Annotated in this window: 46 protein-coding genes and 1 tRNA gene (1 of these 47 running past the window's edge); 28 read left to right on the forward strand and 19 right to left on the reverse strand. The window is 59.4% G+C overall.

The window, feature by feature from the left end; genetic code table 11:
- The first annotated feature begins 292 nt into the window (after positions 1-292).
- The 17 genes from leuC to GH659_RS07720 all read left to right on the forward strand — a co-directional run bounded on the left by leuC (position 293) and on the right by GH659_RS07720 (position 18,124).
- Positions 293-1,699 (forward strand): 3-isopropylmalate dehydratase large subunit, encoded by a 1,407-nt coding sequence (gene leuC / locus GH659_RS07640; protein WP_153110792.1) that lies wholly within the window; start codon positions 293-295, stop codon positions 1,697-1,699.
- Positions 1,700-1,710: 11 nt separating this feature from the next.
- Entirely contained in the window at positions 1,711-1,842 is a 132-nt protein-coding gene (locus GH659_RS07645; protein ID WP_153110794.1) for an entericidin A/B family lipoprotein, read from the forward strand.
- 21 nt (positions 1,843-1,863) lie between these two features.
- The gene (gene leuD, locus GH659_RS07650; RefSeq protein ID WP_153110797.1) at positions 1,864-2,502 is read left to right on the forward strand and encodes a 3-isopropylmalate dehydratase small subunit; all 639 of its coding nucleotides are present in this window, start codon (positions 1,864-1,866) and stop codon (positions 2,500-2,502) included.
- Positions 2,503-2,517: 15 nt separating this feature from the next.
- Entirely contained in the window at positions 2,518-3,582 is a 1,065-nt protein-coding gene (gene leuB / locus GH659_RS07655; protein ID WP_153110799.1) for a 3-isopropylmalate dehydrogenase, read from the forward strand.
- A 43-nt stretch (positions 3,583-3,625) separates the two neighbouring features.
- A complete protein-coding gene (gene asd / locus GH659_RS07660; protein WP_153110800.1) occupies positions 3,626-4,756 on the forward strand; it encodes an aspartate-semialdehyde dehydrogenase in 1,131 nt (376 codons plus the stop codon).
- A 140-nt stretch (positions 4,757-4,896) separates the two neighbouring features.
- Entirely contained in the window at positions 4,897-8,064 is a 3,168-nt protein-coding gene (locus tag GH659_RS07665) for a motility hub landmark protein FimV (RefSeq protein WP_153110802.1), read from the forward strand.
- A 135-nt stretch (positions 8,065-8,199) separates the two neighbouring features.
- On the forward strand, positions 8,200-8,802 hold the full coding sequence (locus GH659_RS07670; RefSeq protein WP_170285843.1) for an energy-coupling factor transporter transmembrane component T: 603 nt from the start codon (positions 8,200-8,202) through the stop codon (positions 8,800-8,802).
- A gap of 11 nt (positions 8,803-8,813) precedes the next feature.
- A complete protein-coding gene (gene truA, locus GH659_RS07675; RefSeq protein WP_153110806.1) occupies positions 8,814-9,605 on the forward strand; it encodes a tRNA pseudouridine(38-40) synthase TruA in 792 nt (263 codons plus the stop codon).
- 14 nt (positions 9,606-9,619) lie between these two features.
- Positions 9,620-10,249: a phosphoribosylanthranilate isomerase gene (locus GH659_RS07680; RefSeq protein ID WP_153110809.1), complete on the forward strand. Its 630-nt coding sequence runs from the start codon at positions 9,620-9,622 to the stop codon at positions 10,247-10,249.
- 156 nt (positions 10,250-10,405) lie between these two features.
- Positions 10,406-11,611, forward strand: a complete 1,206-nt coding sequence (gene trpB / locus GH659_RS07685; protein ID WP_153110810.1) for a tryptophan synthase subunit beta — start codon at positions 10,406-10,408, stop codon at positions 11,609-11,611.
- Positions 11,612-11,620: 9 nt separating this feature from the next.
- The gene (trpA, locus tag GH659_RS07690; RefSeq protein WP_153110812.1) at positions 11,621-12,430 is read left to right on the forward strand and encodes a tryptophan synthase subunit alpha; all 810 of its coding nucleotides are present in this window, start codon (positions 11,621-11,623) and stop codon (positions 12,428-12,430) included.
- A gap of 18 nt (positions 12,431-12,448) precedes the next feature.
- The gene (gene accD, locus GH659_RS07695) at positions 12,449-13,318 is read left to right on the forward strand and encodes an acetyl-CoA carboxylase, carboxyltransferase subunit beta (protein WP_153110814.1); all 870 of its coding nucleotides are present in this window, start codon (positions 12,449-12,451) and stop codon (positions 13,316-13,318) included.
- Between the two features lie 103 nt (positions 13,319-13,421).
- Positions 13,422-14,699 carry a bifunctional tetrahydrofolate synthase/dihydrofolate synthase gene (folC, locus tag GH659_RS07700; RefSeq protein ID WP_153110816.1) on the forward strand — a complete coding sequence of 426 codons (1,278 nt, stop codon included), beginning with the start codon at positions 13,422-13,424 and terminating at the stop codon, positions 14,697-14,699.
- A gap of 75 nt (positions 14,700-14,774) precedes the next feature.
- The gene (locus GH659_RS07705) at positions 14,775-15,524 is read left to right on the forward strand and encodes an SPOR domain-containing protein (protein WP_153110818.1); all 750 of its coding nucleotides are present in this window, start codon (positions 14,775-14,777) and stop codon (positions 15,522-15,524) included.
- Positions 15,521-16,012 carry a CvpA family protein gene (locus tag GH659_RS07710; RefSeq protein WP_153110819.1) on the forward strand — a complete coding sequence of 164 codons (492 nt, stop codon included), beginning with the start codon at positions 15,521-15,523 and terminating at the stop codon, positions 16,010-16,012. The genes GH659_RS07705 and GH659_RS07710 overlap by 4 nt, the downstream gene beginning before the upstream one ends.
- 8 nt (positions 16,013-16,020) lie before the next feature.
- Positions 16,021-17,535 (forward strand): amidophosphoribosyltransferase, encoded by a 1,515-nt coding sequence (gene purF / locus GH659_RS07715; RefSeq protein ID WP_153110821.1) that lies wholly within the window; start codon positions 16,021-16,023, stop codon positions 17,533-17,535.
- A gap of 61 nt (positions 17,536-17,596) precedes the next feature.
- Positions 17,597-18,124 (forward strand): NUDIX domain-containing protein, encoded by a 528-nt coding sequence (locus GH659_RS07720; protein ID WP_211364162.1) that lies wholly within the window; start codon positions 17,597-17,599, stop codon positions 18,122-18,124.
- Positions 18,125-18,240: 116 nt separating this feature from the next.
- Here the strand turns inward: GH659_RS07720 and purL are convergent, their stop codons facing one another.
- On the reverse strand, positions 18,241-22,167 hold the full coding sequence (purL, locus tag GH659_RS07725; protein ID WP_153110823.1) for a phosphoribosylformylglycinamidine synthase: 3,927 nt from the start codon (positions 22,165-22,167) through the stop codon (positions 18,241-18,243).
- Positions 22,168-22,316: 149 nt separating this feature from the next.
- A complete protein-coding gene (locus GH659_RS07730) occupies positions 22,317-23,285 on the reverse strand; it encodes a LysR family transcriptional regulator (protein ID WP_153110825.1) in 969 nt (322 codons plus the stop codon).
- Positions 23,286-23,605: 320 nt separating this feature from the next.
- On the opposite strand from GH659_RS07730, the gene GH659_RS07735 reads away from it, so the two are divergent.
- The 4 genes from GH659_RS07735 (at position 23,606) to GH659_RS07750 (ending at position 27,311) form a co-directional block, all read left to right on the forward strand.
- A complete protein-coding gene (locus GH659_RS07735) occupies positions 23,606-24,613 on the forward strand; it encodes a TRAP transporter substrate-binding protein (RefSeq protein WP_153110827.1) in 1,008 nt (335 codons plus the stop codon).
- A gap of 166 nt (positions 24,614-24,779) precedes the next feature.
- Positions 24,780-26,291: an NAD(P)H-hydrate dehydratase gene (locus GH659_RS07740; RefSeq protein WP_153110828.1), complete on the forward strand. Its 1,512-nt coding sequence runs from the start codon at positions 24,780-24,782 to the stop codon at positions 26,289-26,291.
- On the forward strand, positions 26,288-27,145 hold the full coding sequence (locus tag GH659_RS07745) for a DMT family transporter (RefSeq protein ID WP_153110829.1): 858 nt from the start codon (positions 26,288-26,290) through the stop codon (positions 27,143-27,145). Before GH659_RS07740 ends, GH659_RS07745 begins: the two co-directional genes overlap by 4 nt.
- Before the next feature lie 90 nt (positions 27,146-27,235).
- Positions 27,236-27,311 (forward strand) — tRNA-Ala (locus GH659_RS07750).
- 77 nt (positions 27,312-27,388) lie between these two features.
- On the opposite strand, the gene yccS is transcribed toward GH659_RS07750, so the two are convergent.
- Both yccS and nhaR read right to left on the reverse strand, forming a co-directional pair.
- Entirely contained in the window at positions 27,389-29,623 is a 2,235-nt protein-coding gene (gene yccS, locus GH659_RS07755) for a YccS family putative transporter (protein ID WP_170285844.1), read from the reverse strand.
- The gene (gene nhaR, locus GH659_RS07760) at positions 29,620-30,522 is read right to left on the reverse strand and encodes a transcriptional activator NhaR (protein WP_153110831.1); all 903 of its coding nucleotides are present in this window, start codon (positions 30,520-30,522) and stop codon (positions 29,620-29,622) included. Before nhaR ends, yccS begins: the two co-directional genes overlap by 4 nt.
- A gap of 280 nt (positions 30,523-30,802) precedes the next feature.
- On the opposite strand from nhaR, the gene GH659_RS07765 reads away from it, so the two are divergent.
- The 4 genes from GH659_RS07765 (at position 30,803) to nhaD (ending at position 35,605) form a co-directional block, all read left to right on the forward strand.
- Positions 30,803-31,348: a TRAP transporter small permease gene (locus GH659_RS07765; RefSeq protein ID WP_153110832.1), complete on the forward strand. Its 546-nt coding sequence runs from the start codon at positions 30,803-30,805 to the stop codon at positions 31,346-31,348.
- 18 nt (positions 31,349-31,366) lie between these two features.
- Positions 31,367-32,650: a TRAP transporter large permease subunit gene (locus GH659_RS07770; protein ID WP_153110833.1), complete on the forward strand. Its 1,284-nt coding sequence runs from the start codon at positions 31,367-31,369 to the stop codon at positions 32,648-32,650.
- An 83-nt stretch (positions 32,651-32,733) separates the two neighbouring features.
- Complete coding sequence (locus tag GH659_RS07775; RefSeq protein WP_153110834.1) at positions 32,734-33,894, forward strand: sodium ion-translocating decarboxylase subunit beta; 1,161 nt, start codon at positions 32,734-32,736, stop codon at positions 33,892-33,894.
- Positions 33,895-34,171: 277 nt separating this feature from the next.
- Positions 34,172-35,605, forward strand: a complete 1,434-nt coding sequence (nhaD, locus tag GH659_RS07780) for a sodium:proton antiporter NhaD (RefSeq protein WP_153110835.1) — start codon at positions 34,172-34,174, stop codon at positions 35,603-35,605.
- Between the two features lie 67 nt (positions 35,606-35,672).
- Here nhaD and GH659_RS07785 read toward each other — a convergent pair whose 3' ends face one another.
- On the reverse strand, positions 35,673-37,085 hold the full coding sequence (locus GH659_RS07785; protein ID WP_153110836.1) for an MBL fold metallo-hydrolase RNA specificity domain-containing protein: 1,413 nt from the start codon (positions 37,083-37,085) through the stop codon (positions 35,673-35,675).
- A gap of 199 nt (positions 37,086-37,284) precedes the next feature.
- A complete protein-coding gene (locus GH659_RS07790; RefSeq protein ID WP_153110837.1) occupies positions 37,285-38,205 on the reverse strand; it encodes a LysR substrate-binding domain-containing protein in 921 nt (306 codons plus the stop codon).
- Between the two features lie 112 nt (positions 38,206-38,317).
- Between GH659_RS07790 and GH659_RS07795 the strand changes: the two genes are divergently transcribed.
- The gene (locus GH659_RS07795) at positions 38,318-39,169 is read left to right on the forward strand and encodes an amidohydrolase family protein (protein WP_153110838.1); all 852 of its coding nucleotides are present in this window, start codon (positions 38,318-38,320) and stop codon (positions 39,167-39,169) included.
- Complete coding sequence (locus GH659_RS07800; protein WP_153110839.1) at positions 39,169-40,197, forward strand: Gfo/Idh/MocA family protein; 1,029 nt, start codon at positions 39,169-39,171, stop codon at positions 40,195-40,197. The genes GH659_RS07795 and GH659_RS07800 overlap by 1 nt, the downstream gene beginning before the upstream one ends.
- 85 nt (positions 40,198-40,282) lie before the next feature.
- On the opposite strand, the gene GH659_RS07805 is transcribed toward GH659_RS07800, so the two are convergent.
- From GH659_RS07805 to GH659_RS07850, 10 genes are all read right to left on the reverse strand, one after another.
- Positions 40,283-41,866, reverse strand: a complete 1,584-nt coding sequence (locus GH659_RS07805) for a diguanylate cyclase (RefSeq protein ID WP_153110840.1) — start codon at positions 41,864-41,866, stop codon at positions 40,283-40,285.
- Positions 41,867-41,916: 50 nt separating this feature from the next.
- Complete coding sequence (locus GH659_RS07810) at positions 41,917-43,026, reverse strand: ABC transporter permease (protein ID WP_153110841.1); 1,110 nt, start codon at positions 43,024-43,026, stop codon at positions 41,917-41,919.
- A 4-nt stretch (positions 43,027-43,030) separates the two neighbouring features.
- Positions 43,031-44,200 carry an ABC transporter permease gene (locus GH659_RS07815; protein WP_246167776.1) on the reverse strand — a complete coding sequence of 390 codons (1,170 nt, stop codon included), beginning with the start codon at positions 44,198-44,200 and terminating at the stop codon, positions 43,031-43,033.
- A complete protein-coding gene (locus GH659_RS07820; protein WP_246167777.1) occupies positions 44,197-45,945 on the reverse strand; it encodes an ATP-binding cassette domain-containing protein in 1,749 nt (582 codons plus the stop codon). The genes GH659_RS07815 and GH659_RS07820 overlap by 4 nt, the downstream gene beginning before the upstream one ends.
- Positions 45,946-45,951: 6 nt before the next feature.
- On the reverse strand, positions 45,952-46,989 hold the full coding sequence (locus GH659_RS07825; RefSeq protein WP_153110842.1) for an HlyD family secretion protein: 1,038 nt from the start codon (positions 46,987-46,989) through the stop codon (positions 45,952-45,954).
- A gap of 273 nt (positions 46,990-47,262) precedes the next feature.
- Entirely contained in the window at positions 47,263-48,330 is a 1,068-nt protein-coding gene (locus tag GH659_RS07830) for a type I restriction endonuclease subunit R, EcoR124 family (RefSeq protein ID WP_211364158.1), read from the reverse strand.
- Between the two features lie 313 nt (positions 48,331-48,643).
- Positions 48,644-49,936, reverse strand: a complete 1,293-nt coding sequence (locus GH659_RS07835) for an NAD(P)/FAD-dependent oxidoreductase (protein WP_153110843.1) — start codon at positions 49,934-49,936, stop codon at positions 48,644-48,646.
- Between the two features lie 170 nt (positions 49,937-50,106).
- Positions 50,107-51,651, reverse strand: coding sequence for a DHA2 family efflux MFS transporter permease subunit (locus GH659_RS07840; RefSeq protein WP_211364159.1), 1,545 nt, complete (start codon positions 51,649-51,651; stop codon positions 50,107-50,109).
- A gap of 15 nt (positions 51,652-51,666) precedes the next feature.
- Entirely contained in the window at positions 51,667-52,800 is a 1,134-nt protein-coding gene (locus GH659_RS07845) for an HlyD family secretion protein (RefSeq protein WP_153110844.1), read from the reverse strand.
- Between the two features lie 24 nt (positions 52,801-52,824).
- A complete protein-coding gene (locus GH659_RS07850; RefSeq protein WP_153110845.1) occupies positions 52,825-54,303 on the reverse strand; it encodes an efflux transporter outer membrane subunit in 1,479 nt (492 codons plus the stop codon).
- A 108-nt stretch (positions 54,304-54,411) separates the two neighbouring features.
- On the opposite strand from GH659_RS07850, the gene GH659_RS07855 reads away from it, so the two are divergent.
- Complete coding sequence (locus GH659_RS07855; RefSeq protein WP_153110846.1) at positions 54,412-55,017, forward strand: TetR/AcrR family transcriptional regulator; 606 nt, start codon at positions 54,412-54,414, stop codon at positions 55,015-55,017.
- A gap of 61 nt (positions 55,018-55,078) precedes the next feature.
- Here GH659_RS07855 and GH659_RS07860 read toward each other — a convergent pair whose 3' ends face one another.
- From GH659_RS07860 to GH659_RS07870, 3 genes are all read right to left on the reverse strand, one after another.
- Positions 55,079-56,179, reverse strand: coding sequence for an NADH:flavin oxidoreductase/NADH oxidase (locus tag GH659_RS07860; RefSeq protein WP_153110847.1), 1,101 nt, complete (start codon positions 56,177-56,179; stop codon positions 55,079-55,081).
- Between the two features lie 63 nt (positions 56,180-56,242).
- Positions 56,243-57,061 (reverse strand): type 1 glutamine amidotransferase domain-containing protein, encoded by an 819-nt coding sequence (locus tag GH659_RS07865; protein ID WP_211364160.1) that lies wholly within the window; start codon positions 57,059-57,061, stop codon positions 56,243-56,245.
- Positions 57,003-57,671 carry the 3' portion of a zinc-binding dehydrogenase gene (locus tag GH659_RS07870; protein WP_153110848.1) on the reverse strand. The gene runs 312 nt beyond the window's last position, so the window shows 669 of its 981 coding nt (coding positions 313-981); its start codon lies off the right edge, out of view — the gene reads right to left on this strand; the stop codon is at positions 57,003-57,005. Before GH659_RS07870 ends, GH659_RS07865 begins: the two co-directional genes overlap by 59 nt.

The following is a 57,671-nucleotide window of genomic DNA, read 5'->3' on the forward strand; positions in this document are numbered from 1 at the left end:
CGAAAAGACCTCCGTCAGCGAGACTCGTTGATTTGCCGTAGCCGCTTTCTCCGTCTCCATACGCCACCCAAAAAGACAGAAAACTACACAAATCAACGCCCTGTGAACAGCCCCTTTGTAACTGATTGATTGTGAACGGCTATTTTGGCATGTTCACGACGGTGGCATTTCGGGTTTGGTGCGATTGCCCTAGTCTACTCTACCGTTGGGCTGACAGGCGGGTTGGAGCGTGAGATAATTGGTAGTTACAAATTAACGACCTGTGGGGTCTTGTTTTCGGGATTGTTGACTTATGCCGCAAAACTTATATGAAAAGCTCTGGCAGAGCCATGTGGTGCACGAAGAAGCCGATGGCACCGCGCTGATTTATATTGATCGTCATCTGATTCATGAGGTCACCAGTCCGCAAGCGTTTGAAGGTCTGAAACTTTCTGGGCGGAAGCCGTGGCGAGTTTCGTCGATCGTTGCGACGGCAGACCACAATACGCCGACCAATAATTGGGACCGCGGAATCGAGGATCCCGTATCGCGCCTTCAGGTTGAAACGCTTGATGCCAATATCCGTGAAGTCGGATCGCTTGCCTATTTCCCGTTCAAGGATCCGCGCCAGGGAGTTGTGCATGTGGTCGGTCCTGAGCATGGAGCGACACTGCCCGGCATGACTGTCGTTTGCGGGGATTCGCATACGAGTACACATGGGGCGTTCGCCTGCCTTTCGCTGGGGATCGGTACCTCGGAAGTTGAGCATGTGCTAGCCACGCAGTGTCTCGTGCAGAAGAAATCCAAGACAATGCTGATTCGCGTCGAGGGCCGGTTGGGTAAGGGCGTAACGGCTAAGGATGTTGTGCTCGCCATTATTGGCCGGATCGGTACGGCGGGTGGCACGGGCTATGCGGTTGAATTCGGCGGAAGTGCGATTCGCAGTCTGTCGATGGAAGGCCGGATGACCGTTTGCAACATGGCGATCGAGGCCGGGGCTCGCATGGGGTTTGTGGCCGTCGACGATGTCACCATCGATTATCTGCAGGGGCGCGCCTTTTCGCCAAAAGCCGATTACTGGGACAAGGCGGTGGCCTATTGGCGCACGCTGCACAGTGACGAAGGGGCTCGGTTTGACCATGTGATTGAATTGCGTGCCGAAGATATTCGTCCCCAGGTTACCTGGGGGACGTCGCCCGAGATGGTCGTGTCCATTGACGATTTGGTTCCTGATCCTGCCAAACAGTCCGATCCTGTCAAGCGTGAAGGCATGGAACGGGCTCTGCAGTATATGGGACTCAATCCGAATACACCGATCAAAGGCGTCAAAGTGGACAAGGTGTTTATCGGCTCTTGCACCAACTCCCGGATCGAAGATCTCCGCGTCGCGGCGCACGTCGTCAAAGGGCGGCACATTGCGGCTAATGTCAAACAGGCGCTGGTTGTGCCGGGTTCTGGTTTGGTCAAGCGGCAAGCCGAGGCGGAGGGGCTTGACAAGATATTTCTTGCGGCCGGTTTTGAATGGCGTGAGCCCGGTTGTTCGATGTGTCTGGCGATGAACGCGGACAGGCTTGAGCCGGGTGAGCGTTGCGCATCGACATCCAACCGCAATTTCGAAGGCAGACAAGGCGCTGGTGGCCGTACTCATCTGGTCAGTCCGGCCATGGCGGCAGCGGCGGCGATCGCCGGACATTTCGCCGATGTTCGTGACTTGCTGTGAGGGGCTTTGCCATGAATAAGCTTGCGCTCGCTGTATTTTGTTCGGTTGTGGCAATTTTGCTGTCGGCCTGCAATACCATGCAAGGGATTGGCAGGGATATTGAGAAGGGCGGTCAGGCTATCGAAAGGGCCGCCAACAAGTAGGGCGGTTTAGCAAGGAAAGTTATGGATAAATTTGTATGCTTGGAAGGTTTGGTTGCGCCGCTTGATCGTGCCAACGTCGATACCGATGCAATCATTCCTAAGCAGTTCCTGAAGTCGATCAAGCGCTCGGGGTTCGGTCCGAATCTGTTCGATGAATGGCGTTATATGGATGTCGGACAGCCGGGGCAGGACTGTACGAATCGCCCGAGAAATCCGAATTTTGTTTTGAATCAGCCGCGCTATCAGGGCGCCCAGATTCTGCTGACGCGCAAGAATTTCGGTTGTGGCAGCTCGCGCGAGCACGCACCGTGGGCGCTGCTCGATTACGGATTCCGGGTGATTCTCGCCGAGAGCTTTGCTGACATCTTTTTCAACAACTGTTTCAAGAACGGTATTCTGCCGATCGTCTTGCCGGCCAACGAGATCGATGCTCTGTTTGCCGAAGTGCAGGCGTTGCCAGGCTACAGGCTGAAAGTAGATCTTTCCGCCCAGCAGGTCCTTACACCGTCGGGCAAGGCGCTGCCGTTCGAGGTCGATGCCTTCCGCAAGGAGTGTCTCTTGAACGGATGGGACGATATCGGCCTAACCCTGCGCCACGCAGATAAGATTCGCGCCTTTGAGGAAAAGCGCCGTGCCGAACAACCTTGGCTGTTTGCTTAATTAAGGAAGATATTCGTGAAGATTTGTGTATTGCCGGGCGATGGTATTGGCCCCGAAATTACGGCCGAAGCCGTGCGTGTGTTGAAGGCTCTGGGCCTGAATCTGGAAACTGAAGAAGCGTTGATCGGCGGCTGCGCCGTTGATGCGACCGGCAATCCCTATCCGGAAGCGACCCAGAAGCTGGCACTGGAAGCCGATGCCGTATTGCTCGGCGCTGTCGGCGGCCCGAAATGGGATACGCTGCCGCGCGAACAGCGGCCGGAGCGTGGCCTGCTCGGTATCCGCAAGCAGCTTGGCCTGTTCGCCAACTTGCGTCCGGCCATTCTCTACCCCGAGCTGGCCAACGCCTCGACGCTCAAGCCGGAGGTCGTAGCGGGTCTCGACATCCTGATCGTACGTGAACTGACCGGCGACATCTATTTCGGCCAGCCGCGTGGCATCGAAATGCGCGAAGTCGATGGATTGAAGCAGCGTTTTGGTTTCAACACCATGCATTACACCGAAAGCGAAATCCGGCGTATCGGCCGTGTAGCCTTCGAGGCGGCACGTAAGCGCAATAAGAAAGTGTGCTCGGTCGACAAGATGAATGTTCTTGAAACAACCCAGCTTTGGCGCGACGTGATGAACGAACTGGCGCCCGAGTATCCGGATGTTGAACTCACGCACATGCTGGTCGACAACGCCGCGATGCAGCTGGTCAAGGCGCCGAAACAGTTCGACGTGCTCGTGACCGGTAATATGTTTGGCGACATTCTGTCGGACGAAGCCTCGATGCTGACCGGCTCGATCGGCATGCTGCCCTCCGCATCGCTCGACGAAAAAGGTAAAGGCCTTTACGAGCCAAGTCACGGATCGGCGCCGGACATTGCCGGCCAGAATCTCGCCAATCCACTGGCCACGATCCTGTCCGCGGCGATGATGCTGCGCTACACGTTCTCGATGGAGGACGCGGCGCAACGCATCGAGAACGCCGTCAAGAAGGTATTGGCGCAAGGCTTCCGTACTGGTGACATCTACGAGCCGGGCACGGCGAAGGTTGGCACACGTGAGATGGGTGATGCTGTTCTGGCGGCGCTTTAATTCAGCGCCCAGAGGTAGTGGTTTTTTGAGAGGTGGTCTGTAAATGAAAAAGGTCGGTCTGGTAGGTTGGCGCGGCATGGTGGGCTCCGTGCTCATGCAACGCATGGTGGAAGAAGGCGATTTTGCCTACATCGAACCGGTGTATTTCTCGACGTCGTCGGTTGGCGGCAAGGCGCCGACACTCGGCGGCAAGGAGGGCGGCGTGCTGCTCGACGCCATGTCGATCGATGCGCTTAAACAGATGGATATCGTTATCACCTGCCAGGGTGGCGATTACACCAAGGAGATCTTCCCCAAACTGCGCGCCGCCGGCTGGGACGGCCACTGGATCGATGCGGCCTCGGCGCTGCGCATGGACAAGGATGCGGTGATCATCCTCGACCCGGTCAACCTCAATGTCATCCAGGATGCCTTGGCCAGGGGCGGTAAGAACTGGATTGGCGGCAACTGCACCGTTTCCCTGATGCTGATGGGCCTCGGCGGTCTGTTCAAGCACGATCTGGTCGAATGGGTGTCGGCAATGACCTATCAGGCGGCCTCGGGCGCCGGCGCGCAAAACATGCGCGAACTGCTCGAACAGATGGGCGCGCTCTACGGGGCGGTCAAGGAAGAACTGGCCGATCCGGCTTCGGCCATCCTTGAAGTCGACCGTAAGGTCGCCGAAACGATGCGGGCCGCCAGCTTCCCGACCAAGAATTTCCGCAATACGGCGCTTGCCGGCAGTCTGATCCCGTGGATCGACGTTCCGGTGGACGGTGGGCAATCCAAAGAGGAATGGAAGGGCGGTGCTGAATGTAACAAGATTCTAGGGCGTCCCGCTTTCCGATCGCCAGGCAGCATTCCGATCGATGGTTTGTGTGTGCGCATCGGTGCCATGCGTTGCCATTCGCAGGGGCTGACCATCAAGCTCAAAAAAGATGTACCGCTCGGCGAAATTTCCGACATCATTGCTTCGGGGAACCAGTGGGCGAAGGTCGTTCCGAACGAGCGCGAAATCAGCGAGCGCGAACTGACACCAGCGGCCGTGACTGGGACGCTGACCGTGCCGGTGGGCCGTCTTCACAAGCTGGCCATGGGGGCTGATTATCTTGGTGCGTTTACGGTAGGTGACCAGTTGCTCTGGGGAGCGGCGGAACCACTCCGGCGAATGCTCCGTATTCTTCTCGAAAATTAATTCAGTGCGTTGAAAATAAAAGGAAAAGGCCGGGTATGTCCCGGCCTTTTTTGTGAGAATTGGAGAGGGATGTTTAGCTTGCACCGGTAACATCCTGATGTTATTTTAATATTTCGATTTTCGACGCTTGGGGTCGCGCCGTGGTTAAAAAAATACATTCACAACAAAAAAGAAGGTCTTGCTTGCGTTCTTCTTTGCTTGGGCTCGCGTCGTTTGTCGCGCTTTCCGGAATATCTTGTGCTGCTGGAGCGGCCGGGCTCGGGAAAATTGTGGTCTATTCGGCGCTTGGACAACCGTTGCGTGCGGAAATCGTGGTGAGCGCCACGCGCGAGGAGTTCACGGATATGAAGGCCCAACTTGCGTCGCAGGAAGCCTTCAAACAGGCGGGGCTCGATTACGCGACGTCGCTTCTGAGTATCCGCTTTAATCTAGAGAAACGTCCCGATGGCCAAGCCATTATTAAGTTGAGTTCAGATCGGCCGATCAACGATCCATTTGTTGATATGCTTTTGGAATTGAACTGGGCTTCCGGGAGGCTGGTCCGTGAATATACATTTCTTCTAGATCCGCCCGAAGTCGCCGCTAAAGCGGGGACGGGTTCCGGTGCTGCTGGCACGAGGCCAGTGGCGAGAGTGTCTGAGGCAGGAAGCACCGGTGGTCAGTCAGGAAAATCATCGGATTTGCGCTCGAATGGTGGGGAGAAACCTTCTGGCAAACCGAAAGTCGATAGCGAAGCAACGGGCCAAGCGACAGAGCGAGAAGTCAGGCGCGGCGATACTTTGCATCGAATAGCCACGGAGACCCGGCACGCGGGGGTTTCGGTCGAGCAGATGTTGGTCGGGCTGTTCAAGGCAAACCAGGACGCGTTCGAGGGTGGGAATATGAACCGTCTGAGAACCGGAAAGATTCTTTCTGTTCCGCAGAAGTCTGAAATTGCGGCGATTCCACCCGACGATGCTCGTAAACTCGTTACGGCTCAGTCTTCAGACTGGAACGCTTACCGGAATCGCTTGGCCGGCCTGGTCGCCAAGAGTCCCGTTCGGGATGAGGCCGCGAAACAGGAAGTGGCCGGAAAAATTTCGGTGAAGGTTGAAGAGAAGGTGGCGCCGGCTGCAGATGTCAAAGATCAACTGAAAGTTTCCAAGACGGTAACGACGGAAGCGAAATCTTCGGGGGCCTCCGGGAAGTCCTCTGAAGAGGACTTGATTGCAAAAGAAAAAGCGCTCAAAGAGACTAATGAGCGCGTGGCCATGCTCGAGAAGAATTTGGTTGAGTTGCAAAAATTAATTGAGCTCAAGAACCAGAGTTTGGCCGAACTGCAAAAGCAGGCGGCTGGGCAACAAGCATCGCCGGCAAAAGGGAGTGGAGACGAGCCTCCGAAATCGGCTTCAACTTCCTCGGGCGCGATGTCGGACGCTGCCCCTATGGCGCCATCAACTACTGATTCGACGACTGGCCTTGCTGCGGAGGAAAAGGCAGGTGGGGGAACTACAGACCAGAGTGCACAAGCCCCCACGGTAGCCGAGCCAAAGTCCGTTGAGCCCCCTAAGGCGAAGCCTGCGGTGGCATCCCCTCCCTTGCCAGAGGGGCCAAGTTTTGCTGAGGAACTGCTGCAAAACCCTGTGACCCTGGCGGCTGGCGGCGGTATTTTGGCGCTTCTGGCGGCTTATTTCCTTGCTCGTCGTCGCCGGTTAAATAAACAACACGCGCCGGTGTCCGAATCAGATAGCAGTACGCTTTCTCCTGAGAGTTCGAGCCTGATCTCGAACTCGGTTTTTCGGAGCACAGGCGGACAAAGCGTTGATACTTCATCCCAGACTCCCGCGCAGACCGATTTCAGCCAAGCCGGCCCAGGCAGTATTGATACTGATGAGGTTGATCCCGTTGCTGAGGCGGATGTCTATATGGCGTACGGTCGAGATGTGCAAGCCGAAGAAATCTTGCTTGAAGCCAAGGTGAAAGATCCGAGACGTTATGCGATCCCTCTGAAGTTGCTTGAGATCTATTCAAATCGTAAGGATGTCAAAAAATTTGAAACGTTGGCTACGGAGCTCTACGGGGAAACGGGAGGAGTGGGGCCCGATTGGGCGAAAGCGGTGCTGCTCGGTGCGGCACTTGACCCGAGCAACCCGCTTTTCGGAGCCAAGACCGCATCGGATGTGAGCGAGGACATCATTCGGCCAGTGTTGCCCGTTGGTTTCGGATCCGAAGAGTCACCCGACAACGGCGAGCCTTCTCCTCGCGTTGGCTTGCTGGAAATCAGTGAAATGGTAGGGGCAGACGGGGCGGCTCCCGAAGCCGAATTGTCGGTAGAGAGCAATGACGGCGAGAGAGCGGCTTCGACGGATTTTGAGTTCGATCTTGAATTCGTCAGTGGCGCGGAGGAAAACAATCTATCCGGAGACGAAGGCATTCCCGTGGCTCCCCCTGCAGTTGCACCAGAGACTGCGACGCTTGAGGCTGGTGCGGCGTTGGACTTTGATTTGAGCTTTGACGCTGAGAGCGAATTACTCGCGAATCCGTCTGCGTCTAAGCAAAAAATCGAGGATGTGTCTTCGTTCAACTTCAGCATGCCGGAATTGGAAAGCGATGCATTGCCAGCGTCGCCTGTTGTTGAAGAGGTGCCAACCATTGAATTTGATCTTGGCGCAGTCCAAAGTGCCAGCGATTCATCGGATATGCATCCGGCGAATGCTGAGCCGGTTAACGAAGCTGATCTGGCGAATGAGCCGGGGCCGGAAGAAGTGGAGTTCGATGTCAACCTGAACGAGTCAGCGTTCCTTGCAAAGTCACCAGCGGAAACGCCAGCGTTCGACATGACGTCAATCGATCTTGATTTGTCTGTTCCGGAAAGCGGGTCTGAGATGGAGCACGAAAAACAAGTGCTCATTGACGAGAACCCGGGAATGCCTCTTGGTCGTACGGATGAGGAGTCAGACGAATGGCTTTCGCCCTCGTCCGCTCCGGAGGTGGCTGTTCCAGATCTGACATTTGACGATTTTCAGGTGTCGACTGCCGTAAATCCGGATTTTGAAATCGACGGGGAGGACGTTGGCGACGATCAAACGCTGATTTCCCAATCCGAAACCATCGTTAATCCAATGTTGCTTGAGACAGAGGATATGATGGCGCCGGATTTTGACATGCCGGTTAACGAAGAGGTGGCGACGAAGCTTGAGTTGGCGAATGCCTATGAGGAAATGGGTGACCTTGAAGGAGCGCGAGAACTGCTGCAGGAAGTGTTAAAGGAAGGTGACGCTCCGCAACGGGAAAAAGCGCAGGCCATTTTGTCGAGAATTGGAGAATAAGCTTCTCTTTACGTAGTATTGTCAGCGATGTCAGGCCGTAGCCCATACTGGCTGCGGCCTTTTCTTTTATAGATAGATGTTCATGCCTCCTTTGGTTGTTGGCGGAGGTACGTGCCAAAGATTCAAGGTTCCGTTGTGCCAATAAGTGACCTTCACCCCGCTACGCGGCTATTTGTATGGCTGATGTTGCTGCTCGCCATACAGGGGCTGGGGAATTTTGCGCTCGTGGGGTGCGCTCTCCTCGTGCCTCTGATGGGGGGGAGTGTCTTGCGAAGGGGGGGGCGGCTGATCTGGCGAACACGCTGGTTGATTGTCTCGTTGCTTGCCGTATTCGCGTGGGGGCGTGCTGGCGAGCACGTCTGGGTTGGGCCTTTGTCGCCGACGTATGAAGGGTTGTCGGAGGCGATTACGCATGGTGGGCGCCTTGTATTGTTGTTAATGGCGGTTGGTGCATTTCTCGAGACTACGCCGCTTCCCGTCTTGTTGTCAGGCGGTCGTGTATTGCTCGCCCCGTTTCGGCAACTGGGATGTGACCCGGATCGCAGCGTTGTACGCCTGATGTTGGTGTTGCGTTATGTCGAGGCTCTGCCTCGTCCGCGTGATTGGCGAAATTTGCTGGATGCGCCGCCGCCGACCGAATGCGACGTGCTGGAAGTTGATCATGAGTCGCTGCGGTTTACGGATCGACTCGTCATGGTGATGGCGGCAGCCATTGTCGTCTATTTTCTTTTTCGTTAGCCGTTATACAGATGAGAGTTGCACTTGGTGTCGAATATGATGGAAGCGACTTCAGCGGTTGGCAAAAGCAACCTGCAGGCGTGACAGTTCAGGACGCGTTGGAAGCAGCGCTGGAGAAGATTGCCGGCGTGCCGATCAACGTCGTTTGTGCTGGACGTACCGATGCCGGGGTGCACGCCACGGGGCAGGTGGTGCATTTCGATACAACGGCGAGTCGGCCGCTAACGGCGTGGGTGCGCGGTGTCAATACGTTTTTGCCGTCAGCGGTCGCTGTGCGCTGGGCGCAACCGGTAGACGAGGCGTTCCATGCGCGGTTTTCGGCTTTCGGGCGTTGCTACCGCTATCTGTTGATCAATCGGCCGCAGCGATCTGGCGTCTGGCATGGGCGCGCCGGCTGGTACCACCATCCGCTCGATGAAGCAGTTATGCAGCGAGCTGCCGACCGTTTGCTCGGAGAACATGATTTTTCGGCGTTTCGGGCCGCCGAATGCCAAGCCAAATCGCCGATCAAGACCCTTCGGCGTGCCGATGTGCGCCGCTTCGGTGATATGGTGGTCTTCGATTTCGAGGCCAGTGCCTTTCTCCATCACATGGTGCGCAACATGGTGGGCAGCCTGGTCTATGTCGGTCAGGGTAAGCACCAGGACGAGTGGATCTCGGAACTGTTGGCATCCGGTGACAGGCGGCAGGCAGCACCGACTTTTTCGGCGGCAGGTTTGTACCTCGCGGGGGTTCGATACGAAGCGCAATGGGGCTTGCCGGTCGCCGACAATCCTTTTTTGGCGGGCGGTGCCTGTTTTTGAGGAATGAGAAAAGAATGAAACCGCGCATCAAGATTTGTGGTCTGACGAGACCGGAAGATGTTCTGGCGGCCGTCGAGGCCGGCGCTGACGCGATCGGACTGGTGTTCTACAGGCCGAGTCCGCGCTTTGTCGATCTGGAGAAGGCGGCGGCTTTGGCGCGGCTCGTTCCTCCGTTCGTGACAATCGTCGGACTTTTCGTCAATGCCGAGACGGATTTCGTGAAGAGAACGCTCGCCGCCGTGCCGATTCATTTGCTGCAATTTCATGGTGACGAGGACGAAACGTACTGTCGGCAGTTTGCCCGTCCCTACGTCAAGGCAGCGCGCGTGAAGCCGGGAGTCGATTTGCTACAATACGCCGCTGATTTTCCGACGGCGCAGGCTATTTTGCTCGATGCCTTCGTCGAAGGCTATGGAGGTGGCGGCAATGTGTTCGATTGGACGCTGATACCGGCAGGCCTGGACAAGCCGTTGATTCTCTCCGGCGGACTGGATGTGGGCAACGTGGCCGAAGCCATTGCCCGTGTGCGGCCGGCCGCGGTCGATGTTTCCTCCGGCGTCGAGGTGAGCAAGGGAATCAAGGATGCGGAAAGGATTCGGGCTTTCGTTGCCGCCGTGCGTGCGGCAGCGGAGGCGGCCGATTGATTCAGAGTGTTTCGGGATGGGATAACTGAATGCGCAAGACTTCTGGTGGACGCACGCGGACCTGCTGGCGGCGTTTTCTGGCCGATCACACTTGAGGCGGCCGGTTGTTCCGATCGTCTGTTTGTTTTTTTCATCTTTCTGCCTCAAGGAAAATTCATGACCACTCAACCTTACAATTTGCCGGATGCGCGCGGGCATTTCGGGCCGTACGGCGGTATTTTCGTCGCCGAAACCCTGATTCCGGCGTTGGCCGAGCTCAAGGACGCGTATGCGGCCGCCCAGCGTGACCCGCAATTCGTTGCCGAATTCGAATACGAGCTCAAACACTACGTTGGCCGGCCCAGTCCGATCTACCACGCCAAACGACTGTCCGAGGAAGCCGGTGGCGCCCAGATCTATCTGAAGCGCGAGGATCTCAATCACACTGGCGCACACAAGGTTAACAACTGCATCGGCCAAGCCATCCTCGCCCGGCGCATGGGCAAGAAACGCGTGATTGCCGAAACCGGCGCCGGTCAGCACGGCGTCGCCACGGCCACCGTCGCCGCCCGCTACGGCATGGAGTGCGTCGTCTACATGGGGTCCGAGGACGTCCGCCGGCAGGCGGCCAACGTCTATCGCATGAAATTGCTCGGTGCGACCGTCGTGCCCGTTGAGAGCGGTTCGAAGACGTTGAAGGACGCGCTGAACGAGGCCATGCGTGACTGGGTGACGAACATCTCCAGCACGTTCTACATCATCGGCACGGTCGCCGGTCCGCACCCGTACCCGATGATGGTGCGCGATTTCCAGTCGGTGATCGGCAACGAGGCCATTCCACAAATGCAGGAGCTGTGTGGTCGTCAACCGGATGCGGTGATTGCCTGCGTCGGTGGCGGCTCGAACGCGATGGGTATTTTCTATCCCTATATTCCGCACGAGGATGTGCGCCTGATCGGCGTCGAGGCGGCCGGTGAGGGCATTGCCACCGGTCACCATGCCGCTTCGCTGACGGCTGGGCATCCGGGCGTGTTGCACGGTAACCGGACCTATCTGCTGCAGGACGAAAACGGTCAGATTATCGAGACGCACTCGATCTCGGCGGGGCTCGATTATCCGGGTGTCGGCCCCGAGCATGCCTGGCTGAAGGACTCCGGTCGTGCCGAGTACGCCACCATTACCGATGCGGAGGCGCTGCAGGCATTCCACACGCTATGCAGGACCGAAGGCATCATTCCGGCGCTTGAATCGAGCCATGCCATCGCTCATGCACTCAAGCTGGCGCCGACGCTGCCGAAGGACAAAATCCTGCTCGTCAATCTCTCCGGTCGCGGCGACAAGGATATGCACACCGTCGCCGAGAAATCGGGCATCACGCTTTGAGGTTCTGCCATGTCTAAAATTCAAGCCACTTTCGAGCGCCTGCAGGCGCAGGGGCGCAAGGCGCTGATTCCATTCATCACTGCCGGCGATCCAGGTCCGGAATTGACCGTGCCGCTGATGCACACGCTGGTCGAGGCCGGCGCCGATATCATCGAACTCGGCGTGCCGTTCTCCGATCCGATGGCCGACGGACCGACCATCCAGCGCGCATCCGAACGCGCCCTGGCCAAGGGCGTTAGCCTGCGCCAGGTGCTCGGCATGGTCGCCAACTTCCGCGCCGACAACAACGAGACGCCGGTCGTGCTGATGGGCTACGCCAATCCGATCGAGGCCATGGGAGTCGACAAATTCGCAGCGGCGGCTTTTGACGCTGGCGTCGATGGCGTGCTGGTCGTCGATTATCCGCCCGAGGAAAGCGTCGAATTCGCCAAGGCCATGCAGGCCAACGCACTCGATCCGATCTTCCTGCTGGCACCGACCTCGAACGACGAGCGCATCGCGCTTGTGGCCCAACTGGCCAGCGGTTATGTCTACTACGTTTCGCTCAAGGGTGTGACGGGGTCGGCCAAACTTGATGTCGAGGCGGTGGCAGCGCACATTCCCGAGATTCGTGCGGCGGTCGGCGTGCCGGTTGGCGTTGGCTTCGGTATCCGCGATGCGGCAACAGCCGGTGCGATTGCCCGGATTTCGGATGCCGTGGTTGTCGGCAGTCGCATCATCGAGGAGATCGAGAAGTCGTCGAAGGATGATGTCTGTGCGAACGTGAATGCAGTCATAACCGAGCTTCGCAGGGGTGTTGACGAGGCAACGAAGGTCTGATGATACTGGAGGTAATCCATGAGCTGGCTGAAAAAACTTCTTCCGCCGAAAATCAAACGAAGCGAAGAAGGTACCCGCAAATCGGTTCTTCCGGAGGGCTTGTGGAGTAAATGTTCATCCTGCGAGTCTGTTCTGTATGCGACCGATCTGGAAAAGAATGCCCATGTTTGTCCGAAATGCGGCTTCCATAACAGGTTGAACGCCCGGCAACGGATTGATCTCCTGCTTGATACGGAAGGTCGTTTCGAGATTGGCAGCGAAGTTTTGCCGGTCGACTCGTTGAAATTCAAGGATAGCCGCCGATATACCGAGCGTCTGCTGGATGCCAGCGAGAGTACTGGCGAAACGGATTCGCTAGTCGTCATGCAGGGAGCGCTGAACAATCTTCCCGTGGTCGTGGCAGCATTTGAGTTCGACTTCATGGGTGGCTCCATGGGGTCTGTGCTCGGCGAGCGTTTTGTGCGGGGTGTGAGAACTGCCGTCGAACATAACATTCCCTTCATCTGCGTGAGTGCGTCGGGCGGCGCACGTATGCAGGAAGGGTTGTTTTCGTTGATGCAGATGGCCAAGACGACGGCGGCATTAACCAAGCTGTCGGAAGCCGGGCTCCCCTTCGTTTCGATACTCACCGATCCGACGATGGGGGGGGTTTCGGCTTCGTTTGCCTTCATCGGTGACATCGTGATTGCCGAACCGGGGGCTCTGATCGGTTTTGCCGGCCCGCGCGTTATCGAGCAGACGGTGCGTCAGAAGTTGCCGGAGGGTTTCCAGCGGGCCGAGTTTCTGTTGGAAAAGGGAGCGATCGACATGATCGTTGATCGCCGCGAGATGAAGAGCAAGCTCGCGCAGCTTTTAGCCATGCTGCAGAAGTGTCCCGCCGCGGCCTGAACTGTGCGGGGCTCGGCGAAGCACAGGCCCGCATCCCCGGGTTCCAGCGGATTTTTCAGGTAAGTACGGCGTTGCGGTGTTTCCTGCGTTGAAAGAATCTTTTGTGAAAACACTTACCGATTGGCTTGCCCACCTTGAAAGCCTGCACCCAAAGGGGCAAAGCGGCATCGAACTCGGCCTGGAGCGCGTGGCTCGTGTTAAAGCGGTCTTGCGGCAACAGCAAACCTGTCCGGTCATTATCGTTGGTGGTACCAATGGCAAGGGGTCGACCTGCGCATATCTGGAGATCATCTATCGGTTATCTGGCTATCGCGTTGGCTGCTATTCCTCGCCGCACTTGCTGAAGTACAACGAAAGGGTGCGCGTCAACGGCCAACCGGCTACCGATGAAATGCTGTGTTCCGCCTTTGCCAGAGTCGAAGCGGCCCGCCATGAGGCCGGAAACATCGCACTGACCTATTTCGAGTTTGGAACCTTGGCCGCTTGGGAAGTGTTTGCTGCAGAGAAGGCGGAAGTCGTTATCCTCGAAGTGGGACTTGGCGGCCGCCTTGATGCGGTTAACGTTTATGAGCCCGATTGTGCGGTGGTGACCGGCGTCGCGCTCGATCACACCGACTGGCTGGGGGCGACTCGGGAAGCGATCGGTTTCGAGAAAGCAGGGATTTTCCGTTCCGGCCGACGCGCCATCTGTGCCGATCCGGAACCACCGCAATCGCTGCTCGATTACGCGGAAGCGATTGATGCTGATTTGAAGTTGATTGGCCGGGATTTCGGCTTTGCCCGCGCGGGGCAAGGTTGGTCGTATCGGGACGGAGATGGGCGAAAATTCGATGGGTTGCCCGAACCTGCCTTGCGCGGCGAGTGCCAGTTGAGAAATGCCTCGGCGGTGATTACTGTCCTTGAATCGCTTGGTGATCAATTGCCTGTTTCACTTGAGGCGGTTCGGCGGGGGTTGCACGAAGTGAGTTTGCCGGGGCGCTTTCAGATCGTAGGCGAGCGTCCGGCTGTCATTCTTGATGTTGCGCATAATCCGGAGGCCGTCGCCGAGTTGGCGCAAAATCTCCGAACGATGGGGGCGTTTCGGCGGACTATCGCCGTCGTTGCGATGCTTGCCGATAAGGACATCGCCGGAGCGTTGGCCGCTCTATCCGGAAATGTGGATGTCTGGCTCGTGGCCGGGCTAAATGTGCCGCGTGGAGCGCCGGAGACAACGCTCGCAAATGCCGTGACTGAGCTTGGAGGAAGCGTGGAGGAATTCGCATCGCCCGCCGAGGCTTTCAGGCGCGCTGTCGGCTTGGCTGGCGAAAATGATAGAATCGCAGTCTTTGGTTCGTTCCATACTGTAGCGGCCGTGATTAATGCCTTAAACACACCAGTGTGATGGTGTCTGAAGTTGAGTGTTAGTCTGATTTCTCAATCAGAACCCGCGATTCTACGAAGATATATTCCCGACCCAATGCCTGAATCTCCTGATGCCCATTTGCTGCTGAAAAAACGGGCGCGTCGCCGTTTGGTAGGCGCCGTCGCCTTCGCCGGCTTGGCGGCAGTTATTCTGCCGATGGTGATGGATGAAGAGCCAAGGCAGGCAATGCAGGAAGTTCAGATCCGTATTCCAGGGCAGGATCAACCGCTGCTTAATCCTCTGGTGGTGAAACCCGTCGCAGTCGCGGAAGTGCCGGAAGCGGAAGGTCGTCCAGAGAACCCGCAGACCGTGGCTGCCGCGGTCGTTCCCGAGTCCGTCAAAGCCGAAAGCAAAAGTGTAGAAAAACTCGTCGAGAAAGTGGCAAAGGAACCGATAAAGGAAGCGCACGAGAAGATTCCAGAGAAGGCTCCTGAAAAAACGGCGGAAACGAAAAAAGAAAAGAACGTTGATAAGTCGCTGCAAAAAATAGTGAGCGCAACCTCGGGCGAGGCGGAACGTGCCGCGGCGATTCTCGACGGAAAACCTTCAGAGCCTCCAGCCACGAAAAGCGGCGCTACCCACGTGATTCTGATCGGGGCTTTCTCCAATCCGGCCAACGTCAGGCAGTTGCAAACCAAGATCGGTGAACTTGGAATCAAGGTTTTCACAGAGTCGGTTAATTCGCCCGGCGGAAAGAAAACCCGCGTTCGTGCAGGGCCCTTTGCGACGCGCGAGGCGGCGGATAAAGCGCTTGAGAAAATGAAGCGCATTGGCGTTAATGGCGTGGTTGCTTCCAAGCAATGACGGCTTTCGACTACGTCGTTATAGCGATAGGGGTCGCGTCTGTCGCGCTCGGTATGTGGCGTGGAGTCGTCGGGGAGGTGCTCGCCCTAGTGGCGTGGGTTCTGGCGTTTTTTGCCGCCAAGTGGTGGGGGGATGAGATCGCCGGACTGTTTTTTTCAGGTATTAACGATCCCGCAATACGCATGCTTGTCGCGTGGGCGGCGGTGTTTTTCGGCGTGCTCGTGCTAATGGGGCTTTTGCGCTTGGCTATACGGGGGCTGCTCAAAGCAGTGGGATTAGGTCTTAGTGACCGTATGCTCGGTATTGTCTTTGGTGCGGTACGCGCCATGGTCATCATTCTGGCGCTTGTTGCCGTTGGCGGCATGACGTCGGTTCCAAAGGAAAAATGGTGGAGCGAGGCTTACTTCGCGTCGCCACTTGAAACTGCAGTACTAGCTGGCCGGCCCTGGTTGCCGCCGGAAGTGTCCAAACAGATTCGATTCAGGTAGGAAAAATTATGTGCGGTATTCTTGGAGTAATGGCAACTAGCCCAGTCAATCAGTTGCTCTACGACGGACTTATGGTGCTTCAGCACCGCGGACAGGACGCGGCAGGCATCGCTACGAGCGAGGGCAATGCATTTCACATGCATAAGGGCTCCGGGCTGGTGCGCGACGTCTTCCGTACGCGCAATATGCGTGCGCTGCCGGGTAACATGGGGATTGGCCATTGCCGTTATCCGACGGCAGGTTCTTCGTCCGATTCGGCTGAATCGCAGCCGTTCTATGTCAATTCGCCGTTCGGGCTGATTCTGGCGCATAACGGGAACCTGACGAACACGGCGCAATTGCAGGAAGAAATGTTCCGCCAGGATCTGCGCCACATCAACACCAGTTCCGATTCGGAAGTGCTGCTGAACGTTCTGGCGCATGAGCTGCAGGAAACCGCGAAAGGGTTCAAGCTTGATCTCGACACCATTTTCGCGGCGGTGGCTGGTGTGCACCGTCGGTGCCAGGGTGCCTATGCCGTGGTCGTGTTGATTGCCGGCTACGGTATGTTGGCTTTCCGCGATCCGCACGGCATTCGCCCGTTGGTGATCGGGACCAACGAGACGCCCGAAGGAACCGAGTATCTCCTTTCGTCCGAGTCGGTCGCGCTTGATACGTTGGGCTTCAAAACGTTGCGCGACGTGGAGCCTGGCGAAGCGGTGTTCATCGACATGGAGCGCAAGATGCACTCGCGTCAGTGCGCGAAAAATGCAACCCTGACACCGTGCATTTTTGAATACGTCTACCTCGCCCGGCCGGACTCGGTGATCGATGGCGTTTCCGTGTATGAAGCACGTTTGCACATGGGTGAGCATCTTGCCGACAAGGTGGCCGCGAGTGTTCCTGTTGAGGACATCGACGTTGTAATCCCGATCCCGGATTCGAGTCGCCCGTCAGCAATGCAACTGGCGCAGAAACTTGGTCTGCCGTTCCGAGAAGGGTTCGTCAAGAACCGCTACATTGGCCGTACTTTCATCATGCCGGGCCAGACGACACGCAAGAAGTCTGTTCGCCAGAAGCTCAATACCGTCGGGCAGGAATTCAAGGGTAAGCGAGTTCTGCTTGTCGATGACTCGATCGTGCGTGGAACGACGAGCCGTGAGATCGTCGAAATGGCACGTGCGGCCGGGGCGCTCAAAGTTTATTTCGCTTCCGCGGCGCCTCCCGTGCGTTTCCCGAATGTCTATGGGATCGATATGCCCACCCGCGGCGAGTTGATCGCCACCGGTCGCAGCGATGAAGAGATTTGCAGGGAAATCGGTGCGGATGCGCTGGTTTATCAGGATCTCGAAGCACTCAAAGCGTCGATTCGCGATGTGAGGCCCGCGCTGTCGGTTTTCGAATGCTCGTGTTTTGACGGCGAGTATGTGACGGGTGACGTGACGATCGAGTATCTCGATGCCAACGAGCGGGCACGTCAGGCAAAAATCAGTGCGCCCAAGGAAGACGGTGGTGCTTCCCGGCAGTTGCATGCCAACCACTGATCCTTTCGTTGCTCGATCGGAAATCACGGTGCCTGACAACTACGCGCATCTTGCGGAGACCATGATTGATGGCGAGCAAGTCTTCGGCGGGAAGCTGCTGGATGTCCGGCGCGATCGCGTTCGCCTTGCCAATGGCCATGAGTCGATGCGCGAATATGTTGTCCACCAAGGGGCCGTCGTTGTCATCCCGGTGCTTGACTCGGGTAAGTTGATTCTTGAGCGCCAATTCCGTTATCCGTTACGCAGACCTTTTCTTGAACTTCCCGCCGGGAAGATCGATCCGGGCGAGGGTATTCGTGACACGGCGCGCCGGGAGTTGCTCGAGGAAACCGGGTATTCGGCCGGTTCATGGCGCCACCTCGGAGTCATGCATCCGTGTATCGGCTATTCAAACGAGCGGATCGAGATATTTATTGCGCAAGCCTTAACGCGTGAATCGGGGCAGCAGCTCGACCACGGCGAGATTATTGATCTCGAATATTTCTCGCTGGACGAGGCGTTGAATGCCGTCAGAACGGGTGAAGTTACCGACGGGAAGACAATTGCATCGCTCTTCTGGGCGGAAAAGGTTTTGCGCGAAGGTTGGTAGAAAAATTATGTGCGGACTCGGTTGCGGCTTGCATGCCGTCTGACTACGAGGCCTGCTCGGGTAGTGTTTGCAAAAGAACGGGCGCCTTGGCGCCCGTTCTCGTATGGTCTAACTTTTTAGCTTACCCACTTGCGTGCGTTTCTGAACATGCGCATCCACGGTGAATCTTCGCCGAGATCAGCGGGATGCCACGACATCTGGACAGTGCGGAAGACGCGTTCCGGGTGCGGCATCATGATCGTGAAGCGTCCGTCAGCCGTCGTTACGCCGGTGATTCCTTCAGGCGATCCGTTCGGATTGTAGGGGTAGACCTCTGTCCTGTTACCCGCATTGTCGAGATAGCGCATGGCGACCAATACCTTCGACTGCTGTTCTGCCGAGTCGAAGTCGGCGCGGCCTTCGCCGTGGGAAACGACCACCGGCAGGCGGCTGCCGGCCATGCCGGTGAAAAAGAGCGACGGAGATTCCGGCAGTTCGACCATCGTGAAGCGCGCTTCGAACTGCTCAACCTTGTTGCGCTCGAAGCGCGGCCACAGATCGGCGCCCGGGATCAGGCTCTTCAGGGCACTCATCATCTGGCAGCCGTTGCAAACGCCCAGTGCAAACGTGTCGTTCCGGCCAAAGAAGGCCGAGAACTCGTCGCGGGCCCGGCTATTGAACAGAATGGTTCTGGCCCAGCCTTTGCCCGCGCCGAGCACGTCCCCGTAGGAGAAACCGCCGCAGGCGACGGCACCGTTGAAGTCGGCGAGCTTGACGCGACCGGAAAGAATGTCGCTCATGTGCACATCGACGGCGGCGAATCCGGCGCGGTCGAAAGCCGCCGCCATTTCAACCTGGCCGTTGATTCCCTGTTCGCGCAGGATGGCGACTTTGGGACCTGCATTGGTGGTGATGAACGGTGCGGCGATATTTTCGGCCGGATCGAAGGTGAGCGTGCACGACAATCCCTTGTCGGCTGCGTCAAGAATCCGATCGTATTCCTGTTGCGCGCATTCCGGATTGTCGCGTAGCGATTGCATGCGGAACGTTGTTTCCGACCAGGCGCGTTGCAGGTCGATGCGTTTTTCGCAGAACACGTTGCGTGACTGGCTGATGAAGCGCAACTCGTCGCTGGTGTTCGGGGCACCAATGGTCTGCGTGAGCGCGGTGACGTTTTCCTTGTCCAGAATGGCGAACACTTTGTCACGGTCGGCACGGCGGATCTGGATGACCGCGCCGAGCTCTTCGGCAAACAAGGCGTGAACGATTCCCTGATAGGAGCCGTCGCACAGCGCGTCAAGATTGAGCGTTACGCCACAGTGAGCCGCGAAAGCCATTTCGGTGACCGTGGCGAAGAGGCCACCGTCCGAGCGGTCGTGGTAGGCCAGCAGCAGATTCCCGGCAGCGAGCCCTTGTATAGCGGCGAAGAAGGCGGGCAGACGTGCCGCATCGTCGACATCTGGCACTTCCGACCCTGTCGTATTGAAAACCTGTGTGAGCGCCGAGCCGCCGAGTCGATTCTTGCCAGCGCCGAGGTCGATCAGAAGGAGCTCCGTTTCGCCCGAGTCAAGCTGCAGCTGCGGTGTCAGTGTGCGACGCGCATCGCTGACCGGCGAAAACGAGGTGACGACCAGCGACAGGGGCGATACGACCTGTTTCTTCTCGCCGTCTTCTTCCCAAGCCGTACGCATCGACAGCGAGTCTTTGCCGACCGGGATCGATACACCGATTTCCTGGCAGAGATCGGATACCGCGCGCACGGTGTCGAACAGGCGCGCGTCCTCGCCCGGTACGCCGGCGGGGGCCATCCAGTTGGCCGAGAGCTTGACGTCGCCGAGCTTCTCGATGCGTGCGGCAGCGACGTTGGTCAGTGCTTCGCCGACCGCCATGCGGCCCGAAGCCGGTGCGTCGAGAATCGCCAGCGGCGTGCGTTCGCCCATGGCGAATGCTTCACCGTGCAACGTTTCGTAACCCATCGTGGTGACCGCAACATCGGCCACCGGCACCTGCCATGGGCCGACCATCTGGTCGCGCGCCGTCATGCCGCCGACGGTACGGTCGCCGATCGAGATTAGGAAGGTCTTGTCGGCCACGGCCGGCAGGCGCAGCACGCGATAGGCGGCGTCCTTCAGATCGACGGCAACCGGGTCAAAAGGAACGGAAGCCGCAGGCAGGTGCGTCACGTCGCGTGTCATGCGCGGTGGCTTGCCGAGTAGCGCGTCCATGTCCATGTCAACCGGGTTGTTGTCGAAATGACGGTCGGCAACGATCAGACGGTTGTCGTCCGTGGTAGTGCCGACGACGGCGAACGGACAGCGCTCGCGTTCGCACATGGCCTGAAACTCGGGTAGGCGGCTCGGCGGGATGGCCAGTACGTAGCGTTCCTGCGCCTCGTTGCTCCAGATTTCGGCCGGCGACATGCCCGGTTCCTCGATCTTGACGTCGCGCAATTCGAAGCGTGCGCCACAACCGGCGCCGTGCGCCAGTTCCGGTAAAGCATTGGAGATACCGCCGGCGCCGACGTCATGCACCGACAGGATCGGGTTGCCGTCACCCGGCATCGAGATGTCTTTTTGCGGAGCGCCCAGTTGCCAGCAGCGGTCGATGACTTCCTGCGCGCGCCGCTGGATTTCCGGGTTGCCGCGCTGCACGGAGGCGAAATCGAGGTCTTCGGCGTTGCTGCCGGTCGTCATCGAACTTGCCGCTCCACCGCCGAGACCGATCAGCATGCCGGGGCCACCAAGTTGGATGAACAAGGTGCCGGCCGGGAAGGTTTCCGCCTTGTGCGACTGGTCGGCGGCGATATTGCCAACACCGCCGGCAACCATGATCGGCTTGTGATAGCCGCGCACGACGCCTTCTTCGCTTTCGCCGATGCGCTGCTCGTATGTGCGGAAATAGCCGGTCAGGTTCGGGCGGCCGAACTCATTGTTGAACGCGGCGGCCCCGATCGGTCCGTCGAGCATGATGTCGAGTGCAGAGGCGATGCGCGATGGACGCCCGTACGAGGCCATCGGGCTTTCCCATGGCTGTTCTGCCCCGGGCAGGTAGAGGTTGGACACGGAGAAGCCGCAGAGGCCAGCCTTGGGCTTGGAGCCGCGGCCGGTTGCCCCTTCGTCGCGAATTTCTCCGCCGGAGCCGGTCGCGGCGCCTGGGAAGGGCGAAATCGCGGTCGGGTGATTGTGCGTCTCGACCTTGGCCAGAATGTGAGTAAGTTCTTCCTGCTTGCCGTACGTACCGTCCTGCGTCGGGTAGAAGCGAGTCACCTCTGCGCCTTCAATAACGGACGAGTTGTCGGAATAAGCGACGACGGTCCCTTCTGGGTGCGCCTTGTGCGTTTCACGGATCATGCCGAACAGCGTTTCCTGGCGCGCTTCGCCGTCGATTACCCAGGATGCGTTGAAAATCTTGTGCCGACAGTGCTCGGAATTGGCCTGGGCGAACATCATCAGTTCGACATCGGTCGGATTGCGGCCGGTCTTGACGACGAACAGGTCAACCAGGTAGTCGATTTCGTCTTCGGACAGCGCGAGACCCAGACGTGCGTTGGCTTCGACGAGCGCTTCGCGTCCGCCGTTGAGCAGGTCGACCGAAGTCATCGGCTTGGGTGCGAAGTGCCGGAAGAGTTCGGATGTCTGTTCAAAGTCCGTGAGCACGGCTTCGATCATGCGGTCGTGCAGCAACGCCGCAACGTGCGGGAAGGTTGCTTCGCACAGTCCTTCGATACGGAAAGCGATTCCGCGCTCGATGCGTTCGATCGCGGCCAGGCCGCAATTCCAGGCGATGTCGGTCGCTTTCGACGACCACGGCGAGATGGTTCCGATACGCGGGGTGACGAGCAGCAGCTTGCCCGTCGGCGAATTTTCGTCAGGGCGCTCTTCCAAAAGTGCGGCCAGTTGTTGCCGTCCTTCACTGCTCAACGATTTGCTGAGTTTTGCGAAGTGCCAGTAATCGGCGCTGGCAATCTTTGCTGTAGGCGCGATGGCCTGAATACGTTGCTGCAATCCTTGCAGACGGAAAACGGAGAAAGCGGGCGCCCCGCGCAAAAAGAGGATGTCGGCCATGGTGAGCTTGGGAAAGAGCAGAAATCTGCCTGAAAACAAGGAGAAGGCCGGATTATAGCCGAGAGCCCCTATGAACAGGGGACGCAGACTCGCGCCTAAGGGAAAGCCTTGGCTGCATGAGCTGTCAGTTATCTCTGTTGTGCGGTTGCTTATTCCAGAAGAGATTCGGGGGCGTCCTTGATCGAGAACGATGCTTGGAACAGATCCGTTCTGGCCTGTTCGGCACAGATGCTGCGCAACCATCTGTTGCCTGGGTCGTGATGAAATCGTGCATGCCAGTATTGGCTGACCATGTAGGAAGGAACGGGGACAGGGCATGGGAACAGGTGAATCGACGCGCCTGCGGCTAAGGTTGCGCCGATCTCCCGCGGAAGGGTGGCAATCATGTCCGTCGTTTCAATGATCTTGGCAACGCCCAGGAATCCTTGCAGTGTGACCAGTACCCGCCGCTCGATGCGTTGTCGCCGCATTTCGGCCTCGATAAATGCATTGGCGCTGCCGTAGCTCAAAGCCACGTGAGCCTCGCCTAGATAGTTCTCAAGCGTCAGGCGTTGGTTGATCCTCGGGTGATCCGCGCTTACGAGGCAGACAAAATCGAGCTCGAACAATGCCTGTTGGTAGTATCCGGCCACCATTCCTGGAACAAAACTACCAAATGCAAGATCAGCCTCGCCGGTTTCAAGAAGTCGTGCCGTGTTGGCGTTAACCGGCAGTGCTTCGAGTCGCACATCGGGCGCACACTTGCGAAAGTGTCGAAGCATCTTGGGGAATAACGTGATTTGTGCTGAGTCGGGAATGCACATGCGAAATACCCGGCGCGAACTGCCAGGGTCGAAGCTGCCTTCATCCTCGGTCAGTTGTCGAATGTCCCTGAGAATGAATTGGATTTTGGCCAGTAGTTTGTCTGCGCGCGGTGTTGGGGCCATGCCATCGGAGGTGCGAACGAACAGCGGGTCTTTCACCTGCAAGCGAAGACGTCTTAGCCAGGTGCTAACGTTTGGCTGCGAAAGACCGAGGATTTCAGCTGCCTTCGTAACGCTTTGTGTTGAATAAAGTGTTTCGAGCAGTCTTAAATCCTTTACATCCAAAATGTTTTCGCCATGTTCGGACTCGTGCATACGCTTTACTCCCATGATTTTATGCTTGTTTTTTCTCGCTTGATCGAGATCTGCGCAAGCGCATTTATTTACGCATATTTTGTCTATATAAAAAGAATAATTTACAAGGTGGGCACTCGTACATATAGTTCGGCAAAAAACGCACACCAAGTCAAAACAACAAGTGCTTGGGTCTAGTGCTGACGGCTTCTAAAGGAGCTTCAAAAAATGAGAATAAAGTCGGCGCGATCGAAAAAAGATTCGAGGAACCGGACAAAACCGGATTGTCGATAGCGGATTTTCCGCAGTTTGCTTCAAGTCTTATTCACTAGGAGGTTCAAATGCATCTGAAGAAGAAAGTTGGCCTGGCAGTCGCAGCTGCATGCTGCATGATGGTTGTCGGTGGTGCTCAAGCAGAAGTTCGTGAGCATTCTTTCCGCTTTGCTACGGCCAACCCGAAGGGGCACCCGATCCCGGCGGGTGGTGAGAAATTCGGCGAACTGCTGTCCAAGAAGTCCGGCGGCAAGATGTCTGTCAAGTCGTTCCCGGGCGGCGTGCTCGGTGGTGACGTGCAGGTACTCTCGGCTGTCCAAGGCGGCACGATCGACATCGCGGCGATGAACACAGGCATTCTGCAAGGCCAGATCAAGGAAGCCGCTGTCGTCGATATGCCTTTCCTTTTTGCCAACGCCAAGGAAGTCGACGCGGTTCTCGATGGAAAAATGGGCCAGAAACTGGCTGCCATGATGCCGGCAAAAGGTATGGTCAACCTTGGTTACTTTGACCTCGGTTTCCGTCAAATGACCAACAGCAAGCGTCCGATCAAGACGCTTGAGGACATCGCCGGTCTGAAGATGCGTGTTATTCAGTCGCCGACCTATATCGAAACCTTCAATGGTCTCGGCGCCAACGCTGTCCCGATGGCCTTTACCGAAGTGTATACGGCACTTGAGCAGCGGATGATCGACGGTCAGGAAAACCCCCTTTCGGTTATCGAAGCCAACAAGATCAACGAAGTGCAGAAGTACATCAGCATCACCAATCACATGTACAACCCGCAATCGTTCTTCATGAGCAAGAAGACGTGGGACAAGCTCAACGCCGACGAACAGAAGCTTGTCATGGAAGCGGCCAAGGAAGCGACTGACTGGCAGCGTCAGTACTCCCGTGCTGCGCAATTCAAGGCACAAGAAAACCTGAAGAAGACCTCGGAAGTTAATGAAGTATCGCCGGCTGAAATGGCCAAGATGCGTGCCAAGGTCAAGCCGGTTGTCGACAAGTTTGCCGCTTCGATCGGTCCTGAGTTCGTCAAGGAATTCATGGCTGAAATCGAGAAAGTTCGCAAGTAAGACGCTTTAGAGTTTTAGTCAGTAAAAAGTAAGTTGATTGGGCGCCGGGTGGTCATTCCACCCGGCGTTTTTTTATGTGCGGTTTTTTGATTCCGTGACCTCCGATCCTGAAAATACTGTTGCGGTTTGATTGGTAGAATTGCCATTTTGGTCGGTGTGTTCGTATATGTTTTCCGTTCCTCTCTTCCGTACTGACGAGATTCGGCGGATTGAAGCCGCGGCGTCCGGTTTGCAGCTAATGCAGCGTGCCGGATCGGCGGCGGCCGATTTTGCGGCAACGTTGTTTTCCGCCGACGTGGCGAATTCCAGTTCTCACGTCCTCGTTCTGGCAGGGCCGGGGAACAATGGTGGCGATGCGCTCGTAGTCGCCCTTCATCTTCGCAAGCGACGTTTCGATGTCCGGGTGGTATTTGCCGGCGATACCGAGAAACTGCCGAAAGACGCGGCCCAGGCATACCGACAGTTCGTTGAAGAAGGTGGTGTTTTGTGTGCAACGATACCGGGGGATCTGCGATGGGAGTTGATTGTCGATGGATTGTTCGGCATCGGTCTCAAGCGCGAAATATCTGGACGCTACGCTGAACTCGTCGAGCAGGCGAACAACCTTGCAGCGCGCGATGCGTGTCCGTTGCTGGCTTTGGATTGCCCGAGCGGGCTAGATAGCGATACGGGTAGAGCAAGCGGCATTGCTATCTGCGCGAGCCATACAATCACTTTCATCGGGGGAAAGCCCGGCTTGTTTACGGCTGATGGTCCCGATTTGTGCGGGATGGTCAAGGTTGCGACGCTCGATCTTGATGTTGCTTCAAATAATGATTTGCCGAGCGAGCCTGTCGGCCAGCTTGTGGTGCGAGCGCTGTTTTCCGGGCGGCTGAAAAGGAGAGCCAATAATAGCCACAAGGGAACGTACGGAAACGCCGGAGTTCTTGGTGGCGCTCATAGTATGGTGGGTGCGGCATTGCTTGCCGCTCGTGCTGCGTTACATCTTGGTAGTGGCAGAGTTTACGTGGGGCTGCTCGACGATCGGGCGCCCTCTTTTGATCCGGGGCAGCCGGAACTCATGCTGCGCAATCCTGATCTTCTGTTCGGCAGCAGTCTGACGGCGTTGGCGTGCGGCCCAGGAATGGGGAATACGGCTGCTGCGACACAGCTTTTGGAGAGAGCTCTTACCCTTTCCATTCCACTCGTGCTCGATGCAGACGCGCTTAATCTGGTGGCGCGCCATGAACCGCTGCAAAGGATTCTCCAGTCGCGTTCGGCGCCGTCGTTGCTGACGCCGCATCCGGCTGAGGCGGCACGCCTTCTCGGCTGTGACGTGGCCATGATTCAGGCGGATCGTCCGGTTACGGCCATCAGAATGGCGCGTCGTTTCAATGCCTTGGTCGCCCTCAAAGGTGCTGGAACGGTGATCGCAACGCCCGATGGGCGGTGGTTCATCAATACGAGCGGGAATCCAGGATTGGCCACCGCGGGAAGTGGTGACGTGTTAACTGGTTTTGTTACTGCGTTGTTGGCCCAAGGGTGGCCGCCGTGTGAAGCCTTGATGGCGGCGGTTCATCTGCATGGTACGGCAGCCGAGCGGCTCGTAGGGCAGGGACAAGGCCCGATCGGGCTGACAGCGGGCGAACTCATTGACAGCGCACGTTGCTGCTTTAACCAGTGGATTTATCATCCGTGAAAAACAACAGGCTGTACGGCATCGTTCTGCTTGTCATCGGCGTTTTTCTTTTTGCTGTCTTCGATGCCAGTTCGAAGTATCTCTCTCAATTCTTTCCCGTCCAGTTCCTCGTCTGGGCGCGCAATTCGGTGAATCTCCTTATCGTGCTGGCTTTTCTTCCCAGCATGGGGCGTGAGTTGGTGACGACACCGCGTCCTGTATTGATGGCAGTGCGCGGTGCGTTGCTCGTGGTTACGACGCTCCTTCTGATTCTTGCTTTTCGAACTCTGCCGTTGGCCGAAACGTCGGCGATTACCTTCTTGGCGCCGTTGATCGTGGTCATCCTGGCAGGCCCGCTGCTTGGCGAAAAGATGAGTCTGCGCAATTGGCTGGCAGCACTGGGGGGCTTTGTAGGGGTGCTGCTGATTGCCAGGCCGAGCGGGGCCGTTGGCGGGATTGGTGTCGTTTATGCGATCGGTGCGGCGCTTTGCAATGCCTTTTATCAGATTCTGACGCGCAAGCTGTCTGACACGGAGCCGCCGATGCGTCAGCTTTTTTACGGGGCACTTGTCGGAACCGCCATGACGACAATTCTCGTTCCGCAGTATTGGCCGGAACAGGTGCCGACGGTGATGCAAGCTTTGTTGCTGCTTTCGTTGGGTTTTACCGGCGGGGGCGGACATCTTTTGCTTATCCGTGCTTTTCGGGAGACCCCTGCATCCACGTTATCGCCGTTCCTTTACCTCCAGTTGATCTGGTCGGTGCTTATGGGCTGGCTTGTTTTCGACCACGTTCCGGACTTGATCTCGATGTCCGGGATGCTTGTCATCGGCCTGTCGGGAATGAGTCTGCTCCTGTTTCGATGGCGGAGGTGAAACAGGGAGGATGCTGTTTCTCGGTTGGCGCTTAATTTTGTTTTACTTTGCTCCGAGCCCTCTTTATAATCCGCGTCTCTTTCGCTCCAGGGGGGTATAGCTCAGCTGGGAGAGCGCTTGCATGGCATGCAAGAGGTCAGCGGTTCGATCCCGCTTACCTCCACCAAGGACCGAAAGAAATCTTCATCTTCTTCTGAACCAGAAGCTCAAAGAAGCGACTGGCTTCACTCCTGATTTTCCCCTTCATTTGTGCGACTGAATTCCCCCTCTCGGGCGGGAGGCTCGCAGCAATTCGTTTGCCGTTGCGCGCAATGAGGGCAACAGATGAAGTGCCAATATCAGCTGAGCGCGGAGTACCCGATGAAATTCGGCTTCGTTTTCGTTGTGGACCATCAATCCACGCAATGCGGCAAGCTCCTCAGGTCGTTCAGTTGCTGACATGGCGAGGCGTGTCTTCAATGAGGCTGCCAGTTCCTCCAACACCGTTTGCAGACAATGAGCCGCCACAATCACATCATCGGCGGCTTTCAGGTCGGCATTGCGGTGAGCGCCCATCGCGGACAAGTAGTTCAAAAGGGTGTGGGATAACACCAGAAAACGCGTACCTGCTCCGACATTGCGCCGCACATAACCGGGTTCTTTGGATGCCGCGGTCAGCGCGCCGGAAAGAGCGGCATCGGCGTTGTGAGCGTCGCGCCGGGCAATCCGGTAGGGCAGGTTGTCTTGCTTTCCGGGCCCACCGTATTGGGCGACGACCTCGCGGAGATATTGCGCTTGCGTGCGCAACGTTTCTGCCGCGAGTTGGTGCAGCCGGCGCGAATGCCAACTGGGCAGAACCAGCCATACCGAAATTCCGGCGATCAGGCTGCCGGCCAGCGTATCGAGTAGGCGCGGCACAATGAGGCCGTAGCCGTCGCCCACCTGGTTGAACGAAAGCAGCACCAGCATCGTTATCCCGGCCGTAGCCCATGTGTAACGGGTCGTCCTCGTCATGAAGAACAGCACGCCGGCGACAACCGTGAGCGCGGCTTGCGTCAGTTCGTCAGGGAAGAGGCGCAATATGGCCCAACCGATGACCAGGCCCAGTACGGTTCCGCCGATCCGTTCCATCAGCCGGGTTAGCGTGGCTCCGTATTGGGGTTGGCAAACGAAGACAATGGTTAGCAGTATCCAGTACCCGTGCGTGTCGCCCGTTATCAGCATGAGCGTGAATCCCGCCGTAACGGCGATGCTCAGGCGAATCGCGTGGCGCATCAGCGGCGCTCTCCAGGACATTTGGGCGCACAGTCGTTTTCTGAAATCGCTCAGCTTGCGGGGCTGCCTGTCCTGCAGGGTTGTGTCTGATTGTGGTCGCGGCCGCCCTTGTTGGAACAGTCCTGAAATGTCTTCGGCCATGGCGCCAAGATTGCTGGCAAGCGCTCTTAGCGCCCGTTTCGAGCGAGCGCGACCCTCGTCACTGATTTCGCCGTCGATTTTGTTGCAAATCGCCGCATTGGGCGCCTCTACCCGAGCAATGGCCGCTTCCATGTCGTCGATGGCGCGTTTCGTAGCCATGTTTGGCGACCAGTTCTCCTGGGTCCGGATGGATTCGGCGATTGCCAGGCAGTCGTTACCCAACAACGCCAATACGCGCTGGCAGCGATAAAGCACATCGCTGTGAAAGAAAGCGTCGGCGAGCAGCGCGTATTGCTCGTGCGAGGAACTGGTTCGTTCGTGCAGATCCTGCGCGATGAAGTAACGATGCAGTGCGGCCTGTAGCCATTCCGGCGCGTGCGTGGGGTTCATGCGGCTGACAAGGCTTTCCTTGGCGGCGTTGAGTGCATCCACGACACGTCCGTTGTGCATGGCGAGCGCCAGGCGGAGCTGTTCCAGATCAATGCCGCGAACCGGTTCCAGCAGTCTGGACTTTAAGTTCAGATACGTTCCGAGTGCGTCAAAGAGGCGGGCAAGGTTCTGGTCGACCGGCTGTTTCGGGAAGGTAGCCGACCATGCGATGGAAATTACGCCATACCAGGCAGCACCAGAGAGCAGGAGGATTTCCTGGCCCCGCATGATCGGGCGGCTGGCCGGGGCGTCGATGGCCATGGCGGCGTAAAGCGACATGATCAGCGTGGCGCTGGCGATGGCGCGGTAGCGATCGCCGACGGCGCCGAGCAGGGGTAGGAGAAACGCTGCTCCGGCCAGTACGAGCATCAGACTCGCCGGATGCGCGAGGCTCAGGCGGACAGCGAAAATCATCAGCGCAAAACAACAGAGGGCGATTGTCTGGGCCAGAAGCCGGCCGCGCCAACTGTCGTCGGTTTCGGAAAGGGCACTGGCGATGACCCCCAGTAGCAGCGGGGTGATAGCGTTTGGCCAATCCATCAGCCAGCACACGGCCATGATTCCGGCAAATCCGAAAACAAACCGTACGCTGGAGGAAAACGCCTCGCGCAGACGCCCGTGCCGCCATGCTTTCCAGCTCAGCCCGTTCATCATGCTTCGCTCGCCCCGGCGGAAAAACGCTGTGCAGACTCGGTGATTGCGAGGACGCATGGATGTTTCAGCTTGCGCTCGACCGAAATGGCGTAATAAGTCACCTTGGCTTCAGTTGTTCGGCCAATTACCGAAAATTCGCCGGACAGCGTGAATTCCTCCTCGACGATGGTCGGTACCGGGAAAACGCCCATCCCGCCGCGACCGAATGCGGTCATGAGCGCACTGTCGTCGAATTCACCGACGATCTGCGGCCGGATGCGTTTCTTCTCGAACCAGCCATCGAGGGCATTGCGAAGTGCCGAATCCTCGCCGAGCAGCAGCAATTGCATGGAGGAAAGGCAGGCTGGAAAGGAAAGAGGCGAGGGGGGAGTTACGTCATTGTGAACGAGAAAGGTGATGCCGGATTCGAGCAGTCGATGGTTGTAGGCCCGCACACTGATTGACGCGGGAATGGGTTTGTCCGAGATGACAAGATCGAGTCGATGTACGGAAAGTTCGGTCAGCAAGCGGTCGATTTTCCACTCGCGGCAGACAAGCCGTACCCCCTCGGTCGCGCTCTTGGCCGGTTGCAGCAGCTGGAAGGCGAGCGTTTTCGGCACGGCGTCGGAAACGCCGACTTTAAATTCGGTCGGACGCCCCTTGGGGTTGTGCTTGATCACCAGCTCCAGTTCGGCGCTCAGGGCGAACATCTCTTCGGCGTACTCCATGGCCATCTTGCCGGCTTCGGTCAGGATGAGCGAGCGTCCCTTTCTCGCGAAAAGAGGGGTTCCGAGGCTTTCTTCAAGCAAGCCAATTTGGCCGCTCAGTGTTTGTGGCGTGACATTGATGGCCTCCGCAGCACGAATCACGCTGCCCAATTTACCGACCTTCCAGAAGTAAAACAGATGCTTGAGATTCATCGGGTGATTTTTGCCGTTTCGAGAAAAGTTTGTTAATTGTGCCAGTAATTCGAATTTTGTTTGTAAACAAAATTCGTTAATGTAACGCTCCTAGACGCTCTGTAACAGTTCTTGATCTGGTTATGCACGTCGGAGGCCTCCGCGAAGTGCTTGTTTCTGTGCGTCTTTTTTATCGTTCGCGTCTCAGTGGTTTTGCGCTGAGGATGGGAGTTGGGCGAGGGGAACGCTCCTTGGCCGCCTTGCGCGATATGAATCTGAAACCAATCAAACAGGAGTGCCAATGACTAAGATTGCAGATGTGTTGTTCTATCTGTTGAAGACGATTGCGGCCATGCTATTGATAGCGATGATCGTGATGGTTTTCGGCAACGTGGTTTTGCGTTATGGGTTTAACTCAGGCATTACCGTTTCCGAAGAGCTGTCGTCCTGGTGCCTGACCTGGATGACCTACACCGCCGGCCTCGTCGCCCTGCGCGAACACGGTCACCTCGGCTTCGACGGCGTTCTCAAGAAGATGCCGGCCGGCATGCAGCGCCTGCTGCTCTGCGTCGCCCAGGTCATCATGATCGGCTTCATGGGCATGTTCCTCTACGGCAGCTGGCAGCAGACCGTCATCAACCTCGAGAACATGGCTCCGGCCTCCGGTCTCTCGCAGGGCCTGTTGTACGGCATCGGTATCGTCTTCAGCGTGGGCGCCATCTTCGTGCTGCTCGCCGACCTGATCAAGATCGCGACCGGCCAGTTGATACACACGCTCAGCTCGGAAGCCGACGAAGCCATGGCTGAAATTGAAGAGCTCCACGAAACCGAGCACCTCAAGCACTAACCCTAAGGACACTCCACAATGACCATTCTGATCTTTCTGGCGGCCCTGATGGGCGGCATGATCATCGGCATGCCGATCGCCTTCTCGCTGCTCGGGGCGGCCGTCGCCCTGATGTTCCACCTCGACATGTTCGACGCGCAGATCATCGCGCAGAACCTGATCAACGGCACCACCTCGTTTACCCTGATGGCCGTGCCGTTCTTCCTGCTCGCCGGCGAAGTCATGAACGCCGGCGGCCTCTCGCAGCGCATCGTCAAGGTCGCGCTGGCCCTTGTTGGCCACAAGCGTGGCGGTCTCGGCTACGTCGCCATCGTCGCTTCGGTGCTGCTTGCCAGCTTGTCCGGTTCGGCCGTGGCCGACGCGGCTGCGCTGGCGACGCTGCTCGTACCGATGATGATGGCCGCCGGCCACTCGCAAGGCCAGTCGTGCGGCCTCGTTTCTGCGGGCGGCATCATCGGCCCGATCATCCCGCCGTCGATTCCGTTCATCCTGTTCGGTGTCGCCGGGGGTGTCTCGATCTCCAAGCTGTTCCTCGCCGGTATCGTGCCGGGCATCCTGATGGGCGGCGGTCTGGCCTTCACCTGGTGGTTCATCAACCGCAAAGCGGATCTTCAACTGACGGAAAAAGCCGCGCCGGGCGAATTGACGGCCGCGCTCAAAGAAGGCGTCTGGGCGCTGATGCTACCCGCCATCATCATTTTCGGCCTGAAGTTCGGCATCTTCACGCCGACCGAAGCGGCCGTGGTCGCCGCCGTCTATGCGCTGTTCGTGGCCCTCGTCATCTACCGCGAACTGAAAATTACGCAACTGTTCGGCGTGCTGGTTACCGCGACGAAGAGCACTGGCATCGTCATGTTCCTGGTTGCCGCCGCAATGACGGCCGCCTGGCTGATCACGATTGCCGACCTGCCGGGCCAGATGGTTGAACTGCTGACGCCGTTGATGGGCAACCAGACGCTGCTGATGCTGGCCATCGTCGCCATCCTGTTTGCCGTCGGTTGCGTCATGGACCTGTCGCCGATCATTCTGATCCTGACGCCGGTGCTGCTGCCGGTCGCCAAACAGGCGGGCATCAACGAGATCTACTTCGGCGTTGTGTTCATCGTCTGCGGCTCGGTCGGTCTGATCACCCCGCCGGTGGGCACCGTGCTGAACGTCGTCGCCGGCGCGACGAAGAGCGACATGACCAAAGTCGTCAAGGGCGTTTCGCCGTTCTTGCTATCCCACCTCGCTGTATTGACGCTGATGATCCTTTTTCCGGCCATCGTTACCGTTCCTGCTGCCTTCCTTGGGGCGAGGTAAGGCACTTCTGCTCCGGGTCGGGGAAACCTGGCCCGGATTCGAGCTGGATGCAGCTTTGATCAAATAACGTTAAGGAATTGATGATGTCAGGAATCATCGAACAGTTCGTTCTGATAATGACGCAGTCGACCGGTTTTTCGCAGATCACCGGTGGCATGGTCGTCATGTGGGCTGTCTGTGCTGTGCTTTTCTACTTGGCGATCGTTAAGCAATTCGAACCGCTATTGTTGCTACCGATCACTTTTGGCGCTTTGCTGGCCAATCTCCCCACGGTAGGGGTTCTAAACGCGCCTTACATTGACGGGTTGGTGCACGTGCCCGGTGGGTTGTACCACTACATTTCGCAAGGTATCCATCTGGAGTTGTTCCCGCCAATCATCTTCTTGGGGGTGGGGGCGCTGACGGATTTTGGTCCGTTGATTGCCAATCCACGTACCCTGTTGCTCGGAGCCGCAGCACAAGCGGGGATCTTCGCGACGATGTTTCTCGCGGTCATGAGTGGTGTTTTCACGCCGGGCGAGGGCGCTTCCATCGGAATTATCGGTGGGGCGGATGGCCCGACATCGATCTTTACGGCCAACAAACTGGCACCGCATTTGATCGGGCCGATCGCCGTCGCGGCCTACACGTACATGTCGCTGGTACCGCTGATCCAGCCGCCGATCATGAAGCTGCTGACGACGGATGCCGAGCGTCGTATTCGCATGAAGACCCTGCGTCCGGTCGGTAAGCTTGAACGGATCGTGTTTGCGGTCGTTGTCATGATTATCGTCATTTTGGTTGTCCCCCCAGCGTCGGCGCTGGTCGCCATGCTGATGCTTGGCAACATCATGCGCGAAGCAGGCGTCGTGGAGCGGCTGACCAAGGTGTCGCAGAACGAGATTATCAACATCGTGACAATCTTCCTGGGCACCTCGGTCGGTTTGACGATGGGAGCCGAGCATTTCCTGCAAACCAAGACGCTTATGATTATTGCGATCGGTGTTGTGGCGTTTGCTGCGTCCACCGCGGCGGGTGTGCTGCTGGCCAAGCTAATGAATAAGTTGTCGCCCGACAATCCCATCAATCCGCTGATTGGTTCTGCCGGCGTATCCGCCGTACCGATGGCCGCGCGTGTGTCGCAGGTCGTCGGGCGGGAATACGACAATCAGAATTTCCTGCTCATGCACGCTATGGGGCCAAACGTAGCCGGGGTTATCGGTACCGCCGTTTGCGCCGGTTATTTCATTTCGCGTTTGGGGTAGCTGACGTCGCGGTTCCTTGTTTGACTGTTCGAATGCCCTGGGGACTAAATATCTAAGTCCTCGGGGCTTTTTTTTGACTGACTTTTGTCGCAAGAACAGATGGTTGCAGGACTTATGATGTTTGATTGACCTGTTTTCGATTCGATAAAACTTATCTATGAGTCAGGTTAACCCGAATTTATTTTCACGATTCCTTAGGCTAAGGTGCCACTTTTTTGATCGTGTAACGTTTTTGTAACCAAAAAAATCAGGTGAAAAACACCTCGGGAGTCGTTGAATGTTGAAACTTTTCGCTTCGTTGATGCTATTCCCCGGAATAACGTTTGCCATGGATGGGGGGCTGCATCTTGATCTGACCAAGCATTGGGTGGGATTTTTCGCCATTGCTCTGTTTGTTCTCTCCTACGTCTTCGTTATGGCGGAGGAGTTTACGCACATGCGTAAATCGAAACCGGTGATGCTCGCCGCCGGCGTTATCTGGGCGTTGATTGCCTGGCAATATCAGGTGAGCGGAATGCATCACGAAGCGGAGCAGGCGGTTCGGCACAATCTGCTCGAATATGCGGAACTGATGCTCTTCCTGTTGGTGGCGATGACCTACATCAATGCGCTGGAAGAGCGCTTCGTGTTCGATGCCTTGCGTTCCTGGCTGATACGAAAAGGCTTGAGTTTCCGGGCGCTGTTCTGGGTGACCGGTGGCCTCGCGTTCTGTATTTCGCCGGTTGCCGATAACTTGACGACCGCGCTCCTGATGGCGACCGTGGCGATTGCCGTTGGCGGCGAGAACAAGAAATTCGTGCTGCTTTCCTGCATCAACATCGTGATTGCCGCGAATGCCGGTGGAGCCTTCAGTCCGTTTGGCGACATCACGACGCTGATGGTCTGGCAGAAGAACATTCTGGCAACGAACGGAAAGATCGATTTCTGGACGTTCTTTGTCTTATTCCTCCCCTCGCTGGTGAACTGGCTGGTGCCGGCCATCGCCATGCATTTTGCGGTTCCCAACGTACGGCCGCATGCCGACGGGCAGATTGTGCGGATGAAGCGGGGCGCTGTCGGGATTATGTTCCTCTTCCTGCTGACGATCGCGTTGGCCGTAGCCTTCCATAATTTCCTGGTCCTGCCGCCGGTTCTCGGGATGCTGACCGGTCTGAGCTTCCTCAAGCTTTTCTCGTATTACCTCAAGAAAAAAGGGGAGACGACCTGCTTCCGCAAGGATGGCGAGTTGAGTTGTCAGGCTCAGGGAGAGATGGATTTCGGCGACCCCATCCCGTACGACATCTTTGCCAAGCTGGCCCGGGCGGAGTGGGATACGTTGCTGTTCTTCTATGGCGTTGTACTCTGTGTCGGCGGTCTTGGCTTCATCGGCTACCTGAACATGGTATCGCTGGCCATCTACGGTGGCTGGGGCGCGACTTACGCGAACATCGCGATCGGTGTCCTGTCCGCTTTTGTCGATAACATTCCGGTGATGTTTGCGGTGTTGACGATGATGCCGGACATGTCGATTGGGCAGTGGATGCTGGTGACGATGACGGCCGGCGTGGGCGGCTCGATGCTGTCGATCGGTTCGGCGGCCGGCGTGGCGCTGATGGGGCATGCACGTGGCGTCTATACCTTCTTTGGCCATCTCAAATGGACGCCGGTGATTGCCCTTGGTTACGCGGCGAGCGTCGGAACGCACATGCTGCTCAACAAACATTTGTTCTGACGACGGGCCTATCTCCAAAAAACCGCAGAGCGCCAAAACGGGCTCTGCGGTTTTTTTTGAAAGGTGCTTACAGCGTGATGAATTCGCCGCGATGCGGCAGCGTGATGTTCTTCCAGCCGAGGTCGTCCTCGATGGCTTTGGCGAAGACGGTCGAGGCTTCGATTTCGCCGTGGATGAGGAATGTCCGGCCGGGCGCGCGATGGAAACCGCGCAACCAATCGAGGAGGGCGGCCTGGTCTGCGTGCGCCGACAACCCGCCGACGGTGTGGATGTGTGCCCGGACCGGTACCGGCTGGCCGAAAATATGCACGAGGTGGGCGCCGTCGACGAGTCGCCGCCCGAGTGTTCCCGCCGCCTGAAAGCCGGTGATCAGGATCGAGCACTCGCGGCGCGGCAGGTTCTGGCGCAAGTGGTACTTGATCCGGCCGGCCTCGCACATGCCGCTCGCCGAAATGATCACCGCGTCGCTCCTGATCTCGTTCAGCGCCTTGGAGTGTTCCACGTCGGCGACGAACTCGATGTTGACCTTCTCCTGATTGGCTCGCCACCAGTCGATCAGTTCATGCGTTTCGGCATCGAGCAGTTGCGGGTGCTCGAACGTGATTTGCGTGGCGGCGCGAGCCATCGGCGAATCGACGTAGATTTTGATCGGTTCGATCCGCTGGCGGCGCACCAGGTCGCACAGCACGTAGATGATCTCTTGCGTGCGCCCGACGGCGAAGGACGGAATGATCAGATTGCCGCGTTCTCCTCGGGTTCGTTTGAAGGTGGCGACGATTTCGTCTTCGGTTTCCGCCAGCGGGCGGTGCAGGCGGTTGCCGTAGGTCGATTCGACCAGCAGCAGGTCGGCTTCCGGAATCACCTTTTCCGGGTTGTGCAACAACGGTCGGTCATACATGCCGAGGTCGCCGGAGAACACGAGCGCATGCGTCTTTCCCGGCTCGCTCACCGCTACCTCAAGCCACGCCGAGCCGAGAATATGACCGGCATCGTGGAATTTGACGCTCACTGTTTCAGCGGCGTGGAGCGTCTCCCGATAGCCAATTGGCCTGAGCAGTTTGAGCGACGACTTTGCCTGTTCAACCGTATAAAGCGGCGCCGGAAGGCCGCGTTCGCCTTTGCCGCTCCGCCTCCGATGCCGCAGTTGCCATTCCGATTCCTTTTCCTGGATGAAGGCGCTGTCGGGCAGCAGCACGTGGAGCAGGTCGATAGTGGCGGGCGTGGCGTAGATCGGCCCGCGGAATCCCATCACCGCAAGACGTGGCAGCAGGCCCGAGTGGTCGATGTGGGCGTGCGTCAGCAAGACAAAATCGATGGCCCGCACGTCGAAATCGAATTTCAGCGCATGCAGGTTTTTCGACCGCGCTTCCGGGCCGCCCTGAAACATGCCGCAATCGACGAGAAAACGAGCCGTTTCCGTTTCCACCAGCGTGCACGAACCGGTCACTTCACCGGCGGCGCCAAAGAATCCGATACGCATGATGAGTTCCTCCCGCTTTTTCAGCATGAACCACGGGAAGGCGGATTTCAATGTCGATGAATGACCTTGGTGCCGTTATTGACACGCAAACTGGATCGCTCAGCAAAGCCAGGCATCCTACCCGGATGCTCTGTAGGAGCGCAGCTTTGCTGCGCGAAACGAACGACTTTGCGTCAAATGCGTTTCGTGGTGGGCTGGCTCAGATTTGCGTGTCGAGCGCGTAGGGCCCGGTCCGTAATTGCTCCGCGATGAACGACAGGCACAGTTGGAGTCGGGTGGAGTTTTCTGTCCGGGCGGCTGTTATGGCAAAGATATCGGCCGGCTGGACGTAGTCGGGCAAGACCCGTTCGACCTTGCCCGATTTCAGGTCTTTGGCGACATCCCAGCTCGAAAACAGGCTGATTCCGAGACCGGCCAGCGTCCAGTTCCAGACAGTGTCGCTTTGATTGGAGCCCATCGGTCCCGATACGCGGACGGATTTCGGACCGTTCGGGCCATTCATCTGCCAGACGCCGAATGTCTGGTGAAAATCGCGATACAGCAGGCAGTCGTGCTCGGTCAGGTCAGACAGGGTGCGCGGGCGTCCTTTTTTGTCGAGATAGTCCGGCGTGGCGCACAGAACCCGGTCGCTTTTCATGATCCGGTGCGAGATGAGGTGGGGTTCCCGGGCTTCTTCCATGCGAATGTCGATATCGATGCCTTCGGCGAGCAGGTCGACACGGCGGTACACCGACTCGAACCAGATGTTCAGCAGCGGATACTGCTTTCGCATCGACGCGAAGATCGGCGCGAGATGCTTGCGGCCGAGGCGCGGACTCGACGTGACGCGCAATTGCCCCGAGGGCGAGCCTTGCGGCATGGCCATGCAATCGTCGAGAGAATTGGCGGCATCGAGCACCTGTTTTGCCCAGACATAGGCCTTCTCGCCGGCTTCGCTGATCGAAACGCGCCGGGTCGTGCGGTGGAAGAGCTTGGTGCCAAGAATGCGCTCAAAGCTGGCGATCCGCTTGGTGACGTAGGCGGCCGAAATGCCGAGCTGAGTCGACGCACCCACGAAGCTGCCGCGCTGGACGACTTCACAAAAGATCCGTAAATCGACAAGGTCCCAATGATTATTCATTTTTGGATAGTTACAAATCAACCGATTGTTCGATTATATAACCAAGGGTTTTCTGTATCGTGGCTGGCACAGAATACCGTCCCTCCACGCTTCGACGACTTACGGATAAACCATGAGCATCTTCAACGAACCGAAAATCGACTGTCACAACCACGTTTTCGACCCGGATCGCTTCCCCTATGAGGAAGACAATTTCTACTATCCGGCCGGACAGGAAAAGGGCACGCCGGCGCAATTCATGCGCGTTCTCGATGCCTACGGCGTGGGCCATGCGCTGATGGTCGAGCCCAATTCCGGCTATGGCCCCGATAACCGTTGCATGCTCGACACCATTGCCCGAAGCAACGGGCGGGTGAAAGGGGTCGCCGTTGTCGCGAACGCTGCCTCGCGCAGCGAACTGGAAGACTTGAAGGCGCAGGGCATTGTCGGCATCGCCTTCAACCCGGCGCTGTTCGGCGTGAAGTATTACGCGGACGCGGCCGGTTTGCTGGAACGGATGGCGGAGCTCGATCTCATCGCGCAGATCCAGGTGGTCGACAACCAGCTCGTCGACATGCTGCCGATGCTCAAGGCCAGCCGCGTGCGCTTGCTCTTCGATCATTGCGGCCGGCCGAATCCGGCTGCCGGTCTTGATCAACCGGGCTTTAAGGCGTTGCTTGAACTGGGGCGGAGTGGAAACGCCGGCGTCAAACTTTCGGGCTATGCCAAATTTTCGCACCTGCCGCATCCGTACGAGGACACGTGGTCTTACGTGCGTGCCTTGGTCGACGCGTTTACGCTGGACGCCTGCGTCTGGGGGACGGACTGGCCGTTCCTGCGAGCCCCTGAGCGAATCGACTACGGCGTGCTGCTCAAGCTCGTCGAGCGACTTTTCCCCGATGCCAACGACCGCCGCAAACTGTTGTGGGAAACGCCGTGCAGATGGTTTGGTTTTGACCCCGAGACCGATAAAGGAGCGTGTTGATGAAGAAAACCGTCAATTGGGGCGTGCTTGGCGCGGCCGCGATCGCTACGAAACATGCCTTGCCGGCGATGAGCGAGGCGCCGAGTACGACGCTGCTCGCGCTTGCCTCGCGCGATCTCGCCAAAGGCCGGGCCGCTGCGCAGGCGCTGAGCATTCCGCGCGCGTACGGCAGCTACGACGAGCTGCTGGCCGATCCGGACATCGACGTCGTCTATATCCCGTTGCCCAACCAGTTGCACTTCGAATGGTCGGTGCGGGCGCTTGAAGCGGGCAAGCATGTGCTGTGCGAAAAGCCGTTGTGCCTGACGTCCGCGCAGGTCAAGGAACTCTGCGCGGTGCGCGACCGAACCGGCAAGCACATCGAAGAAGCTTTCGCCTTTCGCAACCATCCGCAGTGGGCCAAGGTCGACGAGATTCTGGCGAGCGGGGCGCTTGGCCCGGTGCGCGCCGTGCATGGCATCATCGCCAAGCAGTTTCTCGACCCGGCCGACATTCGGAACAATCCGGCAGTTGGCGGGGGCGGGCTGTACGACACCGGTTCGTACGCCATCTGCGCCTGCAACAGGCTCTTCAGGCGCGCTCCAACGCGCGTCGTGGCGGCGCTCGACATCGACCCGAAGTTCGGTATCGACCGCCTCTCCAGCGCCTTGCTCGATTACGGCGATGCCCACGCGTCGTTTACCGTTGCCACGCAGTCGGGCGGTACCGGCTGGGGAACGCAACAGCATCTCGCCGTTTTGTGCGCCAACGGCTGGCTGCGTTTCAATTTCCCGTACTCGCAGGTGCGGCCGACGCCGTGCAGCGTCGAAGTCGGGAACACAAGCAGTGTGGGCGCCTTCCCGAGCACAACCTTCGCGTTCGAACCGGTTAATCAGTTCACGCTGCAGGCCGAACGCTTCTCGCGTCTCGTGCTGGGCGAGGCGGTGCCGAGCTGGCCGATCGAGGACGCGCTCGATACGCTGCACACGATCGAGGCGCTGTTCGAATCGGTGCGGAGCGGTGCCTGGCAGGCGCTGCCCACGCGCTGAGGCGATAACCGGGGGCGATGGCCCCCGAAAGTCGGGCGCTGATCGGAGTAAAAAGAGGGAAAGCCGCCGGTCTGTTCGATCGGCGTTACGCGTCAACGCTTGCCGCGGCAAGCCACGGAAAGTATTTGCGATCCTCGATCAGCATGTGCTGGGCGACGACTTCGTAGGCCAGATAGTGAAGGAGTTCGCCGACGCCAAGCCGGTCGCTGTTGAATTGCTCGGCCAGGTCCAGCGCACGTGCCGTCAGACGGTCGTGCAGCTCCCGGTGGTAGGCGGCTTCCGGATAGGCCGTCGTTGCGAAAAGCGCTTCTTCATCGCGGAAGTGTTGCCCGATTTCGGCAAGCAGCGTGCCGATTGATTGGCTGATGGCCGCCTTGGATTGGTTGCCGAGAATCGCTTTCATCAGCTGATTGGCTTGCTCGACGAGGGCGCGGTGTTGCGCGTCGATCAGCTCGTTGCCGGATTCGTAGCTTGGATGCCAGACAAGCTGGATCAAACCGGTGTTCGCCGGATCGGCTGCTTCGGCGCCGGGTTCGAGCAATTCGGTCTCGACACGATTACGGCCGGCCGCCTTGGCCTGATACAACGCACTGTCGGCGCGGCCGAGCCAGGAATCCCACGTGTCGGTCGATTGGCACACCGCGACGCCGAAGCTGGCGGTGATTTTGTGCCCACCGGGAAAGATATGCTGCTCCAGGCTGCCGCGAATGCGTTCGGCGAGTTGCGCGGTGCTGGACAAGCCGCTGTGGGGCAGGATGATCAGGAATTCTTCGCCGCCCCAGCGCCCAAGCACGTCGGTCGTGCGAATGCAGTTTTCGGCGATGCCGGCGAACCCTTTGAGAATGAGATCGCCGGTCGCATGGCCGAAGCGGTCGTTGATTCCCTTGAAGTGATCGAGGTCGATCATGATCAGCGATACCGGGTGCCCATAGCGTTCCAGACGGGCCATTTCCGTTTGTCCGGCTTCTTCGAGCCGGATGCGGTTCCACAGTCCGGTCAGGCGGTCTTTTTTCGCCAGCAGACGAATCCGTTCGTCGGCGCGTTCCTTCGTCATCAGGACAAAGCCGTTCGAGACGAGAATCAGCGAAACGAAAGCGACCAGAAATGTTGCCGTTTGCACTGGCGTCTCGCGCATGATGCTGGCGATGTCTTCCGTGCCGAAAGCCGTCGTCACGATGCGCAGCACGAGCGTCGCGATCATCAGGAGCGCGCCGCCAACCATCAGATGCTTGCCGCGCCCGGTCAAAACGTGGTTTCGGCTGGTCAGCGCCAACAGAATCATCGCGATCTGCGCGGTGAATACGATTCCGCCCATGACAATCCGCGCCGCGATGTCCGACATCAGGAAGCTGAACATCGTCCCGATCAGCAGCGGCGGTCCCCAAAGCACCAGCGGGGAAAGCTTGCGTTGCTGGAACTGGGCGATCGCCGCGAGCAGCAGCGCATACGAGCCGGAAAGCCCCACGTTGCTGACGAGGATGGAAAGGAAATCGGGGATTTTGCCGCGCAGGGCGAAAAGGATGAAAACCGCAGCATGCAGGCTGAGGGCGGCCGTCCACAATTGCAGACCTTCCTTTTCGTCGCGGCGTGCCACCCAACCCACGGACAGCGCCAGCGTAGCGCTTGCCGCAATGATCATCAGGAGCATGGTGGGGATGTGAGGGATCATGCGAGCATTGTCTGTGTGGGTTACGCGTTTGACAAGGCGCCTGTGGACGGTCAATACATGCGGTGCCGGAACAGCCAGCTGGCCAGCGAGAGCGATGCCACGCCGATCAGGGCCATCGGCCAGAGCTGGCCGAACAGGATGTCGAAGCCGGCCCCTTCGAGAAAGACCTTGCGCAGGACGACGAGAAAATAGCGCAGCGGATCGATCAGGGTAATGGCCTGAACGACGGGCGGCATGTTGGCGATGGGCGTGGCGAAGCCGGACAGGATCGAGGCCGGCACCATGAACAGAAAGCCGCCGAGCAGTCCCTGTTGCTGGGTGACGGCGAGCGACGAGATCAACAGGCCGGCGCCGACGCCGGACAGAAGGAAAAGGGCCAGCCCGCAGTAGAGCGCCGGCAGGCTGCCGAGGAGTGGCACCCGGAACCAGAGCGTGGCGATGAGCAGGATGACCGTGCCCTGAACCATGCCGATGATGAAGCCGGGCAGCGCTTTGCCGAGCAGGATTTCGGCCGGGCGCAGCGGCGTGACGAGCAACTGATCGAAGGTTCCCTGTTCGCGTTCGCGGGCGACCGTCATCGCGGTGACCAGAATGGTCGTGATCAGCGACAGCATGCCGATGATGCCGGGCACGAAGAACCAGCGGCTTTCGAGATTCGGGTTGAACCAGGCGCGGGATTCAAGATGGGCCGGCAAGCCCGACTGCCCGTGCGCCTTCAGCCAGTCCTCGTTGTATTGATTGACGATGCGCCGCACGTAATTGAGCGCGACCATCGCCGTGTTGGAATTGCGGCCGTCGACGATGACCTGCAGCGGCGCCGGATCGCCGGAGAGTTGCTGCGCACCGAAGCGCTGGCCGATGTGAATCACCAGCAGAACCTGCCGGTCGTCGATCAGCGGCGCGATTTCCTCCTCCGACCGAATGGTGGCGATACGGCGGAACGACGGCGCGCCGGTAAAAGCTGCTTCGAAGTCGCGGGAAATGGCGCTGCGGTCTTCGTTGAAAACGGCGTACGGAATGTCCTTCAGCTCGAAGGTCGCCGCGTAGCCGAAAACGATCAGCTGGATGAGCGGCGGCCCGATGAGCACCGTGCGGCTTTTCGGGTCTTTCAGCAGCGCGAGGAATTCCTTGACGATCAGGGCGAGCAGGCGGGTCAGCATGGCGTCACTCCAGCCGTTTCCGGGATTTTCGCCACGTAACGGCGAGGAAGAAGGCAGCCATCGCCAGCAGCGCCAAGGCATTGGGCAAGACGACCGACCACACGTCCCCGGCCAGGAACAGCGTCTGCACGATGGTGACGAAGTAGCGTGCCACGATCACATGTGTGACGCCCTGCACGGCGGCGGGCATGCTGTCGATGTCGAAGATGAAGCCGGAGAGCAAAAAGGCGGGCAGGAAGGTGCCGACGATCGCCAGTTGCCCGGCGACGAACTGGTTGCGCGCCACGGTCGAGATGGCCAGCCCCATGCCGAGCGCGGCAAGGAGGAACAGCGAAGCGCACGTCCAGAGCAACCAGAACGAGCCGCGCAACGGCACGCCGAACAGCCAGACGGCGAGCCCGACCGAGATCAGCATGCCGCCGGTGCCGAGGGTGAAGTAGGCGATGATTTTCCCGAGCAGAATTTCCGACATGCGGGTCGGCGTGACCAGCAACGCTTCGAGCGTGCCGCGCTCCCATTCGCGGGCCATCACCAAAGCCGTCAGCAGCGTGCCGATCAGCGTCATGACAATGGCCACCAGTCCGGGCACCAGAAAATTCCGGCTCTTGAGTTCGCTGTTGAACCAGACGCGTTGTTCCAGTTGCACGGGCGCCGTCAGTTCGCCGCCTCGGCTGGCGACGCGGCGCGTCAGCCAGTTGCCCCACGCACCTTCCAGATAGCCGAGCGTCAGTTGCGCTGTATTGGCGTCGACGCCATTGACGATGATCTGGATCGGCGCCCCGTCGGCGCGGCGCAGCCGTTCGCTGAAATTGGCGCGCAGGCGGACGATGGCATTCACGCGCCCCTCGCGCAGCGCCTGTTCAGCTTCCGGCAGCGTCCTGAGCGTGGCGATGGCGAAATACCGGCTGCCGAGCAGGCTCGAACGAAAATCGTCGGTGTCGGCAGACGGCTGTTCGGCGACAAACGCGACCGGCACATGCTCGGTATCGAGCGAGACGCCGTAACCGAACAGCAGCAACAGGAAGAGCGGCATCAGGAACGCGATGGCGATGCTGCTCGGATCGCGCACGATCTGGAGGAACTCCTTTCGCACCAGCGCCTTCAGGCGGGTGAGGGAGGCGGGTGTCCGGCGCATCACCGGAATCCTCCGCAAAGCATCAAACACGGTTTTCATGTTTCCTCCACGTGCTTGATGAACGCATCTTCCATGCTCGGCTCGGGAAGCTCGGGCGAGCGTACGGCGGCTTTGATGGCGGCCGGTTCGCCCACGGTCAGGATGCGTCCGGCGGCCATGATCACGAGGCGGTCGCAGTATTCGGCCTCTTCCATGAAATGCGTGGTGACGAGAACGGTGACGCCGGAGAGCGCGAGGGCGTTGATGCGCTGCCAGAATTCGCGCCGCGCCAGCGGGTCGACGCCGGAGGTCGGCTCGTCGAGAAAGAGGATTTCGGGGCGGTGCATCAGCGCGCAGGCCATGGCCAGCCGTTGCTTGTAACCGAGCGGCAGGTCGCCGGCGAGCTGGTTGCGGTAGCGGACGAGGTCGAATTCGTCTTCCGCCCACGCCAGCCGCTCCGCCCGTGCCTTGTTGGCCAGCCCGTAGGCACTGGCGAAAAAAGCGAGGTTCTGCCCGACGCTCAGGTTGCCGTATTGCGAGAATTTCTGCGACATGTAGCCGATACGGGCGCGGGCGGCCGAGGCGGCGTGCCGTAAGTCGAGTCCGGCCACTTCGAGATGGCCGCTGCTCGGCGGCAACAGGCCGCAGAGCATGCGGAAGGTCGTCGACTTGCCTGCACCGTTCGCTCCGAGCAGACCGAATATCTCGCCGCGCCGCACGTCGAACGAGATGCCGTCGACCGCGCGGAAATCACCGAAACAGCGGATCAGCCGGTCGACCTTGATGACCGGGGCGGTGGCATCGCCATCGGCGTGCGGCGAGATCGGAGCAAAGTCGAGATGCGTGGCGTGAGGTGTGCTGTTGGGGCGCCCCCGGAGCATGTCGACGAACAGGTCCTCAAAACGCGGCGCGACGGGATCGACCGTGGCTTCATGCATGTCCGGATGCGAATCGATGGCGTCGGGAAGCTGCGCCTGTTCGGTGACGAGCCGGATGCGTTCGCCCTGCACCAGCGCATCGACAACTCCTGCCGTCTGCGCGAGCCGCATCTGCAACGCGCGGTGCTGGCGGCCGGGGAGCGAGACGGTCCAGGTGCGGCCGCGCAGCGTGGCGCTCATTTCAGCCGGAATGCCCTGCGCCATCACCTTGCCCTCATGCAGCAGGATGACCTCGTCGCAGCGTTCGGCCTCGTCGAGATAGGCCGTCGAGAGCAATACGCTCATGCCTTCGCTGGCCACGAGCCGGTCGATGATCGACCACAATTCGCGGCGCGAAACGGGGTCGACGCCGACCGTCGGTTCGTCGAGCAGCAGCAGGCGGGGCGGACGCACGAGCGTGCAGGCGAGGCCCAGCTTCTGCTTCATGCCGCCCGACAGCTTGCCGGCCAGACGGCCGACGAAGGGCTGGAGTCCGGTCATGTGCATCAGCTCGCCGTAACGCTCGCCTCGCACGTCCTTCGCGACGCCCTGCAGGTCGGCGTACAGATCGAGGTTTTCCTGCACCGTCAGATCCTCGTACAGGCCGAAACGCTGCGGCATGTAGCCGAGCGATGCCTGTACCGTCAGCGAATCGTGCGTGGCGTCGAGTCCCAAGGCGTGGATGCTGCCGCTATCCGGCACCAGCAACCCGGCGGCCAGCCGCATCAGCGTCGTCTTGCCGGCCGCGTCCGGCCCGATCAGGCCGGTAATGACGCCCGGGCGGATGGCAAAACTTACGGCGTCGAGCGCCTGGATGCGCTGTCGTCCGGGCGTGAAACTCTTGCTCAGGTGATCGGCGACGAGAATGGGCGCCTCTTTCATGGCCATGACCATTCAATGTGCCGGTTGGCAGGGATTGCTGCGTTCGTTTCCTTCGGCCGGTTTGTTCTGGTCGAGCGCGATCTTGACCGTCGCCGGCATGCCGAGGCGCAGCTCGCCGGAAGCATCGCAGACGAATATGCGCGCCTGATAAACGAGCGTCGAGCGAATGTCGGCCGTTTCGACCGATTTCGGCGTGAACTCGGCGCTTGGCGAGATGTGGCCGACCCACGCCGCGTAGGGCTTGTCCGGGTAAGAGTCGGTGGCGACAGTCGCGCGGGCGCCGACCGGAATCCGCCCAAGCTGTGTTTCCGGCAACCAGACGCGCACCCAGAGCGGATCGGTCAGCGCGAGCGTGAACACCGGCTTTTGCGGCGAAGCCATGTCGCCGACTTCGAGAATCCGGTTTTCGATAACGCCGTCGGAGGGCGCACGCAACTCGCCCTCGGCAATGTCCTTGCGGATCAGCGCGGCGGCCGCTTCGCTGGCGGCGAGGGTAGCGCGGGCGGCGGCGATATCCTCCCGGCGCGGCCCGAGTTCGGCGAGGCGTGCCGTTTCGCTCGCCGCCTGCCATTGGGCACGCGCCTTGTCGAAGGCAAAGCGGGCGTTGTCGGCCTGTTGCTGCGAGATGAAGTGGCGGGCGACGAGGCTTTGCTGGCGCTGATAAAAGTTGTCGGCATCGGCCATCGCCACGCGGGCCGCCTCGCGCTGGGCCTGCGCCTGCCGGATTTCTTCCGGCCGCGAGCCTGTTTCGAGGCGTTTCACCGTTTGTTGCTGCGCGGTGACTTGCGCCTCGGCCTGTTCGAGCGCGAGGCGAAGTCGTTCGGTGTCGAGGCGGGCGAGCAAGTCACCGCGCTTGACGCGGTCACCGTCGCGAACATCGATCGATGCGATGCGGCCGCTGGCGTTGAAGGCGAGTTCGACTTGCCGGATATCGACGTTGCCGTGCAGCGCCAGTTCGTTGGCGGGCGGTTGGCCGTTATGAAACCAGACGATGCCGCCGGCAATGAGCGCAATTGCCGCCACCAGCGGGATGACGATCTTCTTGTTCATGGCGACTCCTTGGGGTTCGCCATTTCATGATAGAGCAGATTGCTTGCGAGTTCGGTGGCGTGCTACCGAACTTGAGCGGCCAGTTGATCCGAGAAAGAGACGACGGCAGGATCGAAGTGACGCAGTCGCACGGCACGGCAATTCACCGGCGGGAGGTCGGCCGAAGCGGCTGTTGGGGCCACATGATGCCAACGGCAGCACTCGCCCCCTTTGGAGCCGTCTTCAGGTTGTTCCGATCCTTTCACTTGAGCGTAGAGGCTGGCCGTAATCCCATTAAACCTGCCCACCCACGCCTTTGAACTTCTCCACAAAAGCCGCGATTTTCTGGAACACGCTTTGTTTTTTTGTCAGGTATTGCGGATTAAGCGGGCTCATCTTGGGCAGAACGGCATTGAGCTCGGTGCCATTGTCACTGGCGAATTCGCGTTTCAGTGAGGTGGTGATATAGCGTCTGGCCGCCTCTGCATTCAGGTTCTCGGCGCTGATCAGTTCCTGTGCCTCTCGCTGTTGTTCTGCTTGGGCAAAGGTGAAGAAGGCATCAATCACGCTAGCCTTGTCGCCAATCTGGTCCAGATCGGTCTGGTTAATAAAATCGACCAGCAGGCTTTCTTTGGCGCGGTTGCCAAGGCTGGCACGAATCACCCGGCGTACGTCCTCGACCAGTGAGGCTTTGTCCTTGACCTTTTTATTGTGCTCAAAAATCAATTCCAGAATGTAGTCCAGGTTAATTTCTTGTGACTTCAGCAGGTCCACCTCAAAGACCACGTCATCCCAGTCGATGGTGGATTTTTCTTTTTCGGCGCCAGATTTTTCCCGACGCAGCCAATCGCGAACATCGTTATAGGTTGAACGGTAATCCTGAATTTTCCGTTCAGCAGGGATCTTGATCGCTTGCAGCGTTGCCAGATCTTCATCGCTCAAATAATGCCTGGCCTTGAATTCCTCAACCGCCGCCGGGTTGTTCATGTCCACGCTTTGCAAGTCTTTCAGACTGGCGAACTCGTCATAGTTTTGCAGCACGTTCTCAACGCGCAAATACTCGCCGAATAATTTAGCGAAGGCCTTTTTGTCGGACTCTTTTTCAATGGCGGAGGGATCGGGAAAGCGCTGCTCCAGTTCCCTCACCACGTCGGCAAAGCTGCGCCGCGCCTCACCGGTAACTACATCGGTAAAGCCTTCCATGTATTCCTTGTAGCTCTTCTCCAGCACCACGTTCTTGGTGTTTTTGTCACCAAACAAGGTGATGGCGTCGATGGTTGCCTGCTCCAGATCGCGGAAGGTAACGATGTTGCCGAAGGTTTTGGTGGCGTCAAAAATGCGGTTGGTGCGCGAATATGGCACGCGGAATGCGTAATTCTAAGTGCTGCCAGCCATTTGAGGAGGTGGCAACACGGTGGGCTAGACATTCGGCCAGCTTGCGCTTGAACCGCCCCGGTCTCAGCAGATAGCCACTCTGCGGCCTGGGCGGCAGGTAAGGGACTGATTTCGGTGCGATTTAATACTTCAGACCAACGGCCGCTCAGGCCGACTTGCTTCCGCTGCCCTTTGACAGTCAGCGATCTGGGGAGGACGAACTACGGATCTTGATAGCGGCTGATACGGCCGTCTAATGCCGTACAAGCCGCATGCGGAGAGGGAACCGGCCAGGGGCCGGTCAGCTCGCTTCGTGCAGCTGCGGATTCTCCGGCTTGTTGCCGGTAATGAGGCGGGCGCCGCGCTGGTAGGTGAGGAACGACCACAGCCAGTTGAGCGAGACGACGACGCGGCTGCGGAAGTCGATCAGGAAAAAGATGTGCACGATGCCCCACAGCCACCAGCCGAGGTGGCCCTTGAACTTGACCCAGCCGAAATCCGCGACGCCGGCATGGCGGCCGATCGTCGCCATCGTGCCGTAGTTGTGGTAGCGGAAGGGTGAGGGGGCGGACTTGCCGTGCAGCTTGGCGCGGATGACGCGGGCGGCGTAGCGGCCGGCCTGCTTGGCGGCCGGGGCGATGCCCGGCAGCGTCTGACCGGTGGCGTCCTTGGCGCTGGCGGTATCGCCGACGACGAAGACGTTGGGCAGGCCGGGAACGCTGAAGTCGGATTCGACGATCACCCGTCCGGCGCGGTCGGCCTCGGCGTTCAGCCAGGTGGCGGCGGGCGAGGCTTTGACGCCGGCGGCCCAGATAACGGTGGCCGCCGGGATCTTTTCCTCGCCGATCATGACGTAGCCCTTCTGGCAGTCGCTGACGCGCGTGTTGGTGAGGACGGTGACGCCGAGCTTGTCGAGCGACTTCATGGCCGCTTCCGACAAGTCTTCCGGGAAGGCGCCGAGAACGCGCGGGCCGGATTCGATCAGGATGACTTTCGCCTGACGCGGGTCGATGCGCCGGAAATCGCGCGCCAGCGCCGCTCTCGCCAGTTCGGCGATGGAACCGGCCATCTCGACGCCCGTCGCGCCACCGCCGATGACGACGATGGTCAGGTGGGCGTCGCGCTCGGCGGGTTCGGCGGTCATTTCGGCGAGTTCAAAGGCCATCAGCAGCCGCTCGCGGATGCCGGTGGCGTCCTCCACCGTCTTCAGTCCCGGTGCGTAAGTGGCCCACTGGTCGTTGCCGAAGTAGTCGTGGCTGGCGCCGGTGGCCAGCACGAGGTAGTCGTAATCGATGTTGCCCTGGCGCGGGCCGTTGTCGATCTGGAGTGTGCACGCTTCCGTATCGATGCCCGTGACCTTGCCCATGATGACGGTCACGTTCCGTTGCTGCGAGAACAGGTTGCGGATCGGCGAGGCGATTTCCGCCGGCGAGAGCCACGCGGTGGCGACCTGATAGAGCAGGGGCTGGAACAGGTGGTGGTTGCGCTGGTCGATGAGGATGATGTCGACTTCTTCCTTGGCCAGTTCCTTGACAGCGGCCAGACCGCCAAAGCCGGCGCCGACCACGACGACGACAGGACGTCCGATTTTCATGCAGTTTCCTTCAATGGGATTGGTAATCTTTTTAGGGCTGGCGTTTTTGTTGCTTCGCCCACGACTGCCCAAAAAGACCACAACAACACTGGGGAGTTCCGTAATCGTCTTGCGGTGGCTGGGATTCGGAGCTAACGGTCAGCGATTCATGCCGTTAGCTCCGAAGAAACTCAGTGCCCGCCGACCGACGGATCGACGTGCCGATGCGGCTTCGGCGCGAGCCAGATGGCCGAGGCGGCGACGATGAAGGCGATGCCGACCGCCGCCATGATCTGGTTGGTGGCCAGCATGACGGCCTGACCCGAAACAAGCCGGTCGAGCGATTGCAGGACGGCGTCGGCGCTCATGCCCGAGCTTTCGAGGAAGGCGCGGACGCTCTGGTCGCTGTCGGCGAGTCCGACCAGTTCGGCATGGTTGCGCGTGATCTGGTCGTCCCAGACCGTGGTGATCAACGACGTGGCGAAGGCGCCCGAGAGCGTGCGCAGGAAATTCATCAGGCCGGCGGCCGAGGCCATTTCGTGGTGATCGACGCTGGCCAGCGCCAGACCGGTCAGCGGCACGAAGAAGAACGGTAGGCCGAGTCCCATCGCCATCAGCGGCATTGAAATCTGCCAGTAGTCCATGTCGGTCGTGGCAATCGTGCGCGTCAGCGTGACGAGGCCAAGCCAGATGACGCCGCCGAAAACGAGCTTGCGCGGATCGACCCGGTGCGACAGCGTGGCGGCGATCGGGGCGACGAAGACGGCAAACACGCCCGTCCACGCGGTGGCCATGCCGGCCGAAGTCGCCGTGTAACCCATGTACATCTGCAACCATTGCGGCGTCAGCACGTTGGCGCCAAAGAAGGCGGCGAAGGCGAGGCTGATGGTCAACACGCTGACCGAAAAGCCGCGATGCCGGAAGACCCGCAGATCGACGACTGGGTGTTCCTCGTGCAATTCCCAGATCAGGAAGGCGGCAAAGCCGATGGCGGCGATGATGGCCAGCGCGACGATTTCGTGCGACGAGAACCAGTCGAGGTTCTTGCCTTCGTCGAGCATGATTTGCAGCGCGCCGACCCAGACGATCAGCAGGATCAGACCCACCTTGTCGATCGGCGTCTTGAACAGCGGCTGCTCGTAGCGCTTCAACATCCTCCAGGCGATGAAGGCGCACGCGCTTGCGATGGGCAGATTGATCCAGAAAATCCACGGCCAGTTGTATTGATCGCACAAATAGCCACCGAGAATCGGGCCGAGTACCGGCGCCACCAGCGTCGTCATCGACCACAGGCCGATGGCGGCGGCCGCCTTTTCTTTCGGGAAGATGCGCAGCAACAGGGTTTGCGACAGCGGCATCAGCGGGCCACCGGCCAGACCCTGGCAGATGCGGGCGAAAACCAGCATGCCGAGCGAACCGGACAGGCCGCACAGTGCCGAGAAAATGCCGAACAAGGTCATCGAGACGACGAACACGCGCACCGCGCCGAAGCGCGCCGCCAGCCAGCCAGTCAGCGGCACGGTGATGGCTTCGGCGACCGCGTAGGAGGTGATGACCCAGGTGCCTTGACTGGTCGTGGCGCCGAGGCCGCCGGCGATGTTCGGCACCGAGACGTTGGCGATCGTCATGTCGAGCACAGCGATGAAGTTGGCGGCGGCGAGGACGAGGGCCGCTGCCCACAGCATGCCGCCGGTCAGCGGCGCTTCGCCGTTGGCGAGGGGTGTCGATTGGCTCATGGGAAGCGACTCCGCTTAGTCTTTTTCGCGGGTGTCGATTTTTACCGCCATCGACAGGCCGACCTTGAGCGGATGTGTCGCCAGCTCGGCCGGGTCGAGCTTGATGCGCACCGGCAGGCGCTGCACAACCTTGATCCAGTTGCCGGTCGCGTTCTGGGCCGGAATCGCCGCGAAGGCGGCACCGGAACCGCCCGAGAAACCTTCGACGGTGCCGCGATAAGTGACCGAACCGCCGTAAATGTCGGCCTTGACCGTCACCGGCTGGCCGACGCGTACGTTCTCCAGCTGCACTTCCTTGAAGTTGGCGTCGACGTGCATGTTCTGCACCGGCACCACGGCGAGGAGCGGCGTACCGGCCTGCACGCGCTGGCCGAGCTGGACCTGCCGCTTGGCAACGACGCCGTCGACGGGGGCGCGGACGACGGTGCGTTCGAGATCAATGGCGGCCTGGTCGCGGCGGGCGCGGGCGAGGGCGACTTCCGGGTTGGTGTCGATGGTCGTGTCGGCGATCAGGGCGGCGTTGGCTTCTTTTGAGCCGATGGCGACGTTGCGGTTGGCCTTGGCTTGTGCGGCGCCGGCGCGCGCGGCGGCCAGATTGGCTTGCGCGGCGGCAAAGGCGTTCTGGGCGCGCGTCAGTTCGTCACCGGAAACGGAGCCCGAGGCCGAGAGCGCCTCGCGCCGCTGCAGATCGATCCTGGCCCGTTCGAAGTCGGCTTCGGCCGCGGCGAGCTGGGCGGCAGCGCGCTTCTCATCGGCTTCGCGGGCGGCGATTTGCGCGGCGAAACCACCGTCGTTGGCGACATAGCCCTTGACGCGCCGGATAGCGCGGCCGAGGTCGGCTTCGGCCTGGGCGAGGGCGAGCTTGGCATCGGTCGGGTCGATGACGACGAGCACGTCGCCTTTCTTGACGGCTTGCGTATCGGTGACGCGCACTTCGCTGATCGTGCCGCCGACCGACGGCGTGACCTGGGCGATTTCGACGGCGGCGTAGGCGTTGTCGGTGGAGACGAAATGCGAGGCGTAGAAGAACCAGTAGGCGGCCATTCCCAGGCCGGCGACAACGACGCCAGTAGCCAACCCGATGAGGAGCTTGCGCCGGCGTTCTTCCCGGTTGTTTTGGGTGCGTGCGGGGGAGGTGTTTTCAGACATGATGGAATCCTGTTTGCTCGTCGGTTAACTGTTGGAGTCGCTTGTTTCGCGGTAGCCGCCGCCCAGCGCACGCATCAGGGCCACGTCGAGGGTGAGGGCGCGCGACTGAAGATCGGTCAGAATGCGCTGGTTGTTCAAAAGCACGTCTTCGGCGTAGAGCACTTCCAGAAAGCTGGAAAGTCCGCCTTCGTAACGATTGCGGGCGACGCGGTGCGCTTCGCCGGCGGCGGCGACGGCTTCTTCACCCTTGGTCAATCGCGCGCCGAGCGACTTCTGGCTGAGTCCGGCATTGGCGACTTCCTGCAAGGCCGTGGTGACGGTGCGGTTGTAGTTGGCGACGGCTTGTTCATAACCGGCGGCCGTGCCGCGCAGTTCGCCCGTCAGCCGTCCGCCGGTGAAGATCGGCAACGAGATGGCCGGGCCGATGCTGCCGGTGGTTGAACCGCTTTTGCTCAGCATGTTCAGGCCCAGCGAGTGCACGCCGATGAAAGCGGCGAGATTGACGTTCGGGTAAAACTCGGCCTTTTTCTGGTCGATCCGGTACGCGTAGGCTTCGGCCTGCAGGCGTGCCGCGACGACATCCGGGCGCCGGCCGAGAAGGTTGGCGGCAAGTTTGTCGGGGAGTCCGAACCGGCGATGCAGATTGATGGCCGGACGTTCGATGGCCAGTCCGCGGTCAGGGCCGGCGCCGAGCAAGGCGGCCAGCCGGTTGCGTTGCAGTCCGATCTGCTCTTCATACAGAAGCAGTTCGCCTTCGGCACTTGCGCGCCGGGCTTCGGCCTCGCGCAAGCTGCCGCGCGTTTCCAGACCGTTGGCGAATCGCTCGGCGAACAGGGCGGCCGTTCGGCTCCGAACTTCCAGCGAGCGCGCGGCGGTGTCGCGGGCGGCGAAGAGGCGGGCGAGTTCGGCGTAGTCGGTGGCAATGGCGGCGGCGAGGCTCAGGCGGGCTTGCGCCATTTCCGCCTTGCTTGCTTCAAGCTCCGAGGTGGCGGCGGCGAGCCCGGCGCGGTTCTTGCCCCAGAAGTCGAGCTCCCAACTGAAGTCGAGCGTGGCCCGGCCGTAATCCTGCCAGCCTTCCGGGGTCATCGATTTCGGGGTCAGATAGTTGTAGCTCTGACGCTGTTCGGTGGCCGAAGCGTTGGCACCGATCTGCGGCAGTAGCGCGGAACCGGAAATCTGGCTCGCGGCTTCCGCGTAACGGACGCGGGCCGCGGCGACGGCGAGGTCGGGCGAATCGCGCAAGGCTTCTTCGATCAGCGCGTTGAGCTGCGGATCTTCGTAGGCGCGCCACCATTGATCGTCCGGCCAATCCGTGCTCGGGCTGGTGAACGACATGGCCGTCTGATAGTCCGTGGCTGGCTTGAGGCGAGCGAGTGCGTCGAGTGATGGAAGCTGGGCGCATCCGCTTGCGGCAAGTGCGAGGGTGAGCGCGATGGTGAGTCCAAGGGGCTTACTGCGCAGATGCGGCAAGCGTGTTCGCGGTGGAGGGGGGCAGAAACGCATAACGACCTCGTGTTTATAACTGTACGGTACAGTTTAATTTTGTGTTTTTTCTGCGTCAAGCTAAACTGTACGGGTTGGTTTAGTTAAGATGGAAAAGACAAGGCGGCGATGAGAGCGAAAAGTGAAACGAAGCGGCAGGCCATCCTCGACGTGGCGACCGAGGTCTTTCGTGAAGTCGGTTTCGAGCGGGCCTCGATGTCGGAAATCTGCGCGCGTGTCGGCGGGTCGAAGGCGACGATTTACAACTATTTCCCGTCGAAGGAAGAGTTGTTTTTCGAAATCATGTTCCGTTCGACCGAGAAGGAATTCGAGGCAACCCACGAGGCGCTCGATCCGTTTACGGATGATATTGCCGAGTCGCTATGTCATTTCGGCGAAAGACTGCTGGCGCTCCTGTTTTCGCCTGAAGTCCAGGCGGCCAGGCGACTGATCGTTTCGGAGGCTGGGCGCGGCGAACTGGGTCGCCTGTGTTTCGAACGTGGGCCGCAGCGCAGTCTGGCCATGGTTTCCGACTTTCTGCAGGCGGCGATGGATCTTGGCAAGCTGCGTCAGGCCGACGCGCAAGTTGCTACATTGCACCTGCGCGGCTTGCTCGAAGCCGAGCTACTCGACCACTTCTTGTTTCAAGTGCCGGTCGAGGTGAGCGAGGAAAAAATCAGAGGGATCGTCGTGCGTGCGGTGACCGTGTTCATCGCGGCGTATGGGCCAGTCTGAAGGATACTTTTGCCGTATCCGACAATCTCCCTGTTTCGCTCGCAGACTGGCTAATGCCCGGTCAGGAATTACGCTTGTAGCGCTCCAGCCAGTGGGCGTAGGGGGCTGGGAGAACCCAATCCGGCTTGTCGATGTGCAGGGATTGTGCGGCCTGGTACGTCCAGTGCGGATTGGATAGATGCACGCGGCCGATCATCACCAAATCGAGCTGTCCGGCGGCCACCGCATGCTCGGCAAGGGCGGGCGTGTCGATGTTCCATGACGAGGCGACGGGCATGCCCGCCTTGTGACGCACGCGTTCGGCGACAGGTGTGAGGAAGGCCGGTCCCCAAGGGATATCCGCGTGTGGCGTCGAGAAGCCGACGCTGACGTTCAGCAGGTCAAGGCCGCCGGCGCGGAACTTACGGGCGAGTTCGATCGCCTCCGCGAGCGTCTCTGCATCGCGACCGTCGTATTCGATGACGCCGAAACGGGCCGTCAGCGGCAGGTTCTCCGGCCACACTTCGCGCACAGCGGCGAGCGTTTCGAGCAGGAAGCGGCTGCGTCCGGCCAGATCGCCGCCGTACTCGTCGGTGCGCTGGTTGGCGTGCACCGAGAAGAAGCTCTGGCCGAGATAACCGTGCGCGAAATGCAGTTCCAGCCATTCAAAACCGGCATCGCGGGCGCGGCGGGCGGCAGCCACGAAGTCCAAGCGAACGCGTGCGATGTCTTCCACCGTCATTTCTTTGGGAATACGCGGCAAACCGCCGCCGAAGGCGACGGGCGAGGGCGAAATCGTCTCCCAGTAGCGCGGATCGTCTTTGGCGATGTGGTCGTCGCCTTCCCACGGCAGGTTGGCATTCGCCTTGCGCCCGGCGTGGCCGATCTGGATGCCGGCTACCGCGCCGCCTGCCTTGATGCCTTTGGCGATTTTTGCCAGCCCTTCGGCCTGCGCATCGTCCCAGAGCCCGAGGCACGACGGGGTAATCCGTCCCTCCGGCGCAATGGCGGTGGCTTCGACGATCACGAGACCGGGGCCGCCGCGCGAGAGCGTGCTGTAGTGACTCCAGTGGAAGTCGTTGGAAAAGCCGTCCGTGGCGCTGAAAACGCACATCGGCGGAACGGCGATCCGGTTGCGTAGCGTGACGTCCTTGAGTTTGAAAGGGGTAAATAGGGATGACATGGTTTTCTTAGATAGCCTGGTTCTTGATGAAGGGTTAGTGAGAGGAGAGTGCGATGGCGGGTATCAGGGCGTTGCTGCGGTTTCACGGGTGGCTTCGAGCACCAGATCGGCCACCTTCTCCGACGACGCGGGGTTCTGGCCGGTGACAAGGCGCCCGTCACGCACCGCGAACGGCTTGAAATTCGGTCCGCTCTCGTAGCGTGCACCGAGATCGCGGATGCGCGATTCCAGCGCAAACGGAACCTGCTTCTCCATTTTTGCAGCCACTTCCTCGCTGTTGGAGAATGCCGCCACACGACGCCCAGCGACCAATGGTTTGCCGGTCTCGTCCCTGGCATTGACCAGACCGGCCGGTCCATGACAGACCGCGGCAATCACTTTTCCTTCTCCCCACGCTTCGCTCACCAGCTTCGCCAACCGCTCGCTCTGGGGGAAATCCCACATTGTGCCGTGGCCACCGGGCAGAAACACCGCGGCGTAGGGGGCCGAATTGACCGAATCGAGCTTGATCGACGCTTCGATCCTGACGCGTGCGGCCGGATCTTTTAAAAACCGCTCGACGCTCGGAGGGTTTTTCCCTTCCGGGCGGACCGAACCCGGATCGATCGGTGCCTTGCCTCCTTGAATGGAGGCAACATCAACCTCCGCGCCCGCATCGACAAAGGCGTAGTAGGGCGTGGTGAATTCCTCAAGCCAAAGCCCGGTCGGATGATCGGCGCTACCGGCAATGGCGTGAGATGTGAGAACAACGAGGATTTTTAACGCGGGAGTCATAGCAAGTTTTCCTGATAACTGAGTTTGAAAAAATCGGCGGTTACGCGATTCATGAAGAAGGGAGCAGCACGAGCGGCTTGCCGGAGAAGCCGCGGTGGCGCAGAGCATCAAGGAATTCGGGCAGTTCCGAAAAATCGCGTTGGACTTGCGTCTCGGGCTCCATGCCGCCAGTCGCCAGCGCGTCAAGCATCCGCTCGCCCGCGGCTATCAGCCGCGCCCAGGCCTCGTCGCTGCCGTGCCGATGCAAGGCGCCCAGGGCTACTTCATGCAAGGAAACGGCCTGTTCGAATGCGGGAAACGGCCATTGCGCCACGCGCCCCTGAATGCAGACGAGATGGCCGTTGGCTTCAAGCCGCGCTGCCAGCTGTGCGGCCCGATCTGGCCCGACGCTGTCGATCACCGCATAAAACGCCCGATCTTCCAGCGTGCCCAGTTCCGCAACGCACCGGGAAACGCCCAGCGAATTGAGTCGATGCCAGTGACGTTCGTGGCAAATGGCGCTGACGGAAAAACCCCTTTCCGCGGCTAGTTGCGCCACATAGTGACCGACGGCGCCACCGGCGCCACTGATCAGAAAGGCGGCGCCTTTTCGAGCCGGAACTTTCTCGATGGCCTGCCAGGCCGTCAATCCGGGGCAGGGGAAACTCGCGGCCGTCGCAAAGTCGAGCGCATCCGGGACGCGCATCAATGCGCGGACGGCCAGCGGTGTGTATTCCGC

The sequence above is a fragment of the Propionivibrio limicola genome (assembly GCF_009469695.1).
Lineage (GTDB): Bacteria > Pseudomonadota > Gammaproteobacteria > Burkholderiales > Rhodocyclaceae > Propionivibrio > Propionivibrio limicola.

Bases quoted from the DNA above. Each gene is read 5' to 3' on its own strand.
- leuC (WP_153110792.1), top strand. From the start codon at position 293: ATGCCGCAAAACTTATATGAAAAGCTCTGGCAGAGCCATGTGGTGCAC.
- GH659_RS07645 (WP_153110794.1), top strand. From the start codon at position 1,711: ATGAATAAGCTTGCGCTCGCTGTATTTTGTTCGGTTGTGGCAATTTTG.
- leuD (WP_153110797.1), top strand. From the start codon at position 1,864: ATGGATAAATTTGTATGCTTGGAAGGTTTGGTTGCGCCGCTTGATCGT.
- asd (WP_153110800.1), top strand. From the start codon at position 3,626: ATGAAAAAGGTCGGTCTGGTAGGTTGGCGCGGCATGGTGGGCTCCGTG.
- truA (WP_153110806.1), top strand. From the start codon at position 8,814: ATGAGAGTTGCACTTGGTGTCGAATATGATGGAAGCGACTTCAGCGGT.
- GH659_RS07680 (WP_153110809.1), top strand. From the start codon at position 9,620: ATGAAACCGCGCATCAAGATTTGTGGTCTGACGAGACCGGAAGATGTT.
- trpB (WP_153110810.1), top strand. From the start codon at position 10,406: ATGACCACTCAACCTTACAATTTGCCGGATGCGCGCGGGCATTTCGGG.
- trpA (WP_153110812.1), top strand. From the start codon at position 11,621: ATGTCTAAAATTCAAGCCACTTTCGAGCGCCTGCAGGCGCAGGGGCGC.
- accD (WP_153110814.1), top strand. From the start codon at position 12,449: ATGAGCTGGCTGAAAAAACTTCTTCCGCCGAAAATCAAACGAAGCGAA.
- GH659_RS07705 (WP_153110818.1), top strand. From the start codon at position 14,775: ATGCCTGAATCTCCTGATGCCCATTTGCTGCTGAAAAAACGGGCGCGT.
- GH659_RS07710 (WP_153110819.1), top strand. From the start codon at position 15,521: ATGACGGCTTTCGACTACGTCGTTATAGCGATAGGGGTCGCGTCTGTC.
- purF (WP_153110821.1), top strand. From the start codon at position 16,021: ATGTGCGGTATTCTTGGAGTAATGGCAACTAGCCCAGTCAATCAGTTG.
- GH659_RS07720 (WP_211364162.1), top strand. From the start codon at position 17,597: ATGATTGATGGCGAGCAAGTCTTCGGCGGGAAGCTGCTGGATGTCCGG.
- purL (WP_153110823.1), bottom strand. From the start codon at position 22,167: ATGGCCGACATCCTCTTTTTGCGCGGGGCGCCCGCTTTCTCCGTTTTC.
- GH659_RS07730 (WP_153110825.1), bottom strand. From the start codon at position 23,285: ATGCACGAGTCCGAACATGGCGAAAACATTTTGGATGTAAAGGATTTA.
- GH659_RS07735 (WP_153110827.1), top strand. From the start codon at position 23,606: ATGCATCTGAAGAAGAAAGTTGGCCTGGCAGTCGCAGCTGCATGCTGC.
- GH659_RS07740 (WP_153110828.1), top strand. From the start codon at position 24,780: ATGTTTTCCGTTCCTCTCTTCCGTACTGACGAGATTCGGCGGATTGAA.
- yccS (WP_170285844.1), bottom strand. From the start codon at position 29,623: ATGATGAACGGGCTGAGCTGGAAAGCATGGCGGCACGGGCGTCTGCGC.
- nhaR (WP_153110831.1), bottom strand. From the start codon at position 30,522: ATGAATCTCAAGCATCTGTTTTACTTCTGGAAGGTCGGTAAATTGGGC.
- GH659_RS07765 (WP_153110832.1), top strand. From the start codon at position 30,803: ATGACTAAGATTGCAGATGTGTTGTTCTATCTGTTGAAGACGATTGCG.
- GH659_RS07770 (WP_153110833.1), top strand. From the start codon at position 31,367: ATGACCATTCTGATCTTTCTGGCGGCCCTGATGGGCGGCATGATCATC.
- GH659_RS07775 (WP_153110834.1), top strand. From the start codon at position 32,734: ATGTCAGGAATCATCGAACAGTTCGTTCTGATAATGACGCAGTCGACC.
- nhaD (WP_153110835.1), top strand. From the start codon at position 34,172: ATGTTGAAACTTTTCGCTTCGTTGATGCTATTCCCCGGAATAACGTTT.
- GH659_RS07785 (WP_153110836.1), bottom strand. From the start codon at position 37,085: ATGCGTATCGGATTCTTTGGCGCCGCCGGTGAAGTGACCGGTTCGTGC.
- GH659_RS07790 (WP_153110837.1), bottom strand. From the start codon at position 38,205: ATGAATAATCATTGGGACCTTGTCGATTTACGGATCTTTTGTGAAGTC.
- GH659_RS07795 (WP_153110838.1), top strand. From the start codon at position 38,318: ATGAGCATCTTCAACGAACCGAAAATCGACTGTCACAACCACGTTTTC.
- GH659_RS07800 (WP_153110839.1), top strand. From the start codon at position 39,169: ATGAAGAAAACCGTCAATTGGGGCGTGCTTGGCGCGGCCGCGATCGCT.
- GH659_RS07805 (WP_153110840.1), bottom strand. From the start codon at position 41,866: ATGATCCCTCACATCCCCACCATGCTCCTGATGATCATTGCGGCAAGC.
- GH659_RS07810 (WP_153110841.1), bottom strand. From the start codon at position 43,026: ATGCTGACCCGCCTGCTCGCCCTGATCGTCAAGGAATTCCTCGCGCTG.
- GH659_RS07815 (WP_246167776.1), bottom strand. From the start codon at position 44,200: ATGAAAACCGTGTTTGATGCTTTGCGGAGGATTCCGGTGATGCGCCGG.
- GH659_RS07820 (WP_246167777.1), bottom strand. From the start codon at position 45,945: ATGGCCATGAAAGAGGCGCCCATTCTCGTCGCCGATCACCTGAGCAAG.
- GH659_RS07825 (WP_153110842.1), bottom strand. From the start codon at position 46,989: ATGAACAAGAAGATCGTCATCCCGCTGGTGGCGGCAATTGCGCTCATT.
- GH659_RS07835 (WP_153110843.1), bottom strand. From the start codon at position 49,936: ATGAAAATCGGACGTCCTGTCGTCGTCGTGGTCGGCGCCGGCTTTGGC.
- GH659_RS07840 (WP_211364159.1), bottom strand. From the start codon at position 51,651: ATGAGCCAATCGACACCCCTCGCCAACGGCGAAGCGCCGCTGACCGGC.
- GH659_RS07845 (WP_153110844.1), bottom strand. From the start codon at position 52,800: ATGTCTGAAAACACCTCCCCCGCACGCACCCAAAACAACCGGGAAGAA.
- GH659_RS07850 (WP_153110845.1), bottom strand. From the start codon at position 54,303: ATGCGTTTCTGCCCCCCTCCACCGCGAACACGCTTGCCGCATCTGCGC.
- GH659_RS07855 (WP_153110846.1), top strand. From the start codon at position 54,412: ATGAGAGCGAAAAGTGAAACGAAGCGGCAGGCCATCCTCGACGTGGCG.
- GH659_RS07860 (WP_153110847.1), bottom strand. From the start codon at position 56,179: ATGTCATCCCTATTTACCCCTTTCAAACTCAAGGACGTCACGCTACGC.
- GH659_RS07865 (WP_211364160.1), bottom strand. From the start codon at position 57,061: ATGCTCTGCGCCACCGCGGCTTCTCCGGCAAGCCGCTCGTGCTGCTCC.